The following is a 55,680-nucleotide window of genomic DNA, read 5'->3' on the forward strand; positions in this document are numbered from 1 at the left end:
GGCTGGCGGCGTCGTACGGCTACGTCGCCCGCAACCACGAGGTGACCTTCGGCCCGGGCGAGGGGCTGGTCGGCCAGGCTGCCGTCTCACGTCGCACGATCCGGGTCCGGGCCACCCACGACGGCATCCTGACCATGCGTTCCGGGCTGATGTCGATGCCGCCGAACGACCTGGTGGTGCTGCCGGTGCTGTTCGAGGGCGAGATGCTGGGGGTGATCGAGTTCGCCTCGGTGGCCACCTTCTCGGGCCTGCATCTGACGTTCCTCGAGCGGCTGGTCTCCACCATCGGCGTCGCTCTCAACACCATTCAGGCCAACCGGCGTACGGAGGAACTGCTCTCCCAGTCGCAGCGGCTGGCCCGCGAGATGCAGGACCAGTCGGCCGAGCTCCAGCGCACCAACGCCGAACTGGAGGACAAGGCCCAGCTGCTCAGCGAGCAGAAGGCCAACATCGAGACCAAGAACCGCGAGATCGAGCAGGCCCGCCGCGGCCTGGAGGAGAAGGCGCAGCAGCTCAGCCGGGCCAGCGCCTACAAGTCCGAGTTCCTGGCCAACATGAGCCACGAGCTGCGCACCCCGCTCAACTCGCTGCTCCTGCTGGCCCGCCTGCTGGCCGACAACCCCGACACCAACCTGACCGACAAGCAGATCGAGTTCGCCCGCACCATCTTCAGCGCCGGCACCGACCTGCTCTCACTGATCGACGACATCCTCGACCTCGCCAAGATCGAGGCGGGCCGGATGGACGTCGAGCCCGACCAGGTCGACTTCGACGGCGTCCGCAGCTACGTCGAGCAGGCCTTCGCCCCGCAGGCCAACGAGAAGGGCCTGGAGTTCCGGGTCTGGCTCCAGCCGGGGCTGCCCGAGTCGATCCTCACCGACGCCCAGCGGCTCCACCAGATCCTGCGCAACATGCTCTCCAACGCGGTCAAGTTCACCGACACCGGCTCGGTCACGCTGAGCATCTTCGGCGCCCCGCCCGAGACCGACTTCGAGATCCCGGCCCTGGCCGCGGCCCGGCAGGTGATCGCGTTCGCGGTGACCGACACCGGCATCGGCATCAACGACGAGAAGCTGGCGATCATCTTCGAGCCGTTCCAGCAGGCCGACGGCACGACCACCCGCAAGTACGGCGGCACCGGCCTCGGCCTGTCGATCAGCCGCGACCTGGCCGCCCTGCTCGGCGGCACGATCGTGGTCTCGTCCCGGCCCGGCGAGGGCTCGACGTTCACGCTCTACATGCCGGACGCGCTCAGCGCCGAGGCGATCCCGCCGCTGAGCCTGCCCACGCTGCCGTCGACCACGGTGGTCGTGCAGCCGGCGCCGGCGCCGATCGACGTCCCGCTCATGGAGATGCCGGTGCTGCACCAGCGGGCCGAGCTGGAGGGTCACGTGGTGAGCCCGGCGAGCCGCCAGCTCGACGGCGCGACCGTGTTGATCATCGACGACGACGTGCGCAACGTCTTCGCGCTGACCAGCGCGCTCGAGATGCACGGGCTCAACGTTCTGTACTCCGACAACGGGGTGGACGGCGTCCGCCTGCTGGGCGAGCACCCCGAGGTCGACATCGTTCTGATGGACGCGATGATGCCCGACCAGGACGGCTACGAGACCACCCGCGGCATCCGGCGCAACCAGCGCTTCCAGGATCTGCCGGTAGTGTTTCTGACGGCGAAGGCCATGCCCGGCGACCGGGAGTCGGCCCTCGCGGCCGGCGCCAGCGACTACATCACCAAGCCCGTCGACCTCGACGAGCTGATCGAACTGATGGCCCGTTGGGTGAACGCCGACAAGACGACGGAGCCGGACCGGGGCTGAGCGGAGCCCACGGAGAGGATGGGGTGTGGCCGAGCGCGCGAAGGCCCTGCTGGTCGACGACCGCAAGGACAACCTGCTGGCCCTGGAGGCGATCCTTCAGGGCCTGCCGGTGACCGCGGTCGCCGTCGAGAGCGGCGAGGCCGCGCTGAAGCAGTTGCTCACCGACGACTTCGCGGTGATCCTGCTCGACGCGCAGATGCCCAACATGGACGGCTTCGAGACGGCCGGCCACATCAAGCGGCGGGAACGCACCCGGCACGTGCCGATCCTGTTCCTCACCGCCGCCGACCGCGACGCCCAGCTCGCTCTGCGGGGCTACGCGGTCGGCGCGGTGGACTACCTCACCAAGCCGTTCGACCCGTGGGTCCTGCGGGCCAAGGTCTCCATCTTCGTCGACCTCTGGAACAAGACCCAGCTGCTCAAGTCCCAGGCCGAGGCGAGCCGCGAGCGTGAGGCGCAGTGGCAGCGGCTCACCGACACGGTCGACGAGGCGGCCCGGGCGCTGCGCGGCGGCGGCGACGAGGCCGCCGCCGAGGCGCTGGCCCTGCTGGAAAAGGCCCGCTGGGGAAGTTAGACGTTCGCGTACGGTGTGAGGACGCTCGTCAGGAGTGGCCGGAGCACCGACTTCGGCCGCGCGCCGGCCAGTCGTTGCGTCACCACGCCGTTTTGGAAGATCAGCAGCGTCGGCAACGACATGATCCCGTGCGCCCGGGCGGTCTCCGGGTTCTCGTCGGCGTTCAGCGCGGTGATCACCAGCCGGCCGGCGAACTCCGGCTGAAGCTCGGCCAGCGTGCGGGCCATGGGTCCGCAGGGCGGGCACCACTCGGCCCACACGTCGACGGCGACCGGAACATCGGCCTCGGCGAGGAAAGAGCCGATGGTGGCATCGGTCAGGGCTGGCAGGTCTGGGTGTGACATGGCGACTCCCGGTGTGCGACGGCCTCGTCCAACTGGGCGCGCAACTGCTGCCGGAGGTCGGTGAGCTGCCCGATGAAGCCGTCCACTTCGGCCAGCTTGCGGCGCAGTACCAGCACCGAGTCGGGACAGACGTGGCCCGCCTCGTTCCCGGCTCGCAGGCACGCGACGAAGGGGCGGATGTCCTCCAGGCCGAACCCGGCCGCGAGCAGCGACCGGATCTCGTGCACCACGCGCAGCTCGGCGTCCTCGTACTGGCGGTAGCCGTTGGCGTCCCGTTCGGCCCGCACGAGTCCGTGCTGTTCGTAGTAGCGCAGGGCCCGCGTGCTCGTTCCGGCCCGCGTCGCCAGCTCCCCGATCAACATCCCGGTTGTCCCCTCGTCGTCACCCGACGCTAGACATTGACACCGGCGTCAAGGCAACCCCCAGGGAATCCCTCCGGGAATGCCTCAGGCCGTGCTGCTGATCATGAGGGCGCTGCGGAGACCGGTGATATCGAGCACTCGCAGCAGGAAGTCGCCCACGTTCGCGAGCGCCAGGACAGAACGGGCATGTTGGGCCTTGCGGCTGAGCACCACGAGCGTGCCGAGCCCCTGGGAATCGCAGAAGGTCACGCCGGCCATGTCGAGCACGATGCGGGCCGGCGGCTCGGCCAATGTCTCGTTGACCAGGGTCGACAGGTTCGTGACCGTGAGCACGTCGATTTCCCCGGCGAGGTGGAAGATGACCTCGTCGGGTGCGCGCTCAACCGTGATCGACAGCTCGGGTCGTTCCACCGGGCCAGCCTATCGCCTGCACGCCTGTTCGGCCTGTTGGGCGCGAGCGTATCGGGGCGTTCCCGACATCGGGGCCGGACGCTTTCGGTCATCCTCGGGTGATGTGAGGAACCCTCTTGAGATTCTTGCCGGACCGCGCTGACACAATGGGAGCCGCTGTGACCACCTCATACCGCCCCGAGGGCCTCCCCTACCCGGAGGACGCCCCGGCATCCCAGGCCCTTTTCGACCGCGCCCAGGCAGTTGTGCCCGGCGGGGTCAATTCACCCGTGCGTGCGTTCCGAGCGGTCGGTGGCACGCCCCGCTTCATGGCCCACGGCGCCGGTCCGTGGCTCACCGACGCGGACGGCCGGCGCTACGTCGACCTGGTCTGCTCGTGGGGCCCGCTCATCCACGGCCACGCCCACCCCGAGGTCATCGCGGCGATCCAGGCGGCCGCGGCCCGGGGCACCAGCTTCGGCACCCCCACGGTGGGCGAGGTCGACCTGGCCGAAGAGATCGTCCGGCGCACGCCGGTCGACGAGGTCCGCCTGGTCAACTCGGGCACCGAGGCGACCATGTCGGCCATCCGTCTCGCCCGTGGGTTCACCGGCCGCACCAAGATCGTGAAGTTTGCCGGCTGCTACCACGGCCACGTCGACGCGCTGCTGGCCGCGGCCGGCTCCGGCGTCGCCACGCTCGGCCTGCCCGATTCGCCCGGTGTCACCGGCGCCGCGGCGAGCGAGACGATCGTTCTGCCCTACAACGACGTCGCCGCCGTCGAAGAGGCGTTCCGCCAGGACGGCGCCGAGATCGCCGCCGTCATCACCGAGGCCGCGGCCGGCAACATGGGCGTGATCGCCCCGCGCGACGGTTTCAACCAGCGGCTGGCCGAGATCGCGCACGCGGCCGGCGCCCTGCTGATCGTCGACGAGGTGATGACCGGCTTCCGCGTCTCGGCCGGTGGCTGGGCCGGGCTCGACCCGGTCGACGCCGACCTGTTCACCTTCGGCAAGGTGATGGGTGGCGGCCTGCCCGCGGCGGCGTTCGGCGGCCGTCGCGCGATCATGTCGCGGCTCGCCCCGGCCGGCCCGGTCTATCAGGCCGGCACCCTGTCCGGCAATCCGCTGGCCTGCGCGGCCGGGCTGGCCTCGCTCCGGCTGGCCGACGACGCGGTCTACAAGCGGCTCGACGAGCTGTCCGCGACCGTGGGTGCCCTCGCTGCCGACGCCCTGACCACGGCCGGGGTGCCGCACCGGCTCGCGTACGCGGGAAACATGTTCTCGATCTTCTTCACGGCGACCGAGGTGGTCGACTACGAGTCGGCCAAGACCCAGGACGCGGGCGCGTTCAAGGCCTTCTTCCACGAGATGCTGGCGCGCGGCGTCTATCTGCCGCCGAGCGCCTTCGAGTCCTGGTTCGTCTCGACCGCGATCGACGAGGAAGCGCTGGAACAGATCGCGTCGGCGTTGCCCCATGCGGCACGCGCTGCCGCGGCGGGGGGAGCACAGTGAGCGAACCGACGAGGACCACCGTCCACGTGATGCGGCACGGCGAGGTCTTCAACCCCAACAAGGTGCTGTACGGGCGGCTGCCCGACTTCCACCTGTCCGAGTTGGGCAAGCAGATGGCGGTGGCCGCGGCCGAGTCCCTGGCCAAGCGCGACATCACGCACGTGGTGGCCAGCCCGCTCGACCGTGCGCAAGAGACCGCCGTGCCGATCGCGGCCGAGTTCGACCTCGAGATCGCCAGTGACAGCCGGCTGATCGAGAGCTCCAACTACTTCGAGGGCAAGAAGGTCTCGGTCGGCGACGGCGCGCTGACCAACCCGCGCCACTGGTGGGTGCTGCGCGACCCGATCACCCCCTCGTGGGGCGAGGCCTACCTGGTCATCGCCCAGCGCATGTTCGCGGCGGTGCAGGCCGCGCGGGTGGCCGCCGAGGGGCACGAGGCGGTCTGCGTCTCGCACCAGCTTCCGATCTGGACGCTGCGGCGCTATATAGAGAAGAAGCGTCTGTGGCACGACCCGCGCCGTCGTCAGTGCGGGCTGGCCAGCATCACCTCGTTCCGCTTCGAAGACTCGAAGGTCGTCGGCATCGACTACGCCGAGCCCGCCGCCCACCTGGTGGCCCTCTCCGCGACAGCCAAGACCGCCAAGGGAGCTTGACCATGCGCCGCCTCGCCGCAGTCCTGGCCACCGCCGCCGTCACGGCCGGTGTCCTCGCCGGATGCGGAGGGGACGACGGCAACTGGGCCAAGAAGTGCACCACCACCGACGGTGTGGTCGAGTGCGCGCCCGACAAGCGGCCCGCGGTCGAACCGATCACCGGGGAACTGCTCGACGGCACGGCGTACGACATGGCCCAGCAGAAGGGCAAGGTCGTCGTCGTCAACTTCTGGGGCTCCTGGTGCGCGCCCTGCCGGGCCGAGGCCGACGACCTCGAGAACACCTATCAGGCCACGAAGGACAAGGGCGTCAGCTTCATCGGCGTCAACTCGCGCGACGACCGGGATGCGGCCCGCGAGTTCGAGCGCGGCCGGGTCACCTACCCGAGCCTCTACGACTTCCCGGGCCAGGTCGGCATCCAGTTCGACGTGACCAACGTCAGCATGCCGGCCACGTTGATCATCGACCGGCAGGGCCGGATCGCGGTCGCGCTGCGTCAGGCGACGACCGAAGCCCAGCTCAAGCCGCTGGTCGAGAAGGTCGCGGCCGAGGGGCAGGGCTGATGGCCGAGACCTTCGCCGACATCGCCAGCGGTGGTCCGCTGCTGCTGGCGATCGCCGTGGCCGCGCTGGCCGGGCTGGTCAGCATCCTGTCGCCGTGCGTCCTGCCGCTGCTGCCCGGCTACCTCTCGTACGTCACCGGACTGGCCGGCTCCGACCTGGACGACTCCCGGGCCGCCTCGTCCGCCGCCGAGCCGGACGGCGGTGGGGTCGCCACCCTGACCCGGCCCCGCAAAAGCCACCGGGGGCGGGTGCTGGCCGGCACCAGCCTCTTCGTGCTCGGGTTCGCCGTCGTCTTCACCCTGCTGGCCACCCTGGTCGCCAACCTGGGCTTCCTGCTGCGTCACCAGGATGCGCTCAACATCGGGCTGGGCGTGCTGATCATCGTGCTGGGCCTGGGCTACCTGGGCTGGATCCCCGGCCTGCAGCGCGAGGCCCGGGTCACCAAGCTGCCCACGGCCGGCCTGCTGGGCGCGCCCGTCTTCGGCGCGATCTTCGCCTTCTCGTGGCTGCCGTGCACCGGTCCCACCCTGGCGGCGGTGCTGGCCCTGGCCACCACCAGCGGGGAGACCGACCGGGCGGTCGTGCTCGCCCTCGCGTACAGCCTGGGCCTGGGTCTTCCGTTCATCGCCTTCGGCCTCTTCTTCCGCAAGCTGCTCGGGGTCTTCCGGGTGATCCGCCGCAACAGCCGCTGGGTCACCCGGATCGGCGGCGTGCTGCTGATCCTGGTCGGCATCACGCTGGTCACCGGCGGGTGGAACCACTTCCTGGTGTGGCTCAAGGTGACCTTCGACTTCGGCGCCGGGACCCTGCTGTGACCGTCGTCGAGGAACGCCCGGCGCCGTCGGCCGCGCCTCCGCCGCGCCGCACCAACCGGCTGTGGGCCCTGCTGCGCAACTCGTGGCGGCAGCTGACCTCGATGCGTACGGCCTTGGTCCTGCTCTTCCTGCTGGCGATCGCGGCCATCCCGGGCTCGGTGTTCCCGCAGCGGGGGGTCAACGCCGAACGGGTCACGCAGTACTACCAGCAGCATCCCGATCTGGCGCCCGTGCTCGAACGGCTGGGCGGCTTCGAGGTGTACGCCTCGCCCTGGTTCGCCTCGATCTACCTGCTGCTCTTCACGTCGCTGATCGGCTGTGTCGTGCCCCGGCTGATCGACCACGTGCGCGCGCTGCGGATTGCCCCGCCCGACGCCCCGAAGCGCCTGGAACGCCTGCCTGAGCACGCCGAGGATCTGGCCAGGGCGGACGCGCCGGCCGAGGTCGCTCGCAGCCTCGCCACCGGCCTGCGCCGCCGCCGGTTCCGGACGAAGGTGCGGGAGCACGAGAACGGCGTCTGGACGGTCTCGGCCGAGAAGGGCTTCCTGAAGGAGACCGGCAATCTGCTCTTCCACTTCTCGCTGCTCGCGGTGCTGATCGGGGTCGGGTTCGGGCACTGGTACGGCTGGCACGCCAACCGGCTGCTCGTCGGCGGCCTCGACCAAGGCTTCTGCAACACGCTCACGCAGTACGACGACTCGACGCTCGGCCCGCGAGTGCACCCGGCCGACCTGCCGAACTTCTGCCTGCGGCTGACCGACTTCGACGCCACCTTCCAGAGCACCGGTCAGCCCAAGACGTTCCTGGCCACCGTGCAGCTCACGCAGGACAACGGCCCCGCCGAGACCCGCAAATTCACGGTCAACGACCCGTTGCGGCTCGGCGACGCCAACGTCTACCTGCTCGGTCACGGCTACGCCCCGGTCCTGAAGTTCACCGACCGCTACGGCGTCGCGCAGACCAAGGTCGTGCCGTTCCTGCCGATCGACGGCATGCAGACGAGCGAGGGCGTCGCCCAGTTCCCCGACGTCAACATCGACCCCAAGACCGACAAGCGGGACCCCACGCTGCAGATGGGCTTCGAGGGGCGTTACCTGCCGACCTCGCCCACCGACGGCAGCGCGACCTCGGCCTTCCCGGCCGAGAACAACCCGATGCTCTACCTGACCGCCTACCGCGGCGACCTCGGCCTCGACGTCGGCACGCCGGGCTCGGTGTACTCGCTCGACCAGGGTCAACTCGCCACCGGCGAGCTCAAGAACGTCAGCGGCGCCCGCCCGCACGCGCTCAAGCTCGGCGACACCTGGACGCTGGACGACGGCACCAAGCTCGAGTTCGTCGGCACGCGGGAATTCGCGACGCTGTCCATCCGGCACGACCCGACCCAGGGGCTGCTGCTCTTCGGCGCCGTGGTCGGGCTGCTCGGCCTGATGCTCTCGCTGGCCGGCCACCGGCGCCGGGTGTGGTTCCGGGTGCGGCCCGATGCCGACCTGCCGGGTCCGGCCGTGGCCGGCGGCGGTAGCGTGGTGACGGCCGGTGGCCTGCCGCGCACCGACTATCCGGGTTTCCCGGAGGAATTCAAGGCTCTGGTGAAGGCCGCCGAGGAAGGGACGCCCTGATGGCGGAGTTGTCGAATCAGTTGATGGCGGCAGCCGTCCTCGCGTATCTGTTCGCGATGGTCTGCTACGCCGGGGAGTACGCGTTCGGCAAGCGCAGCCGCGTCGGCCGCGCTGCCATCCGGCCGGTCGAGGCGAAGCAGCTCGTCGGCGCGGGCGGTCCGGTGGCTGCCGATCCCCCCACGGTCGCCGACGACGCTCCGGTTCAGCCGGCCCGGCGCGACCGTGGCGAGCTGATCGGGCGCATCGCCGTCGGCATCAACGTCGTCGCCGTGCTGCTGCACCTCGGTGGTCTGGTCACGCGCGGCGTCGCGGCCGACCGCATGCCGTGGGGCAACATGTACGAGTACATCCTGTCGACCACGTTCATCGCGTCGGCGGTGTGGATCGGCGTCGTGCTGGCCCGCCCGGCCGTGCGGCACCTGGGGTTGTTCGCCTCGCTCGCGCTGGTGGTCATGCTCGGCGCGGCCACGATGATCGCGTACACCCCGGTCGGCCCGCTGGTCCCGGCGCTCAACTCGTACTGGTTCATCATCCACGTGTCGACGATCATCATCGGCTCCGGCATCTTCCTGATCGGCGCCGTGCCGGCCGTGATGTACCTGATCCGCAACGGGTACGAAGAGGGCAGGCGCACGTTCCCGTACACGCTCGGCAGGCACGTCCCGGCCGCCGTGTCGCTCGAGCGGCTCACCTTCCGCCTGCACGCCTTCGCCTTCCCGCTGTTCACGTTCGGTGCCCTGATCGCGGGGCCGATCTGGGCCGAGGCGTCCTGGGGCCGCTACTGGGGCTGGGACCCGAAAGAGGTCTGGGCGTTCATCTCGTGGGTCGTCTACGCCGGTTACCTGCACGCCCGGGCCACACCCAGCGTCAAGCGCACGGTGGCGACCTGGATCGCGCTGCTCGGCTTCCTGACCATGCTGATGAACCTGTTCGGCGTCAACCTGTTCTTCGAGGGCCTGCACTCGTACGCCAATGCGGGCTGAGCACTAGCGGCCGCAATCGCCGGCCGTCCATGTGTCGTAGCGGGTCAGCCAGTCCAGGCAGAAGCCGCCGTTGAGCCGGCGCTGGGCGGGGTCCGTGCCGGTCAGCGTGGGCACGTCCTCGCGCCACAGACGGGGCTCCGTGCCGTCGGCCGGGCGCAGCCGCACGTTGTCCACCATCACGGGCGGCACGTCGATCAGGCCCGGCTTGCCCGAGTCGACGTGCACCTCGACGTACTGCTCGATGGTCGCGGTGCGGCCGAAGGGCAGCAACTGGGCGGTGAGCAGGTTCCACCGGTCGCCCCACCACAACCAGGCGCTCCACGTGCCGCCGGGGTCCGAGTGCAGGTCCAGCCAGAGCTTGTCGCCCGGCCGCAGCGTGTACTGGCTGTAGAACTGCCACGTCTTGGTGTTGGTGTTGAACGTGTAGATCTGCTGACGGCCCGGCCCGGCCCAGCCCGTCTCGGCCCAGCCGGCCTCCAGCCACGCGATGTTGCCGCGGCCCAGGTTCCGCTTGACCATGAAACGGCCGGCCACGAAGTCGTACGAACGGGGGCGCACCGAGCCGTCCACCACCGACATGCGGCCGGACACCCCGGCCCACTCGCCGCCCGTGTTGGCGCCCAGGTGGTGGTAGCCGCTCGGTGTGAAACCGGTCTGGCCGCGGCGGGCCAGGCGGACCCCCGACTCGAGAATGTGACCTGCGGCACGACACGCGCCCGGGGCGGCCGGGCCGGCCGGGCCGGCAGGCGCCCGCTTCGAGGCCCGAGCGGCCGGGCAGACCGGCAGCTGTTTGGCTTGGACCGCCCTCGGAGAACGATCTGGACCTGCGGAAACGGCGGGGTTCGGACCCACCGGGGCGGCGGCCAGGGCGGCCATCGCGCACCACAGCGCCACTTTGCGGACCTTCACCTGCACCTCGCCGGAACGTCGCGAACAATCGTCCACTCAACGCGAATCGGACAGCGTGAGTGACGGTGATCGCCCGGGCGCGGAACTGTCGGAGGAGTGCGCGAGACTGGTTGTCATGGCGCCTCGTGGATTTCCCTATCAAGATCTCCAGAGCTTCCTCACCGCCCTCGAGGCGGCCGGTGAGCTGCGACGGGTGACCGTCCCGGTCGACCCGACGCTGGAGGTCAGCGAGGTGGTGACCCGCACCGTGCGTGCCGGCGGCCCGGCTCTGCTGTTCGAGCGGCCCACCCGGGGCTCGATGCCCCTGGCGATCAACCTCTTCGGCACCGAGAAGCGGATGGCCATGGCCCTGGGGGTCGAAAATCTCGACGAGGTGGGCGACCGCATCGGGGGGATGATCAAGCCGGAGCTTCCGGTCGGCTGGTCCGGCATTCGCGAGGGAATCGGCAAGGTGCTCCAGCTCAAGTCGCTGCCGCCCCGCAAGGTGAAGACCGCCCCCTGCCAAGAGGTGGTGCTCAAGGGCGACGAGGTCGATCTCGGCCTGCTGCCCGGCCTGCAGATCTGGCCCGGCGACGGCGGCATCTTCCACAACTTCGGGCTCACCCACACCAAGCACCCCGAAACCGGCAAGCGCAACCTCGGCCTCTATCGCCTGCAGCAGCACTCGAAGAACACGCTCGGCATGCACTGGCAGATCCACAAGGATTCGACCGCCCACCACGCGGTGGCCGAGCGGCTCGGCCAGCGCCTGCCGGTGGCGATCGCGATCGGGTGCGACCCGGTGGTCAGCTATTCCGCGAGCGCCCCGCTGCCCTCCGACATCGACGAATACCTGTTCGCGGGCTTCCTGCGCGGCGAGCGGGTCGAGATGGTCGACTGCGTGACGGTCCCGTTGCAGGTGCCGGCCGAGGCCCAGATCATCCTCGAGGGTTATCTCGAGCCCGGCGAGCGCCTGCCCGAGGGCCCGTTCGGCGATCACACCGGCTTCTACACCCCGGTCGAGCCGTTCCCGGTGCTGCACATCGAATGCATGACCATGCGGAAGAAGCCGATTTACCACTCGATCATCACGTCGAAGCCGCCGCAGGAAGACCACGGCCTCGGCAAGGCCACCGAGCGCATCTTCCGGCCGCTGCTCAAGATGATGATCCCCGACATCGTCGACTACGACCTGCCGTCGGCTGGCGTCTTCCACAACTGCGCGATCGTCTCGATCCGCAAGCGGTACCCCAAGCACGCGCAGAAGGTCATGAACGCGATCTGGGGCGCCCACTCGATGGCCTTCACCAAGCTGATCGTGATCGTCGACGAGGACTGCAACGTCCACGACTACAACGAGGTCGCCTTCCGCGCGCTCGGCAACGTCGACTACAGCCGCGACCTGCTGCTCACCGAGGGTCCCGTCGACCACCTCGACCACGCCTCCTACCAGCAGTTCTGGGGTGGCAAGGCGGGCATCGACGCCACCCGTAAGCTGCCTTCCGAGGGCTACTCACGAGGCTGGCCCGAAGAGATGGCGATGTCCCCCGAGGTGATCAGCCTGGTGGAGAAGCGCTGGAAGGAGTACGGCATATGACGGCGGTCGCGGTTCCCGAGAAACCGGGCAAGGTCAAGGCGTTCCTGCGTCTGGTCGCCATCGAGCACTCGGTCTTCGCGCTGCCGTTCGCGTATCTCTCCGCCGCCGTCGCGCTCGACCGGCTCGACTCGGGCGTCCACTGGGTCGACCTGCTGCTGATCACCGTCGCCATGGTGTCCGGCCGCACCTTCGCCATGGCCGCCAACCGCATCCTCGACCGCAAGATCGACGCGCTCAACCCGCGTACGCGGAACCGCGAGCTCGTCACCGGCGCGGTCTCGCTGCGGACGGCCTGGACGGGCGCCGTCGTCTCGCTGGTCGTCATGGCGCTCGCGGCCGGCCTGCTCAACTGGCTGTGCCTGGTGCTGTTCCCGCTCGCCGTGATCCCGCTGGTCGTCTACCCGTACGCCAAGAGGTTCACCAACTTCCCGCACTACGTGCTGGCGCTGGCCCAGGCCGTCGCGCCCGTCGGCGCCTGGCTGGGGATCACCGGCACGTTCGACGGCTCCGGCCCGGCCTGGCTGCTGGGCCTCGCCGTGGGCTTGTGGATCGGCGGCTTCGACATCATCTACGCCTGCCAGGACGTCGAGGTCGACCGGCAGATCGGCGTGCACTCCACCCCGGCCCGGTTCGGGGTGCGCACGGCGCTGCACATCTCCACGGTGACCCATGTGGTGACGTTCGCGCTGTTCGTCTGGTTCGGCCAGGTCGTCGGCCTCGGCTGGCTGTGGTGGATCGGCCTGGCCCTCACGGCAGCCGCCTTCGTTTACCAGCACATCGTGGTGACCCCGACCGACCTGTCGAAGGTCAACCGGGCCTTCTTCACGGCCAACGGCTTCGTCGGCATCGCGCTGTTCCTGTTCGCGCTGCTCGATCTGCTCTTGCTGTAACCGTTCGCGCGGCGATTTCCGTCTAACCCCCGTGAGCGACAAAGAGGCCGAGTTCCGCGAGTTCGTCGGCGGCCAGATGGAGGCGCTGCGGGGGCTCGCCTACCTGACGTGCGGCGACTGGCACACGGCCGAGGACGCGGTGCTCGGGGCGTTGGCCCGGCTCTATGTGAAGTGGGGCCGGGTCGAGAACCCGCAGGCGTACGCCCGAAGCGCCGTCGTGCGAGCGGCGATCGACGAGACGCGAAGACCGTGGTGGCGCCGCGAGCAGTCGCATGGCGACGCGCTGCCCGAGGTGGTGGCGCCCGACGAGACCCTGAACATCGACGACCGGGTGCATCTGCGGCAGGCGTTGCTGCAGGTGCCGGCGAAACATCGAGCGGTGCTGGTGCTGCGCTTCCTGGAAGGGCTCAGCGTGCCGCAGACGGCGGCGGCGCTGCGCTGCCCCGAGGGCACGGTCAAGGCGTACACGTCCCGCGGCCTCGACACCCTGCGGCGGATCCTCGGCGCCGACCTGAGCATCGACGAGCGCGTGGAGGCCCGTCATGAAGCTGTCTGACCTGTTGAATACTGCCCGTGAAGAGGCGCCGGCCGCGCGCTACACCGTCGACGACGTAGTCACGGCGGGCCGCCGACGCAAACGGCGACGGAACACCGGCTGGGCCATCGCGGCCCTGCTCGCCGTCTTCGCGGCGATCGGGGTGCCGCAACTGGTCGCCCGGCCGTCGGTTCCGCCGGCCGTTGCGCCGAAGGCCGGGCCGTTCGATCTTCGCTTCTCGGCCTATACGAGCGGAGACCTCCGCGTCGGTGACCCGGAGTGGGTGAGCCCGGTGAGCCAGACGGCGTCGATCGGCCGGGCGGTGGCGCCCGGCGAATACCGATCCGTCGGCAAGATCATCATCTATCGAGCCGGATATTTCCCGATGAATCTGTGGACGCAAACGGGCGGCGATCCGATCGAGCCGATCAACGGTCGCGAGGCGTCGCTCTTCACGTTGCCCAGCAATATCACGCCCACGGTGGCGGCCGACAGCCTGCTGTTCTGGAGGTACGCCGACGATTCGGTGGGCGTTCTCGCGTCGTTCCGTAAGCGTCTCACACGGGCCGAGATGGTGCGGGTCGCCTCCGCCTTCCGCTTGACGGCGCCGCGACCGGTCCGCCTCCCCTTCTCCGTCTCGTTCGTGCCCCCCGGCCTGCGACTGGTGGCGGTCGAGGTCAGTCGGGCGAAAACCGCGACGGCGTTGCTGATGCCTGAGGCGACGGACGGATACGAGTTCACTGCGCTCTACGAGCAAGCGAAGTTTGTCAGCGAATGGTCCGAGCCCGGCCCCGGCTCGAAGGAGCCAGTCGACTCGTCCGTTCCCCGGGCCGCCCCCGGCAACGCTCCGGCCCCGACGGGCAGCATCGTCATCGGCGTCCAGCTGAGCTTTGTGCCCGGCACCGGGCCCACGCCGAAGTGCGAACCCTTCCCTCGGCAGACCAGCGTGACGGCGTGCCGGATCGCGCCCGACGACACGAGCTACGTGGTGACCCTGGGCGGAGGGGACGTGCCGCTGGACTACACGAAGCGGGTGGGCCGGGAGGTACAAGTGGTGGGCCGGGGGATACCCGCTATGAGGCCTGCCGAGAATCCCGAGACGTGGCCGACTGTGCGGGAGGCCTTTCCCACTTCAGCCCAGGTAATGCGGGACTAGCGGGCACACTTGGGGTATGCGTGAACCATGGGTCGTGGGGGTCTCCGGGGCTTCGGGGACGCCCTACGCCCGGGCTGTGCTGTCAGCCCTGCTCGACGCGGGGGAGTCGGTCGATCTCGTCATCTCGAAGGCGGCCCGGCTGACGATTCTCGACGAGACCGGGTCCACCGTGCGGGACGCGCATTGGAAGGACGACGTCGGCCGATGGCTCGGGCGCGACCTGGGCGACCTGTCCTACTGGGCCGCCGGCGACCTGGCCGCCGGGCCCAGCAGTGGGTCGTACCCGGCCAAGGGCATGATCGTGGTGCCGGCCAGCACGGCCGCGTGCGCGGGCATCGCGATCGGTCTCTCGAAGGACCTGTTGCAGCGGGCGGCCGAGGTGAACCTCAAGGAACGTCGACGCACAGTGATCGTTCCGCGCGAGACTCCCGTGACGCGCAGTCACCTCGAGCACTTGATCGCGCTGCACGACGCCGGGGCGGTCGTTCTGCCTGCGAGCCCGGGCTTCTATGGCGCCGGGGCGCAGGCCACCGCACAACAGTTGGTCGACTTCGTAGCGGGCAAAGCGCTGGACGCTCTGGGCGTACCCCACACGCTCCTGACCCGGTGGAAGGGTGAATTGAATGCTCAGCGCAACCCGTTGGGCGGTCCGTAACCCAGGCCCGGATTGCTCGGGCCGGCATTACGGGGGCGATTGGCAGCGTCGTCCTCGCGCATTTCCTCGACCACGCCGTCGCCTTCCAGCAACGCGCGGACCTCGGATTCACGGAATCGGCGGTGACCGCCGGGAGTACGAATGCTGCCGATGCGCCCGGCGGCGGCCCAGCGGGTCACCGTTTTCGGGTCGACGCGGAACAGCGCGGCCACCTCGCCTGGTGTGAGCAAGCGATCTCCAGTGTCCACAGCCCCCTCCTCGCGTCGGTCTTTTGGAGCGGCCGTGATCACGGTGAGTGTCGGCGTGCTCGATCGGGACGTAAAGCCATTAGAGCATTGCCCCGGAACCGAGTCCCTGGAATGCGGAAAAAGCCCTAATTGCGACAGTGATCGTTATCCTGCCGCCGTTTACGCTGCTACCGGGCGTGAGTGACGAACTGCCACCCGATTAGGGTCTTCGCCATGGACTCCATCGACCTCCGCCTGATCGAGCTGCTACGGGAGAACGCCCGCTCGTCGTACGCCGAGCTCGCGCGCAAGGTGGGGCTGTCCGCGCCGGCCGTGCACGAGCGGGTCGGCAAGCTCGAGGCGGCCGGCACGATCCAGGGCTACCGGGCCGAGGTCGACCACGAGGCGCTGGGCCTGGGCGTCACCGCGCTGATCGGCATCATCGAGGACTCCGGCGCCGACACCGACGACGTGCTGGCCGCCCTGCGAGCGATGCCCGAGGTCGAGAGCTGCTATTTCATGGCCGGTGTGGAGTCGTACCAGCTGACCGTGCGGGTCGGCACGATAGCCGAGCTCGAGCAGCTCATCGTGCGGATCAACCGCACGCCCGGGGTGGCTTCCACGCGTACGGCCATCGCGCTCTCGACCAAGTGGGAGAACCGGCCCCAGCCCCACCTCGGCTGAACAACCCCGCGCGGCCCCCTCAGCGGGCGCCTGCGCCGTTCAGGACCTGCGCTTGGGGTGCGGGTCACCAACCCGCTCGGCCAGGCCCGGATAGTCGATCACGAAGCCGTCCTCGTCGATGGTCAGGTCGGCGCTGAACGTCTCGTTCGCGAAGCGGACCCGGCCCTCGCCCAGCGCGGTGTAGATCTGGTCGGCCTGCACCACCTCGAGGCTGGGCAACAGCACCCAGGCCACGCTGAGCCGGTGCGCGACACCGACGCCGTCGGCCGCGGGCCGGTGCAGCCGGAGGCGGCGGACCGGGAGCGTGTTGGTCAGCGGCGAACCGGTCAGATCGACGTCGAACGCGCCGTAGAGCAGATCCGGGTCCTCCAGGCCGGGCAGCCCGGCCCCGGCGTGCCCCGCCGCCGACAGGACAGCGTCGAGGTCACCCTGCTCGGCAGTGGTGGCCCGCCAGGTGCCGGCGGCCAGTTCGAGGCGGAGGGAGCGGGCCCAGCCGGCGCCCTCCGTGGCCACGTCGAAGTGCGCGGTGACCCAGCCGGGATCCGTCCGTAGCTCGTAGCGGCAGCTGTAGGGAACGGGATCGACCGCGAGCGCGGTTCCGCGGGCGTAGAGGCCGTTCGTGGCGTCGAGCAGCGTGTGCTCGGAGCCGGGAGTGTCCTTACGTTGCCAGAACAGGGAAGCGGGCAGCAGCGACATGTCTTCTGTGTACCCGGCCGGACGGCCCGGGAAAAGCCGGACGCCCGGCACATCGAAGTGCCGGGCGTCACGGATGGTGCTTATGGGGTTGTTCAGTAGCTGCGAGCCGGGCGCGGCGTGCCGAAGCGGCCCGCGGGGCCCTCACGGCGGTCGTTGCGCTGGTTGCTGTCGCGCCGGAAGCTGCCGGCCCGCTCGCCGTTACGGCCGTAGCCGGTCTCGCCGCGCGGACGGTCGCCGCCGCCGCTGAAGCCGCCGCGGTCGCCGCCGCCGCTGAAGCCGCCACGGTCGCCGCCGCCGCTGTAACCACCGCGGTCGCCGCCGGAACGCTCGCCGAAGCCGCCCCGCTCGGGACGGTCGCCGTACGACCGTTGCGGACGGTCACCGCGGGGGCGGTCACCGAACGAGCCGCGCTCGCCGGCTGGCCGGTCGCCGTAGGAACGTTGCGGACGGTCACTGCCGGGACGGTCGTCGTGGGACCGCTGCGGACGGTCACCGTACGACCGCTCCGGACGGTCACCACGCGGACGGTCGCCGTACGAGCCGCGGGGACGGTCGCCGTACGACCGCTGCGGACGGTCGCCGAAGCGGCCGCGCGGGCGGTCGCCGCGCTCGCGACGGGGCTCCGGCTCCGCGACCACGGGGACGCCGCTCGGTGCGGAGGCGCCCGTGATCTCGGCCAGCTTCTCGTCGCCCAGGCGCACCCGCGTCTCGGTCGGCGCGACGCCGGCCTTCGACATCATGGCCTGGGTGGTGCGGCGCTGCTTGGGCAGGACCAGCGTGACGACCGCGCCGGACTCGCCGGCCCGGGCGGTGCGGCCCGCACGGTGCAGGTAGTCCTTCGGGTCCTTGGGCGGGTCCACGTGCATGACGAGCGAGATGCCGTCGACGTGGATGCCGCGGGCGGCCACGTCCGTCGCCACGAGGACGTTGGTGCGGCCCTCCTTGAACTCGGCGAGCGTGCGGGTGCGGACCCGCTGGGTCTTGCCGCCGTGCAGCGCACCGGCCCGGACGCCGACCTGCCGCAGCTGCTCCTGGAGCCGGTCGACGCCCATCTGGGTGCGGGCGAAGACGATCGTCTTGCCGGTCCGGTTGGCGATCGAGGCGGCGATCGGGAACTTGTCGTGCGGCGGGATCAGCAGCAGGTGGTGATCCATGGTGGACACGCTGGCCTCGGACGGGTCCGTGGAGTGCGTGACCGGGTCGTGCATGAACCGCTTGACCAGCGCGTCGACGTCACCGTCGAGAGTGGCCGAGAAGAGCAGCCGCTGCGCGTTCTCAGGGGTCTTGGACAGCAGGTCGGTGACCTCGGGCAGGAAGCCCATGTCGGCCATCTGGTCGGCCTCGTCGAGAACGGTGATCTCGATGTCGTCGAGCTTGCAGGCGCCCCGCTCGATCAGGTCGCCGAGGCGGCCCGGAGTGGCCACCATGACCTCGACGCCGCGGCGCAGGGCGTCCATCTGGCGGTCGTACGGAACCCCGCCGACGGCGGTCTTGAGGAAGACACCGACCGAGCGGCCCAGCGGCATCAGCGCGTCGGCGACCTGCATGGCCAGCTCACGCGTCGGCACCAGGATCAGGGCCTTGGGGTGGTGGGGGCGGGCGCGTCCGCCCTGGGCGACGCGGGCCAGCAGCGGCAGGCCGAACGCCAGGGTCTTGCCGGAGCCGGTCTGGCCCCGGCCGAGCACGTCGCGGCCGGCCAGGGCGTCGGGCACCGTCGCCGCCTGGATCTCGAACGGGGTGGTGATGCCCTCACGGTTGAGGACGCGCACCAACTCGGCCGGAACGCCCAGCTCGGCGAAGCTGGGAAGGACAACGGGGGTCTCGACGGTCTCGACGACCTGCGCGGTCTCGACGGCCGGCTCGAGGGCCTGCGCGGTCTCGACAGCCTGCGCGGTCTCGGCGGCCGGCTCAACAGCCTGTGCGGCCTCGACAGCCGGCTCGGCCGTGGCGGAGGTCTCGTCGGCCGGGGCCTCGATGACCACGGTCTCGGTGGTCTCGACGGCGGGCTGCTCGTCGGTGGAACGGGTTTCGAAGACGGACGGGAACGTGCTGGGATCAGCGAAAGTGGTCAAGAGAACCTCTCTACGGGGGCGCATGCTCGCGAATGGCCCGCCGTGGCTGCTGAGAGCCGACCGCTGAAATGCCCGCAAGAACGCCCGTGGCATGCCAGGGGGGCACGCCGCTTAATAACTGTCATAAGTGTACGGCTCAACGTTTGGCACGCCGACCGCATTCCGCGCTGGTAGTGGGCAGGCTCACCCCTGACCTGGCGCACGCGGACCGCACGGAAAACGAGCCCGGCGCACAAACCATGCCAGCGTAGGTCGTGATCGGCCCTACGCCAAATCGGGGGCCCGGCCGGGCCGGTCGTCCCGGGTCAAGAGAATACGCCGCCGATCCAGTCGCTGAACGAGCTGCCGGCGGTCAGCAGGAACACAATGCTGACCGTCACCAGCAGGCCCAACACCACCAGCATGGCCACCGCGACCTTGAGGTTGCCGCGGCGCCGGTCGATGACCTCGTCCCGCCAGCCCTGGGCCAGGATGTGTCCGGTTAACGACCCGGAATTCTCCACCGCGTTGGTCGAGACGGGCATGGTGGCGTCGATCGTCTCGTAGCCGCCGGTGCCATACACCGTGCCCGGCTGCATCCGCTGCTGCGGGACGGCCATCGTCGGCTCGGGATCGAAACCCGGCGGGTAAGCCGGGACGTCGCTGACCCGAGTGGCCGATTCTGTGGGTACGACCTGGGTCGGCTCGGCCGGCGGAACCGGGGAACCGAACGGCTGAGGTGATCTCGCTCCGAACGGCGACTGGTTTCCGTGCGGCTCGCCGACCCCGAACGGGGTGCTGGCGGGCGCGGGGCGGCTCGAGGTGGATGGCGGCACAGTGTAAGAGGGTAGGCCGGTGCCGCCCGTCGCGATCATCGGCGGCGGCGGGACGACCGGTTGCGGCGGGCCGGGCACCGGGCTCGGACCGGGCGGCGGCGGAGTGGGGCTCGGGCCGGGGCCGGGCGGCACCGGGGACGGGCCGGGGCTCGGCGGCACCGGCGAGGGCCCCGGACCGGGAGGTGTGGGAGAGGGGCCGGGGCCGGGCGGGATCGGGCCGGGCGGCGTGGGGCTGGGCGACGGGACCGGCGCGGGATCGGGCGTCGGCGTGGGGCCGGGCGTCGGCGTCGGGAACGGGCCTGGGGTGGGCGCCGGGAAGGGGCCGGGTGTCGGCGGGGCCGGGACCGGATCGGGCTCGATCGGCTCGGGGCGGCCGGGCGGCGGCGTCGGCTTGGGCGGCTGGGGGCGCGACGGCGGCGGCGTCGGCTTGGGTGGCTGAGGGCGCGACGGCGGCGGCGAGGGCACCGGAGCGGGACGCTCGGGCTCCGGGCGGCCCGGCTCGGGATCGGCCGGGTCGCTGGGCTCGGTTGCCTGCGGAGCTGCGACCCGCGCCCGTGCCACCACTGACCGGCTCTCTTGACCCGGCGCGGGTGGCGCGGAGGCCGGGGCCGAGGTAGGCGCGGGAGGCCCGGAGGCCCAGGCGGGGACGGGAGGTGCGGAGGCCGGGGCCGAGGTAGGCGCGGGAGGCCCGGAGGCCGAGACGGGGACGGGAGGTGCGGAGGCCGGAGCCGGCGGGGCCGAGGTGGGGGCGGGGGGCGCGGACGCCACGATCGGCGTGCCGGGGGCCGGCGGCGTGGAGGCCACGATGGGCGCGGACGGAGCTGCGGAGACGGGGGCCGAGGCGGAGACCGTCGGGGTCACGACCTTGGCGCCGGACGCGCCGCTGCTGCCGTAGACCTTGGCCTCACCAGTGCCCCAGCCGGTCGCGCGGACGGCGTCGGCTGACTCGGGGTTGATCGACCCGGGCACGCTGGCGCGGGCGGCCCCGGTGCCGAGCGTCGTCGGCAGGCGCCGGCTGGCACCGTCGACCCGCTCGGGAAAGAATTCGGAAGCGGCCGGGCTGGTCGGCCGGGCCGACCCGACAGCTCTGCCGTCGCTGCCGGACTTGCCGCTGCCGCGGGACGGGCCGTCGGTGTCCGACTTGCCGCTGCCGCGTGACGGGCCGTCGGTGTCCGACACGCCGCTGTCGCGGGACAGGCCGTCAGTGCCGAATGCGCTGTCGGTGTCAGACGTGCCGCCGCCGCGGGACGAGCCAACGGTGCCGAACGCGCCGTCGCTGCCAGACTTGCCGCTGCCGCTGCCGCTGCCGCTGCCGCTGCCGCTGCCGCTGCCGCTGCCGCTGCCGCGGGACGGGCCGGCGACGTCCGACTCGGCGCCACTGCCAGAGATGCTCGTGCCGGCGGAACTCTTGGTACCGGCGGAGCCGCTAGCGCTGGCGGAACTGCTGGAACCGGCGGAGCCATTGGTGCCGGCGGGGCTGCTGGAACCGGTGGAGTTGCTGCCGCTGCCTGCGCCCTCGCCCGGCTTCTTGGCGGCCCATAGGGCACCCGGCGCGGGCGGCGGGGGAGGGGCATACCCGTCCTGATCGCCGACCACCGGCGTCCCCGCAGCGGACGGCTTCTTGCCGTCGCCGTCCGAGTTCGCCTGCCGCTCGTCCATGGAACCTCCCGACCGCCGCGTGCCGGCGGATTCGGTCGCCGGGCGCTGCCCCTAACCGTGCCATATCCGCGCGCGTCAGCACACCCGGCATCAACCGGACCATGCCCCCGGCCGGGCGTTGAGCACCGGAAAGGAAAATTTCGAGCACCTCGTGGCGGACGCCGGCCCGCCCACCGAGACCGAAGCGGACACCCCGCGCCTCAGGACCCCGAAGAGGACGCCGGGGCCGAACCCTGGGACGACTCGGTGGCGTTGGCCGAGCTCGTCGTGCGGGTCGGGGTCGAGGCCGAGCTGGACTGACTGCCGGAACTCGAGCCGTCCGACGGGCTTTCCGAGTCGCCGCCACCCGCGGGCGGCGCCGTGGTTGCCGGCGGGTCCGTGTTCGGCGGGTTGGTCGTCGGGTCGGGGTCGGGCGCCTTCGTGGTCGTCGGCGGTGTCGACGGGGTGGTCGGTGGTGTCGACGGGGTCGTGGGTGGTGTCGACGGGGTGGTCGGTGGTGTCGACGGGGTCGTGGGTGGCGTGGACGGGGTGGTCGGTGGCGTGGACGGGGTGGTCGGTGGTGTCGACGGGGTCGTGGGTGGCGTCGACGGAGTCTTGGGCGGGGTCGTCGGCGTGGTCGGCGGCCTGGTGCTGGTCGGCGGGGTCGTCGGCGTCGGGTTGTCCGGCGTCGTCGGCGGATCGGGATCGGGAGCGCCGAGCTCGGGGCCGGGCACGATCCCCTCGATCGAGCCGAAGACGCGGGTGGCCTGGAACAACCGGGACCAGCGGACCGGCGCCAGCCGCACGTTGAGGCCGGTGCGCGGGGCCTCGACCATCATGCCGTTGCCGGCGTACATCGCGACGTGGTGGATGCCGCGCCAGCTGTTGGTGCTGCTGAAGAAGAGCAGGTCGCCGGGGAGCAGCGAGTAACGCGACACGACCCTTTGGCGGGTCTGCCAGTACTGGTCGCGCGAGACGCGGTTGAGCTGGAAGCCCACCGACCGGTAGGCCGCCCACATGAGACCGGAGCAGTCGTACTCGTCGGGGCCTTCCTCGGACCAGACGTACGGGTCGCCGCGTTGAGCCAGCGCGAAGTTGAGCGCCCCGATGGCCTTGGCGTCGGCGCCGCGACCAGCCTCGGGACCGGCCAGATAACCCGAGCCGAGCGCGCTGTCGACGCCGGCCTGGCTCGCCTCGGCGGCGGCCAGCGCGTCGGCGTTGGCCAGCTCGAGGGTCTGCTGTGCGGTCTGCTTGCGGGCCAGCTGGGTCTGGAGGGTCTTGTAAGCCGTGGCGAACTCGGTCTGGCGCTCGCCGCTCAGCGCCTGTTCGTCGAGCGCGAGCTGCGCGGTGACCTGGGCCAGTTCGATCTGGCGGGCGATGGCCTGGGCGGTGCCCTGGCCACGCTGCAGACGGGCCAGATCGTCGAGGCTGTTGGCGCCGCCGACGCCACCGGGCGGCAGGCCGGCGGCGTCGATCACGGCCTGGGCCGCGGCGTCGGCCGCGGCCGCCTGCGCCTGCTGGAGGTTGGCCGACGCCTGTTCGTACTTCAGGCCGGCGGCCTCGGCCTGCGCCTTGGCCAGGTCACGATCCTGCTCGGCCTGGATCAGCTTGTCGCCCAGGGCCGCGATCTCGTTGCGACCCTTCTCGATCCGCTGGAGGGCCGGGTTGGTGGCGGCCCCGGGCAGCGACGTGATCGTGCTCGTGGTGGGCGCCTTCTGGCCGGGGAGCGTCAGGGTGCCGAGCGCCGCCGGGCGGGCGCCGACATCGGGCACGGCCAGGTTGAATGTGTCCTGCGGGGCGGTGGCCGGGTCGGCCAGGGCGGGAACGGGCTGGAACAGGGCGGCAATGGTGGCGGCAACGGCGGAGAACGCAACGGGGCGCCACCAAGGGTGTGCGTTGCGTGATCGCCGGACACCGACTCTTGCTGTCGCCATGTGCTCCCCGTCCCGTCGCGCCGCTTCGCGCCGCGTGCCGTCCCCCTAAAGACTTACATCAAAGCTCGCATGCCTGTCGATTGATCCCAGGTGAAAGAAGACTGGGAATCCGGCGAACGGCACCACGCGGGCACCCGCCGGACACCGGCGCCCGGCGGTTCGGGGGAGGGGAGAAGTACTCTCGACGGCAGTTGTCGAGAGGGGCGCAGCAGATGGATGCCGGATTGAAGCGTGAGCTGGAGGCCAAGGTCTATGCCGGCGAGCGGCTGAACCGGGCCGACGGCGAGGCCCTCTACGCCTGCGACGACCTCGCCTGGCTCGGCCGCCTGGCCCACCACCGGCGCACCGAGCTCAACGGCGACCGGGTGACCTTCAACGCCGGCCCGCAGTCCGAGGCCGCCTCCATGATCTACGGCCGTCTCGAGAGTGCGGGCGACCGCGTCGATCACGTGCTGCGGCTGCGCGACCAGCAGGACCGAGCGGGCGACGTGCCGGCCTTCGCCCCGGTGCGGCACCAGCCCGAGGGCGAGGCCAGGGCGGCGGCGCCGACCGAGACGCTGAAGACGTTCGCCGTGTCCCGGCTGCTGCTCGACAACGTGCGCCACGTGACGTGTTCCTGGGCCATGCACGGCCTGCCGGTCGCCCAGCTCACACTCAACTTCGGCGCCGACGACCTCGACGGTCCCGAGGGGGCCGCCGACCGCGACGAGGTGCTCACCCTCATCTGGGACGCGGGCTTCCGGCCGGTCGAGCGCGACGGCCGCCACGAGGTCGTGACCGAGCACGAGCCGGCGCCCTCCCTGGCCCTGCGGCGCAGCGAACCGCAGCAGGTCTGGGCCTGAGCCGGGCGCGTACCCTGCAAGGTGTCATGACCGACACGAAAAGCACCCGCCGCCCACGCCGGGACGCCAGCGGACGCCTGGCGACCATCGGCGACCTCGTCGGCACCGCGCTGGCCGGGCTGGTGACCGGGGCCGTCCTGCTGTTGATCCTCGAGGCGATCCTGTCGCTGACCCGGGTCTCCGAGTTCGGCAACACCAGCGGCTGGCTCGCGATCATCCTGCCGGTGTGGCTGTTCGTCGAAGAGTTCCGGGCCGAGGGCTACGGCGCCTCGCGCGTTGTGGTCGCTCTGCTGGGCACCGGCTTCGCCGTGGCCGCCGGCATGACGATTGCCGGCCTCGCCGCCACCCAGTTCCCGACGCTGGTCAGCGGTCTGTTCGGCGCGGCCGCCTTCACGGTGGTCTATTGCCTGATCTGGTTCTACGGCCTGCGGTGGCTCAGTCACCGCGTGGGCTGACGAGAGGGAGACATGAGCCCCGCCATCAAATACACGCTCGGCCGGATCGGCCTGTTCGTGGTGGTTCTCGCGCTGCTCTCGCCTCTCCCGCTCAACCTCCTGGTGACCGGCATGATCGCGATCCTGGTGTCGGCCGTCGCGTCGTTCTTCCTGCTCGCCAAGTGGCGTAACGAGATGAACGAGCAGCTCGTCGGCGCCGCGGGCCGTCGCTCGGCCGAGAAGGAGCGGCTGCGCGCCGCGCTGGCCGGTGACGAGGAAGCGGCCGCCGAGGGCGACCGGGCCGCCGCTCCGCAGCAGGAGAAGAGCGCCGAACCGCCCCGTTGATCAGGGGTGGGATAGCGTCGGAGGGACCGCGTTCAGCGAAGCCGGTGTGAACCCGGCGCTGTCCCGCAACTGTGTGACCTCCTTCGGGGTCGAGCCAGGTCGCCTGGACGCCGGTCGCGAACAAGCGCTCCCGGGGAGGGGCGCCTCGCGGACAGACCACCCCTGAGGCCCTGTCGGCGAAGCACCCGGCCGACGCCCGTCGGCACAGCACCCGGCCGACCGGAGGACCTCATGAAACGTGCACTGACAGCCGCGCTCGCGGTGACCACGCTGCTGCTGGCCGGCGCCTGCGGCGGCAACGACGACACGACCGGGCCCGCGGGTGGTCAGCCGTCGGGCGCCGCCGCCGCGTCGTACCCGGTGACGGTGGGCGACCTCACGCTCGACCAGCGACCCGAGAAGATCGTCTCGCTGAGCGCGACGGCCACCGAGATGCTGTTCGCCATCGGGGCCGGACCGCAGGTGACGGCGGTCGACGATCAGTCGAACCACCCGGCCGACGCGCCGAAGACCGACCTCTCCGGCTTCAAGCCCAACGCCGAGGCGATCGCGGCCAAGGACCCCGACCTGGTGGTGCTCTCCAACGACATCGACAAGATCGTCGCGCAGCTCGACCGGCTGAAGATCCCGGTGCTGCTCGTCGCGGCCGCGGCTGACCTCGACGACACGTACCGGGAAATCGGTGACCTGGGCACGCTGACCGGGCATCGGGCGGAGGCCGACGCGCTGACCGACCGGATGAAGGCCGACATCGACAAGATCGTCAAGGACGTGCCCGCCCGCAGCGCGCCGCTCAGCTACTACTACGAGCTCGACCCGACGCTCTACACGGTCACCTCGAAGACGTTCGTGGGCTCGATCTTCTCGCTCTTCGGCCTGACCAATGTGGCCGACGCCGCCGACCCGGACGGCGCCAAGGGCGGCTACCCCCAGCTCTCGGCGGAGGCGCTGGTCAAGTCCGACCCGGACACGATTTTCCTGGCCGACACCAAATGCTGCCAGCAGTCGGCGCAGACCGTCGCCGCCCGCAAGGGCTGGAACACGATCACGGCTGTGCGGACCAAGCAGATCTTCCCGCTCGACGACGACATCGCGTCCCGCTGGGGCCCGCGGACCGTCGATCTCGTGCGCGCGGTGGCCGACGCCGTGGCCAAGGTCCCGGCGTGACCGGAACGGCTGGGCGGTGACCACCACGCTCCGCGAGAACCGGGGCGGGGTCCGGCCGGCTGGTCTGCGAGCGGGCTGGCTGGCCGGTGGTGTCGCGGCCGTTCTGATCGCGCTGGTGGCGGGGCTGGCCTTCGGGTCGGTCGCGCTGCCGCCGGGCGGCGTCGCCATCGAGCTTCTCAACCTGATTCCGGGCGTCCAGCTGCACAGCGGCCTCACGGCCCGTGAGGTCGCCATCCTCACCGAGCTGCGGCTGCCCCGGGTGGTGCTCGGACTGCTGGTCGGCGGGCTGCTCGCGCTGGCCGGCGCCGCGTACCAGGGCGTGTTCCGCAATCCGCTGGCCGACCCGCACCTGCTCGGGGTGGCTGCCGGCGCGGGTCTAGGCGTGACCGCGGTGATCTCGTTGCGAGCCGGGGCTTCCGGCGACGCCACCGCCAACCTGCCGATCGGGGTGCCGGTGGCAGCGTTCGCCGGTGCGCTGCTGGCGGTCGCGCTGACCTGGCTGCTGGGCGCGGCCGGGGGCCGCGACCGCTCGCCGGCGACGCTGATCCTGGCCGGGGTGGCGGTCTCGTCGTTCCTCGCCGCCGGGCAGACCTATCTGATGCAGCGACACGTCGAGACGCTGCGCGAGGTCTACTCGTGGCTGCTCGGGCGGCTGGCCACCGCGGGCTGGCACGACGTGCTCATCGTGCTGCCGTACGCCGTGGTCACCGCCGTCATCGTGCTGGCCCAGCGGCGCGAGCTCGACGTGCTGACCGTCGGCGACGAGGAGGCAACCGGCCTCGGCCTGCACCCGCAGCGCAGCCGCTACCTGTTGATCGTGGCCGCCTCGCTGGGCACCGCGGCGGCGGTGTCGGTCTCGGGGCTGATCGGCTTCGTCGGCATCATCGTCCCGCACACCATGCGCCTGCTGGCCGGCTCGAGCTACCGGTCGATCCTGCCGCTGTCGGTGCTGTTCGGCGGCGCCTTCCTGGCGCTCGCCGACCTGCTGGCCCGTACGGCCGGCGGGCAGGCCGAGATCCCGATCGGCGTGGTCACGGCGTTCTTCGGGGCGCCGTTCTTCATCGTGGTGCTGCGCCGCAGCCGGGGGACGTCGTGAGCGCTCGGGCGATTCGTGTTCAGGATCTTCGCGTACGGCTGGACGGGAACTTGATCGTGGACGGCGTCGCCCTCGACGTGTCCCGGGGCGAGTGGGTCACGGTGATCGGGCCCAACGGCGCGGGCAAGTCGACGGCGTTGCGCGCGATCGGCGGCCTGTTGCCCTGCACCGGCACGGTCGAGCTCGACGGCGCCCCGGTCGACCGGCTGCACCGCCGAGAGCGGGCCCGGACGATCGCCACGGTGAGCCAGTCGCCCACGGTCCCGCCGGGCATGCGGGTGCTGGATTACGCGCTCCTGGGTCGTACGCCTTATATCGCGCCGCTCGGCCGGGAGTCCGCCGCCGACATCACTGCCGTCGAAGAAGTGCTGGAGTCGCTGGATGTGGCGCGCTTCGCCGGCCGGCGGCTCGAGACGTTGTCGGGCGGCGAACGGCAGCGTGTCTTCCTGGCCCGGGCGCTGGCTCAAGGCGCGCGGATCCTGCTGCTGGACGAGCCGACGAGTGCGCTCGACATCGGACATCAGCAGGAGGTGCTGGAACTCATCGACCGCCTGCGGGCCGAGCGGGAGCTGACCGTGCTGATGACGATGCACGACCTGACGACCGCGGGCGAGTACGCCGACCGTATGGTGCTGCTGGCCGAGGGCACGGTTGCCGCGGCGGGCACGGCGCGCGAGGTGCTCACCGAGGAGAACCTCGCCAGGCACTACCGGGTACGGGTCCGCGTGGTCGAGGGCGAGCACGGGCCACTCGTCGTGCCGGTTCGCCGCTGAGTCTGTGGCGCGTGCTAGCGGGCGCCGGCGAGCACGGAGAACAGGCCGCCCTGTGCGTCGGAGAGCACCGCGTAACGGCCGATCGGCAGGGTCGTCGGAGGCTGGACCACGGCGCCGCCCAGGGCGAGGGTGTGCTCGGCCGCTACGTCGACGTCGTGCACCGAGAAGTAGACCATCCAATGCGGACTGACGTCGTCCGGCCAGAGGTCGTGCAGCATCGGCTGGATGCCGCAGACCGGTGTCTCGTGCACCTTGGCGACCACGTACGGAACCCCGGACATCGAGCTGTTGCGGAACTGCCAGCCGAACACCGACTGGTAGAAGGCCATCGACCCGTCCAGGTCGCGGGTGTTGAGCTCGTTCCAGGTGAGCGCCCCGGGCACGTCGAACAGCTCGGCGCCGCGCATCGTGCCCGGCTCCCACACGCTGAACGGCGCGCCGCCCGGATCGAGGAAGGCCGCCATCCGCCCCTGTTCCTGCACGTCGAACGGCGGCACCAGCACCTTGCCGCCGTTGCCGGCCACCCGGGCGGTGACACCGTCGGCATCGTTCGTACCGATGTAGGTGCTCCAGGCCGTCGGCTGGCCGGCGCCGTAGAGCGGGCCGGCGCCGGCCACCGGAAGACCGTTCAGGGTGAAGGTGACGTAGTCGCCGGAAACCTCGGCCGACCAGCCGAACAACGAGGTGTAGAACCTTTCCGCGTCGGGGAGGTCGGCGGTGCCGAGATCGACCCAGCTGGGTGCTCCGGGAGTCGATGGGGTCATGGCCGCATCGTCGCACCGTGCACCTTTGGACGGGCTTAAGTGTCGATGTTCTAGCTGAATCGCCGACCCTCATCGCGTCGATAGGCCCATAGGGCTCCCCCACCGAGCACCGCGGTCCAGCCCACCAGCGCGGCGATAGATCGGAAATCGTACGGAATATCGCTCACAGCCGCCCACATCAGCCGGGCCGCCCCGCCGGTAGGCAGATAGGGCGCGATGTTCTCGACGATGCCGGGCGCCAGGCCCGGGCCGGTCATCAGCCCGCCCAGGAACGCGAGCGGGAAGAACAGCACCTGGGCGACGACGATCGCGGCCTTCTGCGGCATCGAGTAACCGATCGCGAGTCCCATGAGGATGAACGGGACGGCGATGACGACGGTGGTCCCGGCGGCGATCAGGAAAGCGAGCGGGGTGACCGTGGCCTCGGTGAAGAACGCGGCGATCAGCACGACCGGCACCAACGAGACCGCCATGAGGCAGAGACCGGAGAGGATGCGACCGGCGAAACGGGGCATGGCCCCGGCGGGCAGGGTCCGGACGTACGGATCCCAGGGTTGGGCCCGGTCCTCCGCGACTCCGGCGCCGTGCTGGAAGAGGTTGGTCGTCATCACCGAGAACGTGATCATCGAGACGGTGGCCAGGGTCGCGTACTCCGCGTTGTCGCCGACGAACGGCACCACGAAGGCGAGCATCGCCGCCGAGGGGAAGAACGCGCTGCCGAACACGGCGATCGGGATGCGGATGGTCTCGAGCAGCTGGAAGCGGGCATGGGTGACCGCTAGAGATGACATGGAAGCTCAGCCTTCAGTCCGATAAGGGGCGGTTGGAAGCGTCCTGGGACGAGTCAAGCGGCTGCGGGTTCGCGGGTCAGCGCGAGGAACGCTTCCTCCAGCGAGGTCGGGCGCACCTCCAGATCTTCGAAGCCGACGTCGTACGTGACCAGGTCGCGCACCAGCCGGTCGGCGTCACCGGTCAGCAGGTGCAGGCGGTCGCCCTCGCGTTCGACGCCCGTGACGCCGGTCAGCTCGGGCAGGGGCCCGCGGACGGTCAGGCTGACCCGGCGGACGGCGACCAGGCCGCGTACGGCGTCGACCGTGTCGTCGGCGAGCACCCGGCCACCCCCGATCACCACCACCCGCCGGGCGAGGGCCTCGATCTCTTCCAGGTAGTGGCTGGTCAGCACGACCGTGCCGCCCTCGGCCGAGAACGAGCGGATGCCGTCCCACAGCAGGCGCCGGGCCTGCACGTCGAGACCGGTGGTGGGCTCGTCGAGGAAGACCATGCGGGGCCGGCCGACGAACGCGAGCGCGACGGCGACACGGCGCTTCTCACCGCCGGACAGTCCGCCGGTCTGCCGTCGTACGAGACCGGTGAGCCCGAACCGGTCGAGCAGCTCGGTCTTGGGCAGGGGATTGTCGTAGTGGGCGGAGACGAAGTCGACGACCTCGCCGACGCGCAGCGAGGCGGGCAGCCCGGTCTCCTGCGGGGTGACGCCCAGCTGCCGGCGGCTGCCGGGCCGGCGCGGGTCGCCGCCGAAGAGCTCGACGCGGCCGTCCGACGGCCGACGGATGCCGGTGAGCAGGTTGACGAGGGTGCTCTTGCCCGCGCCGTTCGGCCCGAGCAGGCCCACCAGCTCGCCGGCCCGGACCTCGAACGAGACCCGGTCGAGCGCTATCTTGTCGCCGTAGCGGCGGGACACGTCGAGGGCGCGGGCCAGTATCACGACTTCTCCTCAGGTCTCAGGGGTTCAGCAGTGCACGCAGCGCCGCGGTGTAGTCGTCGAAGGCCAGCCGCCCCCGGCGGGTAAGCCGCACCAGGGTGGCCGGAGTCCGGCCGTGATGGGTCTTGGTGACTTCGACGTAGCTTGCGTCCTCGAGCTTGCGCAGGTGGACGGAGAGGTTGCCGGCCGTCATCCGCAGCGATTCCTGCAGCTGGGGGAAGGTGATCCGGTCGTCCTCGCGCAGCACCGAGAGGGCGGAGACGACGCGGAGCCGGGCCTGGGCGTGGATCACCGGGTCGAGCTCGGTGACCAGCGGGTCGGATTGTTCGGTCATCGCAGCCGCAGCCAGCCGATCAGGCCGGCCGCGATCATGCCGCCGCCCCCGGCGACCCCGACGATCAGCGAGTGCCAGCCGGGGCCGATCAGGATGCCGGCGATGTTGATCAGGCTGGTCCAGACGCCGAGGATGAACATCTGGCGGTCGTTCCAGACGGCGGCGCCGGCCATGTACATCGCGCCGGTCAGCGCCACCATGCCGCCGGCCCACAACAGGCCGGCCTCGTCCTCCGGCAGCACGTTGCTGAACTGCGAGAAGAGGACGGAGAACGCGGTGAACGCGACGGACCAGCTGATGCCGTACATCGCGCCCTGACGGTTGCTGGGGCCCATGACGCGGCGGCTGACCCGGCTGCCGGCGATGCCGGTGGTGACGCCCGCCGCGATCATGAGGAGCGCGAGGGCAGCCAGCGGAAGCCAGGCCGGCAGGTCTACGAAGACCCGGTCGCCGGGGCCGAACCGCAGGAAGAACAGCGTGAAGCCGACGAGCCAGGCGATGCCCCACGGCCAGAACATCAGGCGCGGGTCGGGCGAGAGGTCGCGGCCCACGTTGGCCCGCTCGCGCTCGATCAGGGCGAGCGACTCGGCCGGGTCGAGCGGAGGGGCGTCATCGTCGATCGGGGTCATGCAAAGAACTTTACCACGCAAAGTCAAAGAGGTTTGCGCCATAAAGTTGATTCGCGCCGTCTTGGTTCGGTGATCAGCCCAGCGGGCTGGGTAGCGGCTTGGCGTGCACCACGGAGAGCCGGGAGACCGCGCGGGTGAGCACCACGTACAGCCGGTTGAGGCCCTTGGGTTCGGCGGCGACGATGTCGGCCGGCTCGTGGACGACCACATGGTCGTACTCGAGGCCCTTGACCACCGTGGCCGGCACCACCGTCACCCGCGCCTCGGAGTCGACGTCGTCGGGAGTCGCGTTCTCGATGCCCGCCGCCGCGAGATGATCCCGCAGCCGCTCGACCGCCGCGTCGGCCGCGATCAGCGCGACCGAGCCCTCATGGGCCAGGGCCGCGGTCACCTCGACCAGAGTCTCGGCGTCCAGATCGGACAGGTCGGCCACCGGGACCACGGCCAGCTCGCCGTCGCTGCGCAGTGACACCGCCTCCGGCACATCGACGCCGAGCGCCGGCAGCAGGCGGTTGGCCAGGGTCAGCACCGAGGCGGGCACGCGGAACCCGATGGTCAGCGGCACTACCGCGGCCTCCGGTTTGCCCAGGTGGCCCAGGGTCTCGCGCCACTCGGCAGCGGCCCACGGAGCGGTGCCCTGGGCCAGGTCGCCGAGCACGGTGATCGAGCCGTGCTCGCTGCGCCGGGCGATCGCGCGGGCCTGCATGGGGGAGAGGTCCTGGGCCTCGTCGATCACCACGTGGCCGAAGCTCGTCTCGCGTTCCAGCAGTCCGGCCGCCTCGTCGACCAGCAGCAGGTCGGCCGGGCTGAACCTGGCCGCCTTCACCGTGCGCGGCGGCTTGGCCCAGCGGATGGCGGCCCGTTCCTCGTCGTCGAGCACGCCCTCGGGCGGATCGGTCAGCACCTCGGCCACCAGGGCTTCGGGCGTCACAGCGGGCCAGGCCGCGTCGAGGAACCCGGCCACCGGCGGCACCTTGCTCATCTTGCGCAGCCAGGCGTCGGTCGGCGAGTTGCCGGTGCGGTACTCCGACTGGCGTTGCAGCAGGCCGACCACCCGCGCCCGCACGCGCTCGCGGCCCACCGCGTACGGCAGTCCGTCGCGCCGCGCCTCGTCGACGATCCGGCGCAGCGGCTCGGCGTCGATGCGCCACCGGTACGAGCCGTCCGACACCATGATCGGCTCGGTGGGCTTGGCCAGCCTGCGCCACAACGCCCGGCGCAACACCTCGGCCATCCGCACATCGTGCTTGACCAGGGCCGCGGCCGGGCTGTCGACCGCGCGCACCGGCGCGCGCCCGACGAGTTCCTCGACCGTGGCCTGCTGCACCTCGACCTCGCCGAGCGCGGGCAGCACGGCCGAGATGTACGACAGGAAGGCCGTGTTCGGCCCGGCGATGAGCACGCCCGAGCGCCGCAGTCGTTCCCGGTGCAGATACAGCAGGTACGCGGCCCGGTGCAGGCCGACGGCGGTCTTGCCGGTGCCCGGGGCGCCCTGCACGCAGATCGAGTCGGCGATCTCGGCCCGCACCAGTTCGTCCTGCTCGGGCTGGATGGTCGCCACGATGTCGCGCATCGGGCCGACACGCGGTCGCTCGATCTCAGCGGTCAGGATCCGGCTGCTGGTGCCGAGTTCCTCGCCGCGGTCGAGGTGCTCGTCCTCGAAGCTGGTCAGCTCGCCCTTGACGAAACCGAACCGGCGGCGGGTCGCAACGCCCTGCGGGTCACGGACGCTGGCGCGGTAGAAGGAGCGCGAGAGCGGCGCGCGCCAGTCGAGCACCATCGGCTCGCCGGCGTCGTCGGTGACGTGCCGCCGCCCCACGTGGTAGGCGGCTTCCTCGATGTCGAGGCGGCCGAAGAAGAGCGGAGTGGTCGGGTCGTCGGCCAGCTCCTTGACGCGGCGTGCCATGTGCCGGCCGAGCTGCTCGGCGGTGTAGGCGTCGCCGGCCACACGGTCGCCGGTCGAGAAGAGGGCCTCGGCCCGGCCGCGCATGCGAGCCAGCGCGGCGCGCGACTCGCTGAGGTGCCGGCGTTCGGCGGTGAGTTCGGTGTCCAGGTCGAAGGCGGGCACGGTTCATCCTCAGGCAGGGTGTTCCTGGCTGCTCGCGTATCCGAGAGCGCATCGGGTCGCCCTCGGCGCGCGGGACGTCCGCTGCGGTGCATTCTCACCACGGCCGTCAAGCGGCGGACAACGTTACGCCCCGTACGCTCCCCTCTCCACCTATTTACCATCGCGTCGTGGTATCAGGTCGCATCCCACAGCGGTACCGTATAGGTATGACTACTCAGATTGCCGTTCGCCTGCCGGACGAGCTGATGGACTTCGTCGACGGGCAGGTGAGTTCCGGTTCTGCCGCCAGTCGCGCCGCAGTGGTCGTGCGTGCTCTGGAGCGGGAGCGCCGCCGCGCCGCAGCCGAGCGTGACGCGGCCATCTACGCCGAGAGCGAGGGCGACGACCTCGACGACCTCGCCGCATGGGCCGGAGCCCAGCCGTTGGACCTCGACTGATGCGACCGATTCACCTCGCCACCCTCGACAAGACCCGCCCCGTGCTGGTGCTGACCCGTGAGCAGGTGCGCCCTTATCTGAAATTCATCACCGTCGCGCCCATCACCAGCACGATCCGCGGGCTCTCCACGGAGGTTCCGGTCGGCAAGGAAAACGGCCTCGGCCATGACTCGGTGGTGTCCTGCGACAACATCACGACGATCCCGCGGTCCGCGATCGGCCGGCGGGTCGGTTATCTGCTGGCCCCACAGGAACTCGAACTGGCGGAAGCGATCGTGGCCGCCTACGACCTCGAGCCCTGAGGCGTGGCTCTCGTTGAAGAATGGGCCCATGAGTGACGAGGGTGGTCGGGGTGGGGCGCGGATCTCGGATCCGCAGGTCATGCGGGCGTTGGCTCATCCGGCCCGGATTGCGATCGTCGAATATCTGAACAACACGGGGGCCGTGGTCACGGCGACCGAGACGGCTGAGCTGGTGGGGTTGTCGCCCAGCGCGACCAGCTACCACCTGCGTGAGCTGGCCCGCTACGGGCTGGTGGAGCAGGCGCCCAGCCGGGGCGACGGGCGGGAACGCGTGTGGCAGAGCACCGGCACGGGGCTGCGTATTGACGCCCACCGGGACGAACCGGGTGCTGCCGCGGCCACCGAGGCGTTGGTCGACGTGTTCCTCGAGCGGGACATGGAACGGGCTCGGCGGTGGATCCGCCGGCAGCCCGCCGAGTCGCGGGAGTGGCGGGACATCGGCACGTTGAGCAGCCACAAGTTGCTGCTGACGGCCGATGAGTTGCGCGCGCTCAGTGACCAGATCAGCGAGCTGATGGCGCTCTACCGCTTCCGGGAGCGGCAGGCGGACCCGCCGGCCGGTGCACGGGCGGTGCACGTGAACTTCATGGCCTTTCCGGACGACGCCAATACCTGACGCAGGGCTGGCGCGAACCAGATGTGAAGGATTACTTTCGAAGTATGTCCTTCACATCTGGCGGCAGCGTGCCCGAGTCGCGCTGGGGCGACGTCTATCTCGTGGCGGGATCGCGGGCCGTCTCGGTCTGCGGCGACTTTCTCGCGGCGACCACCCTCGCGCTCGTCCTGGCCGAGGGCGGCCACGGCGGGCTGGCGGTCTCGGGGCTGATGCTCGCGGCGAGCCTGCCGCTGGCACTGCTCGCGCCGATCACCGGGCGCGTCGCCGACCGGGTCGACAGCCGGATCGTCCTGGCCGTGGCGCCGCTCGGCCAGTCCGTGATCTGCCTGGTCCTGGCGTTCACCAGTCATCCGGTGGCGATCATGGGGCTGGTCGCGCTGCTTGCCTGCGGGCTCGCGTTCACCCAGCCGGTGCTGGGTGCCCTGCTGCCCGAGATGGTGCGGCCGGCCGATCTGCCCAAGGCGAGCGGGCTGAGCCAGACCGCCGGCAACATCGGCATGCTGGTCGCCCCCGCGTTGGCCGGCGTCCTGGTCGGGCAGTCCGGGGCCCGGCTGCCGCTGCTGCTCGACGCCGCCAGTTATCTCGCTCTGGTGGGGGCGGCGCTTGCCCTGCGTACGCGTCGTACCGGCCGGACGACAGCCAAGGGCGCCCTCGTGCCGTGGCGACTGCGCGACGACCGCACGCTCACCGTCATGGTGGGGGTCCTGGCCGCGACGATCGCCGGGGTCAGCGCGATCAGCGTGGTCGAGGTGTTCTTCCTCCGGGACACGCTCGGCGCGTCCACCACCGTCTTCGGCCTCGTCGCCGCGTCCTGGACGGCCGGCATGCTGCTAGGCAACGGCATCTTCAGTCAGGTGCCGCCGCGTCGTATCACCGTGTCCGCGTTGCTGCTGGTGGTTGTGGGCTCGTGCGTGCCCGTCGTGGTGGCGGCGGCCGCGCCCGGGCCGTTCTGGATCATCCCGCTCTGGGTCGCCGGCGGCGTCTGCAACGGCGGCATCAACGTGTTCATCATGGTGATCGTCGCGGGTCGGACGCCGTCCGCCGCCCGCGGCCGCGCGTTCGCCTCGCTCAACGCCTCCGTGCAGGGCGCCGGGATGATCGGCCTGCTGGCCGCGGGGCCCCTGGTCGACCGGTTCGACCCTCGCCTGCTGGTTGCCGTGGTGGGGACGTTCGGCCTGGTCACGGCGTTGTCGGGACTGGTCGTGGTGCGACGTGAGCCACCATCGGATCCGGTCATGAGCACTTCCCGGCCGCCGCGGGATAGCGTCGCAACATGAGCGACAGCGCCGGTCGGCCCCGGGTCGGGCACATCCAGTTCCTCAACTGCCTCCCGATCTACTGGGGTCTCATGCGGTCCGGCGCCCTGCTCGATGTCGACCTGCGTAAGGACACGCCCGACCGGCTCAGCGCCGACCTCGTGGCCGGCCACCTCGACATCGGCCCGATCACGCTGGTCGAATACCTGCGCCACGCCGACGAACTGCTGCTCCTGCCCAACCTCGCGGTGGGCAGCGACGGCCCGGTGCTCAGCGTCAACCTGATCTCGACCCGGCCGCTGGCCGAGCTGGACGGCCGGCCGGTCGCGCTCGGTTCCACCTCGCGTACGGGCGTGCTGCTGGCCCAGATGCTGCTGGCCGAGCGCTACGGCGCCGAGCCCGAATACTTCCGCTGCCCGCCCGAGCTCACCCAGATGCTGATCGAGGCGGACGCCGGCGTGCTGATCGGCGACCCGGCTCTGCGGGCCCTGTACGAGGCCCCGCGCAACGGCCTGCACGTCACCGACCTGGGCGAGGCGTGGAAGGAGTGGACCGGCCTGCCGATGGTCTTCGCCGTCTGGGCCGTCCGCAGAGACTTCGCGGCCGCCCACCCCGGCGTGGTCAAGGACGTGCACGAGGCGTTCCAGCGCTCGCGCGACCTCAGCCTCACCGAACTCGACGAGGTCGCCACCGCCGCCGCCCGATGGGAGCCGTTCGACGCCGCGACGCTGGCCAACTACTTCCGGGCGCTCGATTTCTCCCTCGGGGAGCGCCAGATCGCCGGAATCCGCGAGTTCGCCCGTCGTGCGGCGGCTCGCGGTGAGGTGCCCTCGTTGCCCGCTCAAGGGCCGCTTTTCGCCGAAGTTTGATCTTCCCTCACGTAGTCCCTAGGCTCCCGGAACCTCTCAGCTGGTTCATAGCTGAACTTGCTAAATCGAACGGGGACCTTGAATGCGCCTGCGCCCGATCGCTCTGCCGGCGGCCATCGCCGCTCTGGCCCTGGGCGGCCTGGCCGCCCCGGCGCAGGCCGCGCCCGAGGACGAGATGCCGATGGTCGGCGTGCTGTTCCCTGAGCAGATCGCGGTCATCGACGGCACGACCAAGACCGTACGGGCCGAGGTCGTCAACATCGGCCCGCAGACCGTCAAGAACGTCGTCGTGAACTTCACGAACGTCGACCCGGCGGTCAAGCTGACCCTGCCCGAGGGCTGTGACGCCACCTCGTGCCAGATCGGCGATATCAAGTCGAACGGCAGCAAGGTGCTCTCGATCAAGGTCGCGGTCACCGGCGACAAGATCGTCTCCGGCTTCGAGGTCGCGGTCGGCGCCTACTCCTCCGAGGTGAGCGTGGTGCGCTCCGCGGGCGGCGTCGACCTCGAGATCGAGCCGATCGGTGACCTGAGGCTCGGCCGGGGCCAGTCCAAGGCCCTGCCGATCACCGTGCACAACGCCGGCAGCGAGAGCGTCGATTCGGTCGGCCTGGCGGTGCTGGGCGAGGACGGGCTGTCGATGTTCGGCGACTACCGCAACTGCCTCTCGCTCGAGGACATCGAGGGCGAGGACCCCGGTGTGCCCGGCCTCATCTGCAAGTTCGACGAGGAGTTCACACCGGGGTCGACCTTCCAGGTGTCGGCTGAGAACCCGATCAAGATCGGCCTGAACAAGGATGCGGGCGGTCCGTACACGTACACCGGGGCCGTGCTCGCGGTCGGCGTCAACGACGAGAAGGCCGCGCTGCTGGCCAAGAAGAAGACCGGCAAGGTGCTGTCACTGGACGCGCTGACCAAGGCCTCCGGCATCGCCGACGGCGATGCGCCGGACGACCTGAACGAAGAGGACAACATCGCCGGCTTCGGCATCGCGGTCGGCAAGTCCGCCGCGGACAGTGCCGCGGTCGGCACGACCATCTCGGGCCGGGGCGGCGACAAGAAGACCTTCGAGGTGGCGGTGCGCAACCTCGGCCCGACCTCGGTCATTCCGGTCAGCGAGGACTTCGAGTGGTACGCGTCGGCGCGGATCACGATCCCGGCCGGGGTGAAGCTGACCGCGGTCGACGAGTTCTGCATGCCGGTCGGCGGCGGGGACGACTTCCCGAAGCCGGACACGGTCGACGGCAACGAGTACGACTGCATCCCGCACCTCGGCCTCGGTGTGGGCGAGACCAGCAAGTTCGTCTTCACCGGAACGCTGACCGGCGACCCCTCGGAGCCGGGCTCGATCGTGGTGGACGGCGGCGTGCAGGACGGCAACGCCAAGAACGACCGGGCCGCGATCACGGTCGCGCTGACCGGCGACGGCGGCGAGGGTGGCGGCCTCCCGGTCACCGGTACCCCGACCGGACTGGTCGCGCTCGGCGGCGTCCTCCTGCTGCTCGCGGGCGGCGTGGCGGCGTACGTCTTCCGGCGGCGCCGGATCGTCACCACCCTCTGAGCACCTTCCATGAGGACCGTCCGGCTCGCCCGGGCGGTCCTCATGTGTGTCCACTCCCGGGGATTTGAACCAAAGTTTGATCTCTGTTCATCCAGGCCCTACGCTCCCCGAACCTCCAGCGCAGAAGAAACGGGGAACTTCGATGCGCCTGCGTCCGATCGCCTCTGCCGCGGCAGCGGTTGCTCTTGTCCTGGGTGGACTCGCCGGCCCGGCCCAGGCCGCGGCGCCTGAACCCAGTCCGTTGCTCATCGTCCGCCTCGACCACACGATCCGGGTGCTCGAAGGCGGGTCGAAGACTGTCGATGTCACAGTCACCAACGACGGGCCAGTCGCGGCCAAGGATGTCGTTCTGACTTTCTGGAACATCGACCCGGAGGTCAAGCTGACCCTGCCGGGCAGCTGTCGCGAGCTGACGTGCCCGATCGGTGACGTCGGGGCACGTAACGGCACTCACCTGACCATCGGCGTCGAGCTCATCGGCATCACGGCCAAGCCGACGCCCGCGTCCTTCGGGGTCAAATCCAATTACTACGCCGTCGAGGCCAACGCCTGGGTGGTGCACTACAAACGCGGCCTCGACCTTGCGGTGACCCCGCTCGCCAACCCGGTGATCGGCCGCGGCGGGTCCACCGCCGTGCCGATCGTCGTGCGCAACGACGGCACCGAGACGATCAACAAGATCGGCCTGGTGCTGCGCGGCGACTTCGGCCTCGAGCCGACGAGCCGCGATCGTGACTGCGTGTCGTTCGACGACATCGACGACCCGAAGACCTACGGCAAGCTCCCGCGGAGCGGCTCCTGGGGCCCGGCCGTCTTCTGCACCTTCGACGTCGACCTGCCACCCGGAGCGACCTTCCGGCCGCCGGCTGACGCCTCGATGAGGATCGCCGTCGACGACGACCTGGGTGGGCCGTTCGCTTACCGGGGCAACGTCACAGCTGTCGCGCTCGGCGACGGTCCCGACCCGGTCGACGTCGAAAGCGGGGTCGGCAACAGCGGCCAGGACCAGTTCAGTTACCTCACGGCTCGGACCGACTTCAACTACCTCGACAACTTCACGCACTTCTTCATCCCGCTCGACAAGTCGCTCGCTGACAGCGCCGCGGTCGGCGGCGCCCTCACCGGTACGGTCGGCGAGACCAAGACCTTGAAGGTGGGTATCCACAACCTCGGCCCCACCACCGTGATCGACGGCGTCTTCGACCACCACGAGAACTGGACCCCGAAGGTTCGCGTCCACATTCCGACCGGACTGCGCCTGACCAGCGTGGACAAGGAGTGCAAGCCCGGCACCGACCCCGACAAGACCGACAACTGGTCGTCCGGCAAGGTCGACGGCTGGGACTACATCTGCTCCACCCGGCCCTGGCAGCGCGGCGCCGCAGTGGGCGAGAAGGTCCTGCTCACCTTTACCGGCAAGCTGACCGGGGAATCGGCGCCCGGTTGGGTCGCCGCCGACGGTGGCCAGCAGGACACCGAACCCAAGAACGACCGGGCCGCCATCACGATCGCGCTCGACGGCGCCGGCGGCGGGGCGAATCCGGGCGGGGCGAATCCGGGCGGAGAGAACCCTGGTGGCGAGGGCGGTGGCCTGCCGATCACCGGTGCGCCCGTCGAATGGGTCGCCCTGGGTGGCGCGGTGCTGCTCGTCGCGGGTGCGGTGGCGGCCTTCGTGTTCCGGCGGCGACGGATCGTGACGACGCTCTGAGTCATGCCCCCACCGGGTTGCTGATCCTTACTAGGATCCGACGGATCATGAAGAGTCCCGAGTTCGACGGGCACGAGCGCGCTCGCTGGGCCGGCCGTGCCGCCGCCTACGACCGCAGCTTCGCCCGTCTCTGTGCCCACCCGGCGCCGCCCTGCTGGAGGCGGCCAGGGTCGACAAGGGGCACCGTCTGCTCGACGCGGGCACCGGAACCGGCACGGTCGCCGCCCTGGCGGCCTCGCAGGGGGCGTCGGTGCTGGCCGTCGACGCCGAACCGTCCATGCTCGACATCGCCGCGACCCGCCTGCCCGAGGGCACGACCGTGCTGGCGACGCTGCCGGTGTTGCCGTTCCCGGCCCGCATCTTCGACGCGGCGGTGGCCAACTTCGTGATCAACCACGTCGGCAACCCGGCGGCGGCCGTGGCGGAGCTGGCCCGCGTGACCCGTCCCGGCGGCCGGACCGCCGTGACTGTCTGGCCGTCCCCGCCGCCGACGGCTCAGCGCCTGTGGAGCGACATCTTCGACGCCGCGGGCGCGGAACGGCCGGCGGGTCTGCCCCGCCTCGACCCGGGCAACGACTTTCCCCGTACGGAGGAAGGCGTGACCGCCCTGCTCGAAGGGGCCGGCCTGGCCGGGGTCACCTGCACCACCCTGTCGTGGACGCTGCACATCGACCCGGACGACTGGTGGGCCGGTCCCGCGGCCGGCCTCGCCACCGCCGGCCTGATCCTCGACCACCAGCCGCCGTCCGTGGTGGACGAGGTGCGCGCCGCGTTCGACCAGGTCACCGCCCCGTTCCGCGGCGACGACGGCTGGCTTGCCCTGCCCGCTTCGGCATTGCTGGCGGCCGGGTCAAAGCACTGACATGGCCGGGGCCGGGGAACCGTCGCGCAGGCGGGCGGCGTCGCGGCTCGGGGGCTCGCCGAACTGGCGGCGGTACTCGCGGCTGAACTGGGACGGGCTGTCGTAGCCGACCCGGTGGCTGATGCCGGTGACGTCGTTCGGCTGCGCGGCCAGCATCAGCCGCGCCTCCTGCAGGCGGATGCGTTTCTGGAACTGGATCGGGCTCATCGCGGTGACCGCCTGGAAGTGGCGGTGGAACGCGGAGACGCTCAGGCCGGAGCGCCTCGCCAGGTCGTCGATGCGGAACGATTCCCGGTAGTGGTCGCGGATCCAGCGCACCGCCTGGGCGACCTGGGTGACGCTGCTGCCGGCCAGACCCAACTGGCGTACGGCCGCACCCTGCTCACCCGTGACCAGGCGCCACAGGATCTCGCGGCGGATCAGGGGCGCCACGACCGGGATGTCGCGCGGAGTCTCGAGTAACCGCAGCATGCGCACGGCGGCGCCGATCAATTCGTCGGGGGCGTCACTGACCGCGATGGCCGAGGTCGGCCCGTCGGGCTGCGGCAGCGAGCCGGGCGGCGCCGCCAGCAGCAGTTCGGCGATCTCGGCGGGGTCGAGCACGAGACCGAAGCCGAGCGCCGGCGCCTCGGTGTAGTGGCCGCTGACCGGCAGATCAACCGAGGCGACCAGGTACTGGCCGGCGCGGTACTCGTAGACGCGGTCGCCGAGCACGAGCGTTTTCGCGCCCTGGGCGATGAGGGCCAGCACGGTGCCCGACATCGAGACCGACGACTCGTGGGCGCGGGTGGCCCTGCCGATCAGAACGCCGTCGATGGCCGTGGTGACACCGGACCGAGCGTGGCGGTCCAGCAACGTACGCAATTCGTCGAGCGACACCCTTGGAGAGTAATAGGCAAGGATCGGCGAGGCTCGTTCTACTGGCCGGGCCGGTGAGCTGGTGCCATGGAGAGGAGCAAGTTTCCACGTACGAAACGAAGGGTTGAATCATGCGAGTCGCGATCGTGCTCGGGGGCAGTTCCGGTATCGGACAGGCGACAGCGGTCGAGCTGGCGCGGCGGGGTACCGGGGTCATCGTGACCTACAACGGGAATCCGGCCGGCGCCGAGCAGACCGTGGCTCTGGTCGAGAAGGAGGGTGGCACAGCCGTCGCGCTGCGTCTCGACATCGGCCGTACCGAGGGTTTCCCCGCGTTCCGTGACCAGGCCGTCGTCGCGTTGCGGGACACCTGGCAGCGGGACACCTTCGACTACCTGGTCAACAACGCCGGCTTCGGTGGCGGCGCGCCGTTCGCCGACACCACCGAGGAGCTGTTCGACCAGTTCATGCGGGTGCTGCTCAAGGGTCCGTACTTTCTGACCCAGACGATGTTGCCGCTGCTCGCCGACGGTGGCGCGATCGTCAACGTCAGCAGCTCGTCGGCGTTGCCCACCGGCCAGATCGACGTCGGCTACTCGGCCTACGCGACCATGAAGGGCGGCCTCAACACGCTGACCCGGTTCCTGGCCAAGGAGCTGGCGCCACGGCGCATCCGGGTCAACGCGGTCTCGCCCGGGCCGACGCGCACACGGCTGGCCGACGCCGACGGCGTCGTCGGCTTCGACGCGTACCCCGAGGTGATCCCGATGCTGGCCGCCAAGACCGCCCTGGGCCGGATGGGCGAGCCGGACGACGTCGGCGCGGCGATCGCGAGCCTGCTCTCCGACGAGAGTCGCTGGATCACCGCGCAGAACGTCGAGGTCTCCGGCGGTTTCGACCTATAGCAGGGCGTCCAGGGCGGCCACGTCGGCCGCGGTCAACTCCCAGACGGCGGCCGCGGCGTTGGCGTGCACCTGCTCGGCGGTCGTGGCGCCGGCGATCACGCTGGTCACGGCGGGTCGTGCGGCGAGGCCGGCGATGGCCACCTCGAGCAGGCTGTGACCGCGGTCGGCGCCGAAGTTCTTGAGGGCCTCGATGGTGTCCCAGTCGGCGCCGTCGATCCAGCGCTGGTAGCGGGGGAGCGACAGCCGTGTGCCCGCGGCCGGCTTCTGGTCGCGGCTGTACTTGCCGCTGAGCAGACCCGAGTCGAGCGGGAAGAACGGCAGCAGGCCCAGCCCGAACTGCTCGCAGGCCGGCACGACCTCGGTTTCGACCTCGCGGTGGAGCAGGCTGTACTGGTTCTGCGCGCTGATGAACGGGGTCAGGTTGCCGGCCCGGGCCGTCCAGTCGGCGTCGGCGATCTGCCAGCCCGCGAAGTTCGAGTTGCCCAGGTAGCGCACCTTGCCCGAACGCACCAGGTCGTCCAGCGCGGTCAGCGTCTCGTCGATCGGGGTCTGCGGGTCGGGGGTGTGCAGCTGGTAGAGGTCGATGTAGTCGGTCTCGAGCCGGCGCAGCGAGGCCTCGACCGCGCGCACGATGTAGCGCCGCGAGCCGCGGGCGCCGAAGTCGTTGCCGTTGAGGCCCTCCATGTCGAGCCCGAACTTGGTCGCCACCACGACCTCGTCCCGGCGGCCCTTGAGCGCGGCGCCCAGGCATTCCTCGGAGGCGCCGTGCGGGGTGCCGTAGACGTCGGCCGTGTCGAACAGCGTGATCCCGGCGTCGAGGGCGGCGTCGACGACCTCGCGGGTGCCGTCGGCGTCCAGCTTGCGGCCGAAGTTGTTGCAGCCGATGCCCACGACGGAGACGACCAGGCCCGAGGCGCCCAGTCGGCGGTAGCTCATCTCACTCATGAACAGAACCCTATGCCCGAAGGTGCCGACGTTTGCCCGGGACGCCACGACATCGGCCTGCATCTATTGACACAGTTCCGAAACAAAAAGGAACCTTTCCTGAGAGCGCTCTCCCCCCCATCCCGCCTCTGCGGAAGGTGTCCCCGTGCGTACCCTTTTGCGAGCCTTGGCCGCGCTGGTCATGACCGTCCCGGTCGTGGCCGCGATATCCCCACCAGCGGCTCAAGCCATCGGTCCGAACGTGCTGCCCGTCACCGTCTCCAACAACACCGGCCGCGGCGAAGCGGTCTACCTGTACGTCATCGGCATCCAGCTGTCGTCCGGCCGTCTCGGGTACGTCAACCAGGCCGGCGCCTTCTCGCCGTGGACCGGCGGGGCGCTGCCCCCGGCGCCCGCGCCCGACGTCTCCATCCCCGCCGCCGGCAACGGCGGAAGCACCACGATCGGCTTCCCGCGGGGCTTCTCGGGCCGGGTCTACTTCTCTCTCGGCGAGAAGCTCAAGTTCTTCCTCACCCCGGACGGCCTGGTGCAGCCGGCGCCGTGGGCGGGCGGGGACGCGAACGCGAACATCCTGTTCGACTGGAGCGAGTTCACCTACAACGACGCCGGGCTGTGGCTCAACAGCTCACAGGTCGACATGTTCGCCGTGCCGCACGCGGTGTCGGTGACCGGGGCCTCGGGCGCGTCGAAGCGCACGGGTGACCTGGTCGCGAACGGCCGGGACAACATCATCAACACGTTGCGCGGAGCGTCGGGCTGGGCCAACACGGTCCGTACGCGTTCCGACGGAACCGTGCTGCGGGTGCTCGCACCGGGCAAGGCCGCGGGCGCCGGGCTCTTCAGCACCACCTACCTGGACCCGTACATCGCGTCGGCCTGGAACGCGTACACGACCAAGACGCTGACCGTCGTGCCGTTCGGCGACCAGCCCAACACGCGCTACTTCGGCCGCACCTCGGGCAACGTCATGCGCTTCACCAACTCGGCGGGCGCGCAGGTGGCGCAGTTCAACCGGCCGTCGTCGGCGTCGGTGTGGGGCTGCGACGGCGACCTGCCGGCGCCGAACGACCAGGTTGTCGGGCCGATTTCCCGTACGCTGTGCGCCGCGCTCAACCGCGGGACGCTCGGCACGATCGACACCCAGCCCAGCCTGAACGCGGCCGACTTCTACAAGAGCAACCCGACCAACGTGTACGGCAAGGCGATCCACGCGAACATGCAGGACGGCAAGGCCTACGCGTTCGCCTTCGACGACGTCGGCGCTTTCGAGTCGCTGGTGCACGACGGGGACCCGCGGTCGGCCGGCATCCACCTGACCGCATTCACCGGCGGTGGCGGCTCGAACCCGCAGCCGACCGGTGTGCCGGTGATCAGCTCGCTCAACAACAAGTGCATCGACGTGCCGAGCGGCAACTTCGTCGACAGCGCCCCGCTGCAGATGTGGACCTGCAACAACAGCGGCGCCCAGAAGTGGACCTTCACCGGCGGCACGCTGCAGGCCGGTGGCAAGTGCATGGACGTGCAGGCGGCGGGCACCGCCAACGGATCGGCGATCCAGCTCTACACCTGCAACGGCACCGCGGCCCAGCAGTTCGTGCTGAGCGGCGCCGGTGACCTGGTCAACCCCCAGGCGAACCGGTGTGTCGACATCAAAGAGGTGAACCCGAACGACGGCGCCCGTCTGCACCTGTGGGACTGCGTCGGCGCCTCGAACCAGAAGTGGCGCAAGGGCTGACACGACATCTCCGCCGCGGACCGGTTGGGGCCGGTCCGCGGCGGAGAACTACGTTGTCGGAGTGATCTATCTCGGCGGAGGCGGCAGCGAGCACGACGAGTCGAAGCTATGGGACGAGGTGTTCCGGCCCGGCTCCGTCACCTCCTGTGCCGCCGGCGAGGCCGTCAAGCTTGGCGCGAGCTGACTCTCAGGCGTCGGGCGGGGCGGCCAGGTCTCGATAGGCGGGGCGCAGCAGGTCCGTCAGGGGGATGTGGCGTACGCGGACCGGTGGGGCGTCGAGGGCCCGCAGCAGCAGTTCGGGCGGGGCGTTCACCCGGGAGGGACGTTCCCGCAGGCGGCTCAGGCTGATCGCCGGAGTGAAGTAGTCGGTGAGGTGATCCTCCAGAGCGGATTCCTCGACGGCCAGGGGATCCACCGGCGGGGCCGGTTCGGGGGTGCCGCGCAGGGCGTCGAGCAGTGCCTCGCGAGGGCGCCCGCGCCAGGCCAACACCAGGAACGGGTCGTCGTCGAACGCCTCGGCCAGCACGTAGAGCACCGCCGAGCCGTGCTTGCAGGGCACGCTCCAATCAGGACAGCTGCATTGGATGTCGAGGCGTTCGGGGAAGAGCGGCGCCTCGTGCGCGGCGAACAGGTCGACGATCTCGTGCGGCATCTCGCCCGCGAGCAGCGCCGCGCGGTAGAGCGCCTGGGAACCGAGCGCCTCCGTCAGCTCCGTCCACTGTGATTCGTCGAACGCGGTGATGTCGATCGTGACTTCGTACGGCTGGGGCCGGGAACCCTGCACGCGGCCGGCGACCCGGCCGGGAGCGAGCGCGAAGTCCATCACCTGGCCCTTGCGCGCATAGGTCCGGCCGCGGGCGAGCCGACCACCGTCGCAGATCTGTTCGAGCACGTCGACGAAGCGGCGCGACCACCACTGCTCGCCGATCTTGCCGCGCTTGGCCCGGACGGCGATGCCGCCCTCGACCTCGATGGGCCGGCCGCCCTCGAAGAATCGTCCATTCTGGTCGATCGGCATGTCAGCGCACCGCCGCCGGGTCGAGCGCGAACAGTTCGCGCAGCTGGTCGGTGTTCAGGTCGGTGATCCAGTCCTCGCCCGTGCCCACCACCGAGGAGGCGAGCGCCTTCTTGCGCTCGATCATCGCGTCGATCTTCTCCTCCAGCGTCCCCGTGCAGATGAACTTACGAACCTGCACATTGCGCGACTGTCCGATGCGGAAGGCGCGGTCGGTGGCCTGATTCTCGACCGCCGGGTTCCACCACCGGTCGAAGTGGACGACATGGTTGGCCGCCGTCAGGTTGAGGCCGGTGCCGGCCGCCTTGAGCGAGAGCAGGAACAGCATCGGCTCGTCGTCGTTCTGGAACCGCTCGACCAGGTCGTCCCGTTTCGCCTTCGACAGTCCACCGTGGAGCCAGAGTACCGGCCGGTCGAGATGCGCCGCCAGATAGGGCTGGAGCAGGGAGCCCCATTCGGAGTACTGCGTGAAGACCAGCGCCTTGTCGCCGTCCTCGATGATCTCTTCTGCCAGTTCCTCCAGGCGGGCCAGCTTGCCCGAGCGCGCGGGCAGGCGCGAGCCGTCCTTGAGCAGGTGGGCGGGGTGATTGCAGACCTGCTTGAGCTTGGTCATCGCGGCCAGCACGTTGCCCCGGCGCTGAATGCCCTCGCTGCCCGAGATGGCTTCCATCATGTCCTCGACGACGGCCTGATAGAGCGTCGCCTGCTCGGGCGTGAGGGTGCACCAGACCTTCATCTCGTTCTTCTCGGGCAGATCCGAGATGATCGTCTTGTCGGTCTTGAGGCGGCGCAGGACGAACGGTCCGGTGGCCCGCTTCAGGGCGGCGGCAGCGTCCTCGTCCTGCCGCACCTCGATCGGCTCCTGGAAGCGGCGCCGGAACCGCTTGGCCGGCCCGAGCAGTCCCGGATTGCAGAAGTCCATGATGGACCACAGCTCGGCCAGGTGATTCTCGACGGGCGTGCCGGTCAGCGCGAGACGGGAGCGGGCCGGGACGGCGCGGACGGCCTGCGCCTGACGGGTGCCGCTGTTCTTGATGGCCTGCGCCTCGTCGCACACCACGCGTCCCCAGTGGACGCCGCGCAACGCCTCCAGGTCACGCACCGCGGTGCCGTACGTCGTGACCACAAGATCCGCACTCCGCACGGCAGCGTCGAAGTCGTCCCCGCGCTGGCGGGTGCCGCCATGGTGCACGTAGACCCGCAGGCTGGGCGCGAACTTGGCCGCCTCCTTGTGCCAGTTGCTGACCAGAGACATAGGACAGATCAGCAGGGTCGGGGCGATCTCGGGTGGCTGGAGGAAGTCGGGCACCGAAGACTCCGAAGTGGAGTCGGTATCGGCCCGTTCGGCCAGCAGCAGGGACAGTGTCTGAGCCGTCTTGCCCAGGCCCATGTCGTCGGCGAGGATGCCGCCCAGGCCCAGGCGGGACAGGAAGTGCAGCCAGGAAAGGCCGCGTTCCTGGTACGGGCGCAGGATGCCCTGGAAGGTGGGCGGCGTCGGAACCGGGGTCAGCCGCTCGGCCGCCTGCCCGGAGAGCAGGTCGCCGAGCATGCCGTCGGCGTCGACCTCGACCAGCGGCAGGTCTTCCTCACCGCCGTCGACCACCTGCTGGAGCACCTCGCCCGCGGTCAGCTCGCCCTCGCGGCGCTTGCCGACCGCCTTGAGCGCCGCGCGCAGCTGGCGGTCGTCGAGCTCGACCCACTGGCCCCGCACCCGGACGAGGGGAACCTTGAGCCGGGCCAGCTCGGCCAGTTCCTCGGCGGTGACCGCGGCCTCGCCGATGACCAGGTCGAGCCGGAAGTCGACCAACTCGTCGAGACCGAAGCCGGAATCGGCCATCGCCTTCGACCCGCCGCTGCGCGACTTCGACCGGGTCGTCAGCTTGAGCCCGACCGCCTTGCGGCCGGCCCAGGCGGGCAGCTGCACACCGAACCCGGCCGCCTGCAGCAGCGGCGCCGCCTGCTGCAGGAACTCGTGCGCCTCGGAGGTGTCGAGCTCCATGGCGGCGGGTTCCTGATCGTGCAGGGCCACGTGCAGCAGCCGGAACAACCGCACCGCCCGGCCGAGCCCGGCCAGCAGCGTCTCGTCGGGTCGCGGCGGCAGCCCGGGGAAGCGGGCGCCGGCCCACACCTCGGCGGCCGGAAGGTAGAGACTCGGGTCCTCGGCCGACTGCAGAGCGAACTCGAGGCCCCACATGTCGGTCTCGGGCGCCGGTTCGAGCAGCCGGAAGCTGACCCGGATCGGGCCGTTCGCCTCGTGGGCGGCCCGCAGCCATTCGTCGAGCGCCGCCCGCAGGTCACGCTCCTCCCCGGGCCGGGCGCCGGGCAGGGCCGGATCGTCGGCGGTGAGCGCGGCTATCCAGCGGTCGGGCAGGGGCGCCTTCGCTCCCGCGCGATGGCCGATCAGGATCCGCTCGGGCATCACCGTCCGCGCGGCCCCGTCGACCAGCGCCTCGACGGCGTCCCGCAGAGTCGGGCCCACCCCGCCGCCGGTGGCGCGGACGACGGCGGGCATGGCGGTGGCGAAATCACGGTGCGTGGCGGCGTCGGCGCCGGTCAGCACCGGGCGCCAGCGAGCGGTGGCCACGCCGGCCTCGGTCACGAGCTGGGGCAGCAGTCGACCGCGGCGGGCGAGATCGCAGGCGTGGCCGGCCAGGACGCAGAGATACCGCAGGGAAGACCCGGCCAGCCAGGACCCGGCAGGATCGGGATCGGATAGAGCGCTCAGTGCGGTCAGGGCGGAGTCACCGGGCAGCAGCAGGACAGGCACGTTCCACGCGCCGAGCCGGACACCGCGGGTGGCGGGCTCGGCGCCGGTGTCGGGGGAGGGCAGCGGTCCGCGGGCCGTGCCGGGCAGCTGAAGCGTCTGCGTGCCGGTCGTGGCCGGAGCGAGCGCGTCGCCGACGTCATCCGACGATTCGGTCAGCGCCGTGAGCAGGGACTCAGCGGGGACAGCGAAGGGGTGGGCCCGCTGCTGCGCCCGGGAACCGGTGGTCAAGGGCAGAGCCGGATCCTCGGCCCAGAGCGCGAGCTGACCCTGGCGGTCCGCGCCCGGCACCCAGCCACCATGCACGACGAGCACATCCACCCCCTGGGAGAAACTCATCGAGAGTAACGAGGCGGCACCCGAAGTGCTCATTGCCACGCGACCAGCAGACTGACGACAGGGGAGGCGGGGACGTAACCTCGACAACGTGACGGCGAACCCGGAGATCGACAGCATCCTGCAGCGAGCCGCCGACGGCGGGCGGATCACGCCCGAGGAGGCGCTGCTCATCTACACGGAAGCGCCCTTCCATGCGCTGGGTGAGGCTGCTGACGCTGTCCGCCGCCGCCGCCACCCTGAGGGCATCGTCACCTATCTGATCGACCGCAACATCAACTACACGAACGTCTGCGTGACGGCCTGCAAGTTCTGCGCCTTCTTCCGCGCACCCAAGCACAATGAGGGTTGGGTCCACCCGATGGAAGAGATCCTGCACCGCTGCGGCGAGGCGGTCGATCTCGGCGCGACCCAGGTGATGCTGCAGGGCGGCCACCACCCCGAGTTCGGCGTGGAGTACTACGAGAACCTCTTCTCCTCGGTCAAGCAGGCCTATCCGCAGCTCGCCATCCACTCGATCGGCCCCAGCGAGATCCTGCACATGGCCAAGGTCTCGGGCGTCTCGATCGAGGACGCCGTCGTGCGGATCAAGGCAGCCGGGCTCGACTCGATCGCCGGGGCCGGCGCCGAGATGCTGCCCGACCGGCCGCGCAAGGCCATCGCCCCGCTCAAGGAGAGTGGCGCCCGCTGGCTCGAGGTGATGGCGGTCGCGCACCGCAACGGCCTCTCGTCGACGGCCACGATGATGATGGGCACGGGCGAGACGCACACCGAGCGCATCGAGCACATCCGGATGATCCGCGACGTACAGGACCTGGCGGTGGCCAACGGCTACCGCGACGACGCGGTCGAGAGCACCCAGGATGGCGCGGCGGTAGCCGGGGGGTTCCGGGCCTTCATCCCGTGGACCTACCAGCCCGAGAACAACCACCTCAAGGGCCGCACCCAGGCCACGACGATGGAATACCTGCGGTTCCTGGCGATGTCCCGGCTGTTCTTCGACAACGTGTCGCACCTGCAGGCGTCCTGGCTGACCACCGGCAAGGACGTCGGCCAGCTCTCGCTGCACATCGGCGTCGACGACCTCGGCTCGATCATGCTGGAGGAGAACGTGATCTCCTCGGCCGGCGCCCGGCACCGGTCCAACCTGCACGAGCTGATCTGGATGATCCGCACCGGCGACCGCATCCCCGCCCAGCGCGACACCCTCTACCGCCACCTGGCGGTGCACCGTACGCCGGCCGACGACCCGACCGACGACCGCGTGGTCTCGCACTTCTCATCGATCGCGATGCCCGGCGGCGGCGCCGGCCGCACACAGCTACCGCTGGTTGAAGCATCCTGACAGCCAGTCGCGGTTGACCGTTCGGTCAGGTCCCGCTCCCCGAACCGGGGAGGGCGGGTTGCTCCTCGGTAACGAGGAGCGTGAACCTCTGTTGCCGGTGTTGCGGGCCTGGTTACGGTGCCTGCGTAACACCGAGAACTTCATCCCCGGGACTTGATCAGCCCGGTGATGGCCGCGGACCCGACCGATGGCGGTCGTATATATAACGCACAAGGAACGGGCGGGATGGGTAACCATCCCGCCCGTTCTGTATGCCGGCCTTCAGCCGGGCTCAGGGTGGCGGGCGGGGGCGGCCGGACGGGTGAGAGAGTTGGATGCGTGACGCGCGCAGACCTGGACAAGCAGCCGCACGAGGTCGCCGAGATGTTCGACGGCGTGGCCGAGCGGTACGACCTGACCAACACGGTGCTCTCGTTCGGGCAGGACCGCGGTTGGCGGCGGGCGACGCGTGCGGCGCTGGCTCTGCGGCCGGGCGAGCGGGTGCTCGACGTCGGCGCCGGCACCGGCATCTCGACCGAGGAACTGGGCCGGTCGGGCGCGTTCGCGGTGGGCGCCGACCTCTCCACCGGCATGCTGCTGGCCGGCCGCCGGGCGCGGCCGCGGGTGCCGCTGGCCGCCGGGGACGCGCTGCGGCTGCCGTTCGCCGACGAGACGTTCGACGCGGTCACGATTTCGTTCGCGCTGCGCAACGTGGTGGATGTCGAGGGCGCGCTGCGGGAGCTGGGCCGGGTCACGCGGCCGGGCGGGCGGCTGGTGGTGTGCGAGTTCAGCCACCCCGTCAACGCGCCCTTCCGCACCGTCTACATGGGGTACGTCATGCGCTCGCTGCCGGCGGTCGCCCGTTCTGTGTCGAGCAACCCCGATGCGTACGTGTATCTGGCCGAGTCTATCCGCGCCTGGCCCGACCAGCCGGCCCTGGCCGGGCGCATCGCCGCGGCCGGACCGTGGAGCCGGGTGGGCTGGCGGAACCTGACCGGCGGCATCGTCGCGCTGCACCGGGCCACCAAGGCCTGAGGTGCGCTGCACCGGGCCACCAAGGCTTGAAGCGCGCTGCGCCGGGCCACCAAGGCTTGAAGCGCGCTGCGCCGGGCCGCCAAGGCCTGAGGCGCGCTGTACCAGGCCGCCAAGGCCGGAAGTGCGATGCACGAGCCGTGACCGCCTAAAGAGGGTAAAAACGGGCTTTGGCCCCGAAACGCGCCGAACGCTGTTTGGCTCGGTTTCATGACGACGTTCGGGCACCTCGAAGACACCGACATCGACATCGCGATCGACGAGAGCGAAGCCGGCGAGCGCCGCGGCATGGAGCTCGCCACCCGCCTCCGCCTGGTCGCCGCGCAGGACCCTGACCTGGCCCAGGAGCTGGTCGACAACCTGATCGTGGCACTCGACAAGGCCATGGAGGGCAACTTCCGGGACTTTCTGGACGGCGAGGCCCGTACCGCAGCCGACAGAGTTCTCACACAGGGCAATTCACCCAGCCGAAACAGTTAGGGTTCCCTTACCGGAACGACCGTCGATGGCCGTCCTAGACTCCGACTTGGGCCGCTTGTGAACTGTTTCACGAGCCGCTGCGAGACGGAGGTGTGGCGTGCGCGACCAAGTACCATCCGGACTCATCGCCGACGAGGCTGATGTCATCGTCGTCGGAGCCGGTCCGGGCGGCTCAGCGGCGGCCTATCACCTGGCGCGGCACGGATTCAGAGTCCTGCTGCTGGAAAAGACCGAGTTCCCGCGCGAAAAGGTCTGCGGCGACGGGTTGACCCCGCGCGCCGTCCGCCAGCTCGTGCGCATGGGCATCGACACCTCCGAGAAGGCCGGCTGGCTGCAGAACAAGGGCCTGCGGGTGATCGGTGGCGGCGTACGCCTCGAACTCGACTGGCCCGACCTGGCCAGCTTTCCCAGCTACGGCCTGGTGCGCACCCGCCTCGACTTCGACGACATGCTCGCGAACCGGGCCGTCGAGGCCGGCGCCATCCTGCGCACCGGCGTGAACGTGACCGGTCCGGTGCTCGACGAGGACGGCCGGGCGATCGGTGTCGAGGCCAAGAGCGGCCCCGGCAAGGAGCTCGTGCAGTTCCGGGCTCCGCTGGTCATCGCGGCCGACGGCGTCTCGGGCAAGCTCCCGATCGCGATGGGCCTGGCCAAGCGCGACGACCGCCCGCTCGGCGTGGCCGTCCGGCGCTACTACCAGTCGCCGGTCCGGGCCGACGACGACTACCTCGAGTCCTGGCTCGAGCTGCGCAGCTCGACCGACCGCGACCGCCTGCTCCCCGGCTACGGCTGGATCTTCGGCCTGGGTGACGGCCGGGTCAACGTGGGCCTGGGCATCCTCAACAGCTCGAGCGCGTTCGGCAAGACCAACTACCGCGCGATGCTCACCGATTGGCTGGCCGGAACCCCGGCCGACTGGGGGCTGCGCGACGAGGCCAACGCGGACGGCCCGATCCTGGGCGCCGCCCTGCCGATGGGCTTCAACCGGGTTCCGCACTACACCCGCGGCATGATGCTGGTCGGCGACTCCGGCGGCATGGTCAACCCGATGAACGGCGAGGGCATCGCGTACGCGATGGAGAGCGGCGAACTGGCGGCCGAGGTCGCGGTTCAGGCGCTCGCTCGCCCGGCCGGCGCCGACCGCGAGCGTGCGCTGCGTGCCTATCCCACGGAACTCAGCCTGCGGTTCGGCGGCTATTACCGGCTCGGTGGCGTGTTCGTGAAGTTGATCGGGAACCCTCAAATCATGCGGATCGCCACCAAACATGGCATGCCGCATCCGACACTGATGCGGTTCGTTCTGAAAATGCTGGCCAATCTGACCGACCCGCGAGGCGGTGACGCGATGGACCGCGTGATCAACGGGCTGACGAAGGTTGCCCCGGCAGTATGAGCACCCCGCACGAATCTCGGTCAAAACGGACTAATAGTGTGCAACAGCTGAGTACGACCGCAGCGGAACACAGAAGGAAAACCGTTCGGAAAGTCGAGCAGGAGAGATCATGACGGTCAACCCCTACGTCCCGATCGTCGGGTTACTGATCCTCGGCGCGCTCTTCGCGTTGTTCTCGGTGTCGATCGCCCCGATCGTCGGACCGCACCGCTACAACCGCGCCAAACTCGACGCGTACGAGTGCGGGATCGAACCGGCGCCGCAGCCCGTGGGCGGCGGCCGCTTTCCGGTCAAGTTCTATCTGACCGCGATGCTCTTCATCATCTTCGACATCGAGACCATCTTCCTGTACCCGTGGGCCGTCTCCTTCGGAGCGCTCGGCCTCTTCGGATTCGTCGAGATGGTTCTCTTCATCGTCACCGTCTTCATCGCCTACACGTACGTGTGGCGGCGTGGCGGACTGAACTGGGACTGATGCGTCATGGGTATCGAAGAGAAACTCCCTGCCGGAATCCTGCTCACCTCCGTCGAGAAGGTCTCGAACTGGGCCCGTAAGTCCTCGTTCTGGGGCGCGACCTTCGGCCTGGCCTGCTGCGCGATCGAGATGATGGCCGCCGGCGGCCCGCACTACGACCTCGGCCGGTGGGGCATGGAGGTCTTCCGGGCCTCGCCCCGTCAGGCCGACCTGATGATCGTCGCGGGCCGGGTGAGCCAGAAGATGGCCCCCGTCGTCCGCCAGATCTACGACCAGATGCCCGAGCCGCGCTCGGTGATCTCGATGGGCGTGTGCGCCTCGTCCGGCGGCATGTTCAACAACTACGCGATCGTGCAGGGCGTCGACCACATCGTCCCGGTCGACATCTACCTGCCCGGCTGCCCGCCGCGGCCCGAGATGCTGATCGACGCCATCCTCAAGATGCGCGAGAAGGTCATGGCCGCGCCGCTCGGCCCGAACGGCAAGAAGATGCTCGAGGCACGCCGGGCCGAGGGCAAGCTGCCGATCGTGGCGCCGGGCGCGATGCCTTCGTCGTACCGGGTCGACAAGACCCGGCGCGCGGAATGGACCCAGGCGGTCAAGGAAGGCCGCGAGGAACAGCTGCGCATCGAGAACTGGATGAAACTCCAGCCCCACCTCCGGGAGGGCAAGTGACCATCGAACCGAACGAGTCCAGCACCGGTGGTGTGCCGGTCAGCACCGACCCGGTCGGCGCCGACATCAACGCGCCCGCCCAGGTGCCGTCGAGCCCGCGCAAGGGCATGTTCGGCATCACCGGCACCGGCGACGTCTCCGGCTTCGGCGGCCTGGTCCGCCGGCACCCCGAGATCGTCGGCACCGCCAAGCCCTACGGCGGGTACTTCGACGAGGTCACCGATGCGCTCGAGGAGGCGTACCCCGGTTTCGCCGACGCCATCGAGAAGGTCGTCGTCGACCGCGGCGAGCTGACCCTGCACATCAAGCCCGAGCGGATCCTCGAGGTCGCGCAGATCATGCGGGACGACGAGGCGCTGCGCTTCGAGCTGTGCTCCTCGGTGTCCGGCGTGGACTACCTGAACAGCGACGCCCGCCGGCTGCACGTGACCTACCACCTGACCTCGATGACCTACCGCCGCCGGGTACGCCTCGAGGCGGCCATCCCGGCCGGCGGCAGCCTCCCCAGTGTCACCAGCGTCTACCCGACCGCCGACTGG

57 protein-coding genes and 1 riboswitch (2 of these 58 running past the window's edge) are annotated in these 55,680 nt (G+C 70.4%); of the genes, 38 read left to right on the plus strand and 19 right to left on the minus strand.

The window, feature by feature from the left end:
• Positions 1 to 1,817, plus strand: partial view of a HAMP domain-containing protein gene (locus tag LXN57_RS17070; RefSeq protein ID WP_251799151.1) — the final stretch only. It extends 2,590 nt beyond the left edge of the window; only the last 1,817 of its 4,407 coding nucleotides appear in the window; its start codon lies off the left edge, out of view; the stop codon is at positions 1,815 to 1,817.
• Between the two features lie 25 nt (positions 1,818 to 1,842).
• Entirely contained in the window at positions 1,843 to 2,391 is a 549-nt protein-coding gene (locus tag LXN57_RS17075; protein ID WP_251799152.1) for a response regulator, read from the plus strand.
• Here LXN57_RS17075 and LXN57_RS17080 read toward each other — a convergent pair.
• The 3 genes from LXN57_RS17080 to LXN57_RS17090 form a co-directional block, all read right to left on the minus strand.
• Positions 2,388 to 2,735, minus strand: a complete 348-nt coding sequence (locus LXN57_RS17080) for a thioredoxin family protein (RefSeq protein WP_251799153.1) — start codon at positions 2,733 to 2,735, stop codon at positions 2,388 to 2,390. The two genes, LXN57_RS17075 and LXN57_RS17080, sit on opposite strands and share 4 nt — an antisense overlap.
• The gene (locus tag LXN57_RS17085; RefSeq protein WP_251799154.1) at positions 2,708 to 3,097 is read right to left on the minus strand and encodes a MerR family transcriptional regulator; all 390 of its coding nucleotides are present in this window, start codon (positions 3,095 to 3,097) and stop codon (positions 2,708 to 2,710) included. Before LXN57_RS17085 ends, LXN57_RS17080 begins: the two co-directional genes overlap by 28 nt.
• Before the next feature lie 84 nt (positions 3,098 to 3,181).
• Entirely contained in the window at positions 3,182 to 3,508 is a 327-nt protein-coding gene (locus tag LXN57_RS17090; protein ID WP_251799155.1) for an STAS domain-containing protein, read from the minus strand.
• Positions 3,509 to 3,654: 146 nt separating this feature from the next.
• Between LXN57_RS17090 and hemL the strand changes: the two genes are divergently transcribed.
• From hemL to ccsB, 6 genes are read left to right on the plus strand one after another with little or no spacing between them, the layout of a single operon-like run.
• On the plus strand, positions 3,655 to 5,001 hold the full coding sequence (gene hemL / locus LXN57_RS17095) for a glutamate-1-semialdehyde 2,1-aminomutase (RefSeq protein ID WP_221379857.1): 1,347 nt from the start codon (positions 3,655 to 3,657) through the stop codon (positions 4,999 to 5,001).
• Positions 5,002 to 5,030: 29 nt separating this feature from the next.
• The gene (locus LXN57_RS17100) at positions 5,031 to 5,654 is read left to right on the plus strand and encodes a histidine phosphatase family protein (RefSeq protein ID WP_251799216.1); all 624 of its coding nucleotides are present in this window, start codon (positions 5,031 to 5,033) and stop codon (positions 5,652 to 5,654) included.
• A gap of 2 nt (positions 5,655 to 5,656) precedes the next feature.
• Entirely contained in the window at positions 5,657 to 6,217 is a 561-nt protein-coding gene (locus LXN57_RS17105) for a TlpA disulfide reductase family protein (RefSeq protein WP_221379855.1), read from the plus strand.
• On the plus strand, positions 6,217 to 7,032 hold the full coding sequence (locus LXN57_RS17110) for a cytochrome c biogenesis CcdA family protein (RefSeq protein ID WP_251799156.1): 816 nt from the start codon (positions 6,217 to 6,219) through the stop codon (positions 7,030 to 7,032). Before LXN57_RS17105 ends, LXN57_RS17110 begins: the two co-directional genes overlap by 1 nt.
• Positions 7,029 to 8,651 (plus strand): cytochrome c biogenesis protein ResB, encoded by a 1,623-nt coding sequence (gene resB, locus LXN57_RS17115; RefSeq protein ID WP_251799157.1) that lies wholly within the window; start codon positions 7,029 to 7,031, stop codon positions 8,649 to 8,651. Before LXN57_RS17110 ends, resB begins: the two co-directional genes overlap by 4 nt.
• Positions 8,651 to 9,634: a c-type cytochrome biogenesis protein CcsB gene (ccsB, locus tag LXN57_RS17120; RefSeq protein WP_251799158.1), complete on the plus strand. Its 984-nt coding sequence runs from the start codon at positions 8,651 to 8,653 to the stop codon at positions 9,632 to 9,634. The genes resB and ccsB overlap by 1 nt, the downstream gene beginning before the upstream one ends.
• A 3-nt stretch (positions 9,635 to 9,637) precedes the next feature.
• Here the strand turns inward: ccsB and LXN57_RS17125 are convergent, their stop codons facing one another.
• Positions 9,638 to 10,543, minus strand: a complete 906-nt coding sequence (locus LXN57_RS17125) for a hypothetical protein (RefSeq protein WP_251799159.1) — start codon at positions 10,541 to 10,543, stop codon at positions 9,638 to 9,640.
• A 115-nt stretch (positions 10,544 to 10,658) separates the two neighbouring features.
• Here LXN57_RS17125 and LXN57_RS17130 point away from each other — a divergent pair, with 115 nt between their 5' ends.
• From LXN57_RS17130 to LXN57_RS17150, 5 genes are all read left to right on the plus strand, one after another.
• Positions 10,659 to 12,119, plus strand: coding sequence for a menaquinone biosynthesis decarboxylase (locus LXN57_RS17130; protein WP_251799160.1), 1,461 nt, complete (start codon positions 10,659 to 10,661; stop codon positions 12,117 to 12,119).
• Entirely contained in the window at positions 12,116 to 13,009 is an 894-nt protein-coding gene (mqnP, locus tag LXN57_RS17135) for a menaquinone biosynthesis prenyltransferase MqnP (protein ID WP_251799161.1), read from the plus strand. The genes LXN57_RS17130 and mqnP overlap by 4 nt, the downstream gene beginning before the upstream one ends.
• A 31-nt stretch (positions 13,010 to 13,040) precedes the next feature.
• Entirely contained in the window at positions 13,041 to 13,565 is a 525-nt protein-coding gene (locus LXN57_RS17140; protein WP_251799162.1) for a SigE family RNA polymerase sigma factor, read from the plus strand.
• Positions 13,566 to 13,707: 142 nt separating this feature from the next.
• A complete protein-coding gene (locus LXN57_RS17145; RefSeq protein ID WP_251799163.1) occupies positions 13,708 to 14,700 on the plus strand; it encodes a hypothetical protein in 993 nt (330 codons plus the stop codon).
• Between the two features lie 16 nt (positions 14,701 to 14,716).
• Positions 14,717 to 15,355: a UbiX family flavin prenyltransferase gene (locus tag LXN57_RS17150; RefSeq protein WP_251799164.1), complete on the plus strand. Its 639-nt coding sequence runs from the start codon at positions 14,717 to 14,719 to the stop codon at positions 15,353 to 15,355.
• Here the strand turns inward: LXN57_RS17150 and LXN57_RS17155 are convergent.
• On the minus strand, positions 15,328 to 15,603 hold the full coding sequence (locus LXN57_RS17155; RefSeq protein WP_221379846.1) for a BldC family transcriptional regulator: 276 nt from the start codon (positions 15,601 to 15,603) through the stop codon (positions 15,328 to 15,330). The two genes, LXN57_RS17150 and LXN57_RS17155, sit on opposite strands and share 28 nt — an antisense overlap.
• A 213-nt stretch (positions 15,604 to 15,816) precedes the next feature.
• On the opposite strand from LXN57_RS17155, the gene LXN57_RS17160 reads away from it, so the two are divergent.
• Positions 15,817 to 16,266, plus strand: coding sequence for an Lrp/AsnC family transcriptional regulator (locus tag LXN57_RS17160; protein WP_221379845.1), 450 nt, complete (start codon positions 15,817 to 15,819; stop codon positions 16,264 to 16,266).
• A gap of 39 nt (positions 16,267 to 16,305) precedes the next feature.
• Here LXN57_RS17160 and LXN57_RS17165 read toward each other — a convergent pair whose 3' ends face one another.
• From LXN57_RS17165 to LXN57_RS17180, 4 genes are all read right to left on the minus strand, one after another.
• Positions 16,306 to 16,962: a putative glycolipid-binding domain-containing protein gene (locus LXN57_RS17165; protein ID WP_251799165.1), complete on the minus strand. Its 657-nt coding sequence runs from the start codon at positions 16,960 to 16,962 to the stop codon at positions 16,306 to 16,308.
• Positions 16,963 to 17,054: 92 nt separating this feature from the next.
• Positions 17,055 to 19,034 carry a DEAD/DEAH box helicase gene (locus LXN57_RS17170; protein WP_251799166.1) on the minus strand — a complete coding sequence of 660 codons (1,980 nt, stop codon included), beginning with the start codon at positions 19,032 to 19,034 and terminating at the stop codon, positions 17,055 to 17,057.
• A 305-nt stretch (positions 19,035 to 19,339) separates the two neighbouring features.
• Positions 19,340 to 21,508, minus strand: a complete 2,169-nt coding sequence (locus tag LXN57_RS17175; protein ID WP_251799167.1) for a hypothetical protein — start codon at positions 21,506 to 21,508, stop codon at positions 19,340 to 19,342.
• Between the two features lie 200 nt (positions 21,509 to 21,708).
• Complete coding sequence (locus LXN57_RS17180) at positions 21,709 to 23,421, minus strand: C40 family peptidase (RefSeq protein ID WP_251799168.1); 1,713 nt, start codon at positions 23,419 to 23,421, stop codon at positions 21,709 to 21,711.
• A 212-nt stretch (positions 23,422 to 23,633) separates the two neighbouring features.
• On the opposite strand from LXN57_RS17180, the gene LXN57_RS17185 reads away from it, so the two are divergent.
• The 6 genes from LXN57_RS17185 to LXN57_RS17210 all read left to right on the plus strand — a co-directional run bounded on the left by LXN57_RS17185 (position 23,634) and on the right by LXN57_RS17210 (position 28,078).
• Positions 23,634 to 24,263 (plus strand): hypothetical protein, encoded by a 630-nt coding sequence (locus LXN57_RS17185; RefSeq protein ID WP_251799169.1) that lies wholly within the window; start codon positions 23,634 to 23,636, stop codon positions 24,261 to 24,263.
• Positions 24,264 to 24,289: 26 nt separating this feature from the next.
• Positions 24,290 to 24,718, plus strand: coding sequence for a hypothetical protein (locus LXN57_RS17190; RefSeq protein ID WP_251799170.1), 429 nt, complete (start codon positions 24,290 to 24,292; stop codon positions 24,716 to 24,718).
• Positions 24,719 to 24,730: 12 nt separating this feature from the next.
• Positions 24,731 to 25,042 (plus strand): DUF4229 domain-containing protein, encoded by a 312-nt coding sequence (locus LXN57_RS17195; protein WP_251799171.1) that lies wholly within the window; start codon positions 24,731 to 24,733, stop codon positions 25,040 to 25,042.
• A riboswitch (cobalamin riboswitch) is annotated at positions 25,027 to 25,164 on the plus strand. It overlaps the preceding gene by 16 nt.
• Positions 25,165 to 25,273: 109 nt before the next feature.
• Positions 25,274 to 26,209, plus strand: coding sequence for an ABC transporter substrate-binding protein (locus LXN57_RS17200; RefSeq protein WP_251799172.1), 936 nt, complete (start codon positions 25,274 to 25,276; stop codon positions 26,207 to 26,209).
• A 16-nt stretch (positions 26,210 to 26,225) separates the two neighbouring features.
• Entirely contained in the window at positions 26,226 to 27,305 is a 1,080-nt protein-coding gene (locus LXN57_RS17205; RefSeq protein WP_251799173.1) for a FecCD family ABC transporter permease, read from the plus strand.
• Positions 27,302 to 28,078 (plus strand): ABC transporter ATP-binding protein, encoded by a 777-nt coding sequence (locus tag LXN57_RS17210; protein ID WP_251799174.1) that lies wholly within the window; start codon positions 27,302 to 27,304, stop codon positions 28,076 to 28,078. The genes LXN57_RS17205 and LXN57_RS17210 overlap by 4 nt, the downstream gene beginning before the upstream one ends.
• 14 nt (positions 28,079 to 28,092) lie before the next feature.
• On the opposite strand, the gene LXN57_RS17215 is transcribed toward LXN57_RS17210, so the two are convergent.
• The 6 genes from LXN57_RS17215 to LXN57_RS17240 all read right to left on the minus strand — a co-directional run bounded on the left by LXN57_RS17215 (position 28,093) and on the right by LXN57_RS17240 (position 33,593).
• Positions 28,093 to 28,842, minus strand: coding sequence for a VOC family protein (locus LXN57_RS17215; RefSeq protein ID WP_251799175.1), 750 nt, complete (start codon positions 28,840 to 28,842; stop codon positions 28,093 to 28,095).
• A 50-nt stretch (positions 28,843 to 28,892) separates the two neighbouring features.
• Positions 28,893 to 29,633, minus strand: coding sequence for an ABC transporter permease (locus LXN57_RS17220; RefSeq protein WP_251799176.1), 741 nt, complete (start codon positions 29,631 to 29,633; stop codon positions 28,893 to 28,895).
• Between the two features lie 53 nt (positions 29,634 to 29,686).
• Positions 29,687 to 30,565 carry an ABC transporter ATP-binding protein gene (locus LXN57_RS17225; RefSeq protein WP_251799177.1) on the minus strand — a complete coding sequence of 293 codons (879 nt, stop codon included), beginning with the start codon at positions 30,563 to 30,565 and terminating at the stop codon, positions 29,687 to 29,689.
• A 16-nt stretch (positions 30,566 to 30,581) separates the two neighbouring features.
• Complete coding sequence (locus LXN57_RS17230) at positions 30,582 to 30,896, minus strand: winged helix-turn-helix domain-containing protein (RefSeq protein ID WP_251799178.1); 315 nt, start codon at positions 30,894 to 30,896, stop codon at positions 30,582 to 30,584.
• Positions 30,893 to 31,525, minus strand: a complete 633-nt coding sequence (locus tag LXN57_RS17235) for a transporter (RefSeq protein ID WP_251799179.1) — start codon at positions 31,523 to 31,525, stop codon at positions 30,893 to 30,895. The genes LXN57_RS17230 and LXN57_RS17235 overlap by 4 nt, the downstream gene beginning before the upstream one ends.
• Positions 31,526 to 31,598: 73 nt before the next feature.
• Positions 31,599 to 33,593: a HelD family protein gene (locus tag LXN57_RS17240; protein WP_251799180.1), complete on the minus strand. Its 1,995-nt coding sequence runs from the start codon at positions 33,591 to 33,593 to the stop codon at positions 31,599 to 31,601.
• A 206-nt stretch (positions 33,594 to 33,799) separates the two neighbouring features.
• Here LXN57_RS17240 and LXN57_RS17245 point away from each other — a divergent pair, with 206 nt between their 5' ends.
• From LXN57_RS17245 to LXN57_RS17280, 8 genes are all read left to right on the plus strand, one after another.
• Positions 33,800 to 34,030: a YlcI/YnfO family protein gene (locus LXN57_RS17245; protein ID WP_251799222.1), complete on the plus strand. Its 231-nt coding sequence runs from the start codon at positions 33,800 to 33,802 to the stop codon at positions 34,028 to 34,030.
• Positions 34,030 to 34,332, plus strand: a complete 303-nt coding sequence (locus LXN57_RS17250; protein WP_251799181.1) for a type II toxin-antitoxin system PemK/MazF family toxin — start codon at positions 34,030 to 34,032, stop codon at positions 34,330 to 34,332. The genes LXN57_RS17245 and LXN57_RS17250 overlap by 1 nt, the downstream gene beginning before the upstream one ends.
• Before the next feature lie 28 nt (positions 34,333 to 34,360).
• On the plus strand, positions 34,361 to 34,948 hold the full coding sequence (locus tag LXN57_RS17255) for an ArsR/SmtB family transcription factor (RefSeq protein ID WP_251799182.1): 588 nt from the start codon (positions 34,361 to 34,363) through the stop codon (positions 34,946 to 34,948).
• Positions 34,949 to 34,992: 44 nt separating this feature from the next.
• Positions 34,993 to 36,225 (plus strand): MFS transporter, encoded by a 1,233-nt coding sequence (locus LXN57_RS17260; RefSeq protein WP_251799183.1) that lies wholly within the window; start codon positions 34,993 to 34,995, stop codon positions 36,223 to 36,225.
• Positions 36,222 to 37,073 carry a menaquinone biosynthetic enzyme MqnA/MqnD family protein gene (locus LXN57_RS17265; protein ID WP_221379825.1) on the plus strand — a complete coding sequence of 284 codons (852 nt, stop codon included), beginning with the start codon at positions 36,222 to 36,224 and terminating at the stop codon, positions 37,071 to 37,073. Before LXN57_RS17260 ends, LXN57_RS17265 begins: the two co-directional genes overlap by 4 nt.
• A gap of 82 nt (positions 37,074 to 37,155) precedes the next feature.
• A complete protein-coding gene (locus LXN57_RS17270) occupies positions 37,156 to 38,634 on the plus strand; it encodes an LPXTG cell wall anchor domain-containing protein (RefSeq protein ID WP_251799184.1) in 1,479 nt (492 codons plus the stop codon).
• A 142-nt stretch (positions 38,635 to 38,776) separates the two neighbouring features.
• Positions 38,777 to 40,342 (plus strand): COG1361 family protein, encoded by a 1,566-nt coding sequence (locus tag LXN57_RS17275; RefSeq protein ID WP_251799185.1) that lies wholly within the window; start codon positions 38,777 to 38,779, stop codon positions 40,340 to 40,342.
• Positions 40,343 to 40,529: 187 nt separating this feature from the next.
• Positions 40,530 to 41,204, plus strand: coding sequence for a class I SAM-dependent methyltransferase (locus LXN57_RS17280; protein WP_251799217.1), 675 nt, complete (start codon positions 40,530 to 40,532; stop codon positions 41,202 to 41,204).
• On the opposite strand, the gene LXN57_RS17285 is transcribed toward LXN57_RS17280, so the two are convergent.
• Complete coding sequence (locus LXN57_RS17285) at positions 41,193 to 42,083, minus strand: AraC family transcriptional regulator (protein ID WP_251799186.1); 891 nt, start codon at positions 42,081 to 42,083, stop codon at positions 41,193 to 41,195. The genes LXN57_RS17280 and LXN57_RS17285 overlap by 12 nt on opposite strands.
• Positions 42,084 to 42,193: 110 nt before the next feature.
• Between LXN57_RS17285 and LXN57_RS17290 the strand changes: the two genes are divergently transcribed.
• Positions 42,194 to 42,967: an SDR family NAD(P)-dependent oxidoreductase gene (locus LXN57_RS17290; protein ID WP_251799187.1), complete on the plus strand. Its 774-nt coding sequence runs from the start codon at positions 42,194 to 42,196 to the stop codon at positions 42,965 to 42,967.
• Here the strand turns inward: LXN57_RS17290 and LXN57_RS17295 are convergent.
• Positions 42,962 to 43,912, minus strand: a complete 951-nt coding sequence (locus tag LXN57_RS17295; RefSeq protein ID WP_251799188.1) for an aldo/keto reductase — start codon at positions 43,910 to 43,912, stop codon at positions 42,962 to 42,964. The two genes, LXN57_RS17290 and LXN57_RS17295, sit on opposite strands and share 6 nt — an antisense overlap.
• Positions 43,913 to 44,093: 181 nt before the next feature.
• Here LXN57_RS17295 and LXN57_RS17300 point away from each other — a divergent pair, with 181 nt between their 5' ends.
• Together LXN57_RS17300 and LXN57_RS47910 are read left to right on the plus strand one after the other, a co-directional pair.
• Positions 44,094 to 45,647, plus strand: coding sequence for a beta-1,3-glucanase family protein (locus LXN57_RS17300; protein WP_251799218.1), 1,554 nt, complete (start codon positions 44,094 to 44,096; stop codon positions 45,645 to 45,647).
• Positions 45,648 to 45,708: 61 nt separating this feature from the next.
• Positions 45,709 to 45,831: a hypothetical protein gene (locus LXN57_RS47910; protein WP_285904633.1), complete on the plus strand. Its 123-nt coding sequence runs from the start codon at positions 45,709 to 45,711 to the stop codon at positions 45,829 to 45,831.
• 3 nt (positions 45,832 to 45,834) lie between these two features.
• Here LXN57_RS47910 and LXN57_RS17305 read toward each other — a convergent pair whose 3' ends face one another.
• Positions 45,835 to 46,665, minus strand: coding sequence for an SWIM zinc finger family protein (locus LXN57_RS17305; RefSeq protein WP_251799189.1), 831 nt, complete (start codon positions 46,663 to 46,665; stop codon positions 45,835 to 45,837).
• Between the two features lies 1 nt (position 46,666).
• Positions 46,667 to 49,765, minus strand: a complete 3,099-nt coding sequence (locus LXN57_RS17310) for a DEAD/DEAH box helicase (protein ID WP_438872886.1) — start codon at positions 49,763 to 49,765, stop codon at positions 46,667 to 46,669.
• Positions 49,766 to 49,853: 88 nt separating this feature from the next.
• Between LXN57_RS17310 and mqnC the strand changes: the two genes are divergently transcribed.
• The 7 genes from mqnC to LXN57_RS17345 form a co-directional block, all read left to right on the plus strand.
• Positions 49,854 to 51,107, plus strand: a complete 1,254-nt coding sequence (gene mqnC, locus LXN57_RS17315) for a cyclic dehypoxanthinyl futalosine synthase (RefSeq protein ID WP_251799190.1) — start codon at positions 49,854 to 49,856, stop codon at positions 51,105 to 51,107.
• Between the two features lie 318 nt (positions 51,108 to 51,425).
• A complete protein-coding gene (locus LXN57_RS17320) occupies positions 51,426 to 52,121 on the plus strand; it encodes a demethylmenaquinone methyltransferase (RefSeq protein ID WP_285904634.1) in 696 nt (231 codons plus the stop codon).
• Positions 52,122 to 52,328: 207 nt separating this feature from the next.
• Positions 52,329 to 52,598 (plus strand): hypothetical protein, encoded by a 270-nt coding sequence (locus tag LXN57_RS17325; protein ID WP_251799191.1) that lies wholly within the window; start codon positions 52,329 to 52,331, stop codon positions 52,596 to 52,598.
• 97 nt (positions 52,599 to 52,695) lie between these two features.
• On the plus strand, positions 52,696 to 53,991 hold the full coding sequence (locus tag LXN57_RS17330; protein WP_251799192.1) for a geranylgeranyl reductase family protein: 1,296 nt from the start codon (positions 52,696 to 52,698) through the stop codon (positions 53,989 to 53,991).
• Positions 53,992 to 54,100: 109 nt separating this feature from the next.
• Positions 54,101 to 54,466 (plus strand): NADH-quinone oxidoreductase subunit A, encoded by a 366-nt coding sequence (locus LXN57_RS17335; RefSeq protein ID WP_221379813.1) that lies wholly within the window; start codon positions 54,101 to 54,103, stop codon positions 54,464 to 54,466.
• A gap of 6 nt (positions 54,467 to 54,472) precedes the next feature.
• A complete protein-coding gene (locus LXN57_RS17340) occupies positions 54,473 to 55,141 on the plus strand; it encodes a NuoB/complex I 20 kDa subunit family protein (protein WP_221379812.1) in 669 nt (222 codons plus the stop codon).
• On the plus strand, positions 55,138 to 55,680 hold the 5' portion of the coding sequence (locus LXN57_RS17345) for an NADH-quinone oxidoreductase subunit C (RefSeq protein WP_251799193.1). It continues 186 nt past the right edge of the window; only the first 543 of its 729 coding nucleotides appear in the window; the start codon lies at positions 55,138 to 55,140; the stop codon falls past the right edge of the window. Before LXN57_RS17340 ends, LXN57_RS17345 begins: the two co-directional genes overlap by 4 nt.

This window comes from Paractinoplanes hotanensis, assembly GCF_023717965.1.
In the GTDB taxonomy this organism is placed as follows: domain Bacteria; phylum Actinomycetota; class Actinomycetes; order Mycobacteriales; family Micromonosporaceae; genus Actinoplanes; species Actinoplanes polyasparticus.

Excerpts from the sequence above, each read along its gene's own strand:
- LXN57_RS17080 (WP_251799153.1), bottom strand. The coding sequence starts at position 2,735 with ATGTCACACCCAGACCTGCCAGCCCTGACCGATGCCACCATCGGCTCT.
- LXN57_RS17085 (WP_251799154.1), bottom strand. The coding sequence starts at position 3,097 with ATGTTGATCGGGGAGCTGGCGACGCGGGCCGGAACGAGCACGCGGGCC.
- hemL (WP_221379857.1), top strand. The coding sequence starts at position 3,655 with ATGGGAGCCGCTGTGACCACCTCATACCGCCCCGAGGGCCTCCCCTAC.
- LXN57_RS17100 (WP_251799216.1), top strand. The coding sequence starts at position 5,031 with ATGCGGCACGGCGAGGTCTTCAACCCCAACAAGGTGCTGTACGGGCGG.
- LXN57_RS17105 (WP_221379855.1), top strand. The coding sequence starts at position 5,657 with ATGCGCCGCCTCGCCGCAGTCCTGGCCACCGCCGCCGTCACGGCCGGT.
- LXN57_RS17110 (WP_251799156.1), top strand. The coding sequence starts at position 6,217 with ATGGCCGAGACCTTCGCCGACATCGCCAGCGGTGGTCCGCTGCTGCTG.
- ccsB (WP_251799158.1), top strand. The coding sequence starts at position 8,651 with ATGGCGGAGTTGTCGAATCAGTTGATGGCGGCAGCCGTCCTCGCGTAT.
- LXN57_RS17130 (WP_251799160.1), top strand. The coding sequence starts at position 10,659 with ATGGCGCCTCGTGGATTTCCCTATCAAGATCTCCAGAGCTTCCTCACC.
- mqnP (WP_251799161.1), top strand. The coding sequence starts at position 12,116 with ATGACGGCGGTCGCGGTTCCCGAGAAACCGGGCAAGGTCAAGGCGTTC.
- LXN57_RS17150 (WP_251799164.1), top strand. The coding sequence starts at position 14,717 with ATGCGTGAACCATGGGTCGTGGGGGTCTCCGGGGCTTCGGGGACGCCC.
- LXN57_RS17160 (WP_221379845.1), top strand. The coding sequence starts at position 15,817 with ATGGACTCCATCGACCTCCGCCTGATCGAGCTGCTACGGGAGAACGCC.
- LXN57_RS17165 (WP_251799165.1), bottom strand. The coding sequence starts at position 16,962 with ATGTCGCTGCTGCCCGCTTCCCTGTTCTGGCAACGTAAGGACACTCCC.
- LXN57_RS17175 (WP_251799167.1), bottom strand. The coding sequence starts at position 21,508 with ATGGACGAGCGGCAGGCGAACTCGGACGGCGACGGCAAGAAGCCGTCC.
- LXN57_RS17180 (WP_251799168.1), bottom strand. The coding sequence starts at position 23,421 with ATGGCGACAGCAAGAGTCGGTGTCCGGCGATCACGCAACGCACACCCT.
- LXN57_RS17185 (WP_251799169.1), top strand. The coding sequence starts at position 23,634 with ATGGATGCCGGATTGAAGCGTGAGCTGGAGGCCAAGGTCTATGCCGGC.
- LXN57_RS17190 (WP_251799170.1), top strand. The coding sequence starts at position 24,290 with ATGACCGACACGAAAAGCACCCGCCGCCCACGCCGGGACGCCAGCGGA.
- LXN57_RS17195 (WP_251799171.1), top strand. The coding sequence starts at position 24,731 with ATGAGCCCCGCCATCAAATACACGCTCGGCCGGATCGGCCTGTTCGTG.
- LXN57_RS17200 (WP_251799172.1), top strand. The coding sequence starts at position 25,274 with ATGAAACGTGCACTGACAGCCGCGCTCGCGGTGACCACGCTGCTGCTG.
- LXN57_RS17215 (WP_251799175.1), bottom strand. The coding sequence starts at position 28,842 with ATGACCCCATCGACTCCCGGAGCACCCAGCTGGGTCGATCTCGGCACC.
- LXN57_RS17220 (WP_251799176.1), bottom strand. The coding sequence starts at position 29,633 with ATGTCATCTCTAGCGGTCACCCATGCCCGCTTCCAGCTGCTCGAGACC.
- LXN57_RS17230 (WP_251799178.1), bottom strand. The coding sequence starts at position 30,896 with ATGACCGAACAATCCGACCCGCTGGTCACCGAGCTCGACCCGGTGATC.
- LXN57_RS17235 (WP_251799179.1), bottom strand. The coding sequence starts at position 31,525 with ATGACCCCGATCGACGATGACGCCCCTCCGCTCGACCCGGCCGAGTCG.
- LXN57_RS17245 (WP_251799222.1), top strand. The coding sequence starts at position 33,800 with ATGACTACTCAGATTGCCGTTCGCCTGCCGGACGAGCTGATGGACTTC.
- LXN57_RS17250 (WP_251799181.1), top strand. The coding sequence starts at position 34,030 with ATGCGACCGATTCACCTCGCCACCCTCGACAAGACCCGCCCCGTGCTG.
- LXN57_RS17255 (WP_251799182.1), top strand. The coding sequence starts at position 34,361 with ATGAGTGACGAGGGTGGTCGGGGTGGGGCGCGGATCTCGGATCCGCAG.
- LXN57_RS17260 (WP_251799183.1), top strand. The coding sequence starts at position 34,993 with ATGTCCTTCACATCTGGCGGCAGCGTGCCCGAGTCGCGCTGGGGCGAC.
- LXN57_RS17265 (WP_221379825.1), top strand. The coding sequence starts at position 36,222 with ATGAGCGACAGCGCCGGTCGGCCCCGGGTCGGGCACATCCAGTTCCTC.
- LXN57_RS17270 (WP_251799184.1), top strand. The coding sequence starts at position 37,156 with ATGCGCCTGCGCCCGATCGCTCTGCCGGCGGCCATCGCCGCTCTGGCC.
- LXN57_RS17275 (WP_251799185.1), top strand. The coding sequence starts at position 38,777 with ATGCGCCTGCGTCCGATCGCCTCTGCCGCGGCAGCGGTTGCTCTTGTC.
- LXN57_RS17290 (WP_251799187.1), top strand. The coding sequence starts at position 42,194 with ATGCGAGTCGCGATCGTGCTCGGGGGCAGTTCCGGTATCGGACAGGCG.
- LXN57_RS17295 (WP_251799188.1), bottom strand. The coding sequence starts at position 43,912 with ATGAGTGAGATGAGCTACCGCCGACTGGGCGCCTCGGGCCTGGTCGTC.
- LXN57_RS17300 (WP_251799218.1), top strand. The coding sequence starts at position 44,094 with ATGACCGTCCCGGTCGTGGCCGCGATATCCCCACCAGCGGCTCAAGCC.
- LXN57_RS17305 (WP_251799189.1), bottom strand. The coding sequence starts at position 46,665 with ATGCCGATCGACCAGAATGGACGATTCTTCGAGGGCGGCCGGCCCATC.
- LXN57_RS17310 (WP_438872886.1), bottom strand. The coding sequence starts at position 49,765 with ATGAGTTTCTCCCAGGGGGTGGATGTGCTCGTCGTGCATGGTGGCTGG.
- LXN57_RS17325 (WP_251799191.1), top strand. The coding sequence starts at position 52,329 with ATGACGACGTTCGGGCACCTCGAAGACACCGACATCGACATCGCGATC.
- LXN57_RS17335 (WP_221379813.1), top strand. The coding sequence starts at position 54,101 with ATGACGGTCAACCCCTACGTCCCGATCGTCGGGTTACTGATCCTCGGC.
- LXN57_RS17340 (WP_221379812.1), top strand. The coding sequence starts at position 54,473 with ATGGGTATCGAAGAGAAACTCCCTGCCGGAATCCTGCTCACCTCCGTC.